The 43,646-nt window shown below is 73.4% G+C and carries 39 protein-coding genes (1 of these 39 only partly in view); 27 read left to right on the top strand and 12 right to left on the bottom strand.

The annotated features are described in order from the left end of the window. Window positions 1-193: 193 nt before the first annotated feature. Window positions 194-2,020, bottom strand: a complete 1,827-nt coding sequence (gene glmS, locus ACZ3TI_RS29550) for a glutamine--fructose-6-phosphate transaminase (isomerizing) (protein WP_465731457.1) — start codon at window positions 2,018-2,020, stop codon at window positions 194-196. A gap of 125 nt (window positions 2,021-2,145) precedes the next feature. After that, on the bottom strand, window positions 2,146-2,421 hold the full coding sequence (locus ACZ3TI_RS29545) for a hypothetical protein (protein ID WP_360502223.1): 276 nt from the start codon (window positions 2,419-2,421) through the stop codon (window positions 2,146-2,148). Between the two features lie 215 nt (window positions 2,422-2,636). Here ACZ3TI_RS29545 and asnB point away from each other — a divergent pair, with 215 nt between their 5' ends. From asnB to ACZ3TI_RS29525, 4 genes are all read left to right on the top strand, one after another. Beyond that, window positions 2,637-4,520: an asparagine synthase (glutamine-hydrolyzing) gene (asnB, locus tag ACZ3TI_RS29540; protein WP_465731454.1), complete on the top strand. Its 1,884-nt coding sequence runs from the start codon at window positions 2,637-2,639 to the stop codon at window positions 4,518-4,520. Window positions 4,521-4,815: 295 nt separating this feature from the next. Next, window positions 4,816-5,949, top strand: a complete 1,134-nt coding sequence (locus tag ACZ3TI_RS29535) for a hypothetical protein (protein WP_465731452.1) — start codon at window positions 4,816-4,818, stop codon at window positions 5,947-5,949. A gap of 136 nt (window positions 5,950-6,085) precedes the next feature. Continuing rightward, complete coding sequence (locus ACZ3TI_RS29530) at window positions 6,086-7,510, top strand: pyridoxal phosphate-dependent decarboxylase family protein (protein ID WP_465731450.1); 1,425 nt, start codon at window positions 6,086-6,088, stop codon at window positions 7,508-7,510. 77 nt (window positions 7,511-7,587) lie between these two features. Continuing rightward, complete coding sequence (locus ACZ3TI_RS29525; protein ID WP_465731448.1) at window positions 7,588-8,040, top strand: hypothetical protein; 453 nt, start codon at window positions 7,588-7,590, stop codon at window positions 8,038-8,040. Between the two features lie 101 nt (window positions 8,041-8,141). Here the strand turns inward: ACZ3TI_RS29525 and ACZ3TI_RS29520 are convergent, their stop codons facing one another. From ACZ3TI_RS29520 to ACZ3TI_RS29510, 3 genes are all read right to left on the bottom strand, one after another. Further along, entirely contained in the window at window positions 8,142-8,432 is a 291-nt protein-coding gene (locus ACZ3TI_RS29520) for a muconolactone Delta-isomerase family protein (RefSeq protein ID WP_402217399.1), read from the bottom strand. Between the two features lie 138 nt (window positions 8,433-8,570). After that, a complete protein-coding gene (locus tag ACZ3TI_RS29515) occupies window positions 8,571-8,807 on the bottom strand; it encodes a hypothetical protein (protein WP_465731445.1) in 237 nt (78 codons plus the stop codon). A 107-nt stretch (window positions 8,808-8,914) separates the two neighbouring features. Then, complete coding sequence (locus tag ACZ3TI_RS29510; protein WP_465731443.1) at window positions 8,915-12,844, bottom strand: non-ribosomal peptide synthetase family protein; 3,930 nt, start codon at window positions 12,842-12,844, stop codon at window positions 8,915-8,917. 246 nt (window positions 12,845-13,090) lie between these two features. On the opposite strand from ACZ3TI_RS29510, the gene ACZ3TI_RS29505 reads away from it, so the two are divergent. From ACZ3TI_RS29505 to ACZ3TI_RS29480, 6 genes are all read left to right on the top strand, one after another. Beyond that, the gene (locus ACZ3TI_RS29505; RefSeq protein WP_465731441.1) at window positions 13,091-13,774 is read left to right on the top strand and encodes a GNAT family N-acetyltransferase; all 684 of its coding nucleotides are present in this window, start codon (window positions 13,091-13,093) and stop codon (window positions 13,772-13,774) included. A 293-nt stretch (window positions 13,775-14,067) separates the two neighbouring features. Further along, the gene (locus ACZ3TI_RS29500) at window positions 14,068-15,330 is read left to right on the top strand and encodes a MurT ligase domain-containing protein (protein ID WP_465731439.1); all 1,263 of its coding nucleotides are present in this window, start codon (window positions 14,068-14,070) and stop codon (window positions 15,328-15,330) included. 46 nt (window positions 15,331-15,376) lie between these two features. Continuing rightward, window positions 15,377-16,105, top strand: coding sequence for a type 1 glutamine amidotransferase (locus ACZ3TI_RS29495; protein ID WP_465731437.1), 729 nt, complete (start codon window positions 15,377-15,379; stop codon window positions 16,103-16,105). A 351-nt stretch (window positions 16,106-16,456) separates the two neighbouring features. After that, window positions 16,457-17,482: a 6-phosphofructokinase gene (locus tag ACZ3TI_RS29490; RefSeq protein ID WP_465731435.1), complete on the top strand. Its 1,026-nt coding sequence runs from the start codon at window positions 16,457-16,459 to the stop codon at window positions 17,480-17,482. 137 nt (window positions 17,483-17,619) lie between these two features. Continuing rightward, window positions 17,620-18,615, top strand: a complete 996-nt coding sequence (locus tag ACZ3TI_RS29485; protein WP_465731433.1) for a 2-hydroxyacid dehydrogenase — start codon at window positions 17,620-17,622, stop codon at window positions 18,613-18,615. Window positions 18,616-18,861: 246 nt separating this feature from the next. After that, window positions 18,862-20,037 carry a condensation domain-containing protein gene (locus ACZ3TI_RS29480; protein ID WP_465731431.1) on the top strand — a complete coding sequence of 392 codons (1,176 nt, stop codon included), beginning with the start codon at window positions 18,862-18,864 and terminating at the stop codon, window positions 20,035-20,037. Between the two features lie 55 nt (window positions 20,038-20,092). Here ACZ3TI_RS29480 and ACZ3TI_RS29475 read toward each other — a convergent pair whose 3' ends face one another. After that, on the bottom strand, window positions 20,093-21,049 hold the full coding sequence (locus ACZ3TI_RS29475; protein ID WP_465731429.1) for an NAD-dependent epimerase/dehydratase family protein: 957 nt from the start codon (window positions 21,047-21,049) through the stop codon (window positions 20,093-20,095). Between the two features lie 277 nt (window positions 21,050-21,326). Between ACZ3TI_RS29475 and ACZ3TI_RS29470 the strand changes: the two genes are divergently transcribed. Further along, window positions 21,327-22,355 carry a cytochrome c oxidase assembly protein gene (locus ACZ3TI_RS29470; protein ID WP_465731487.1) on the top strand — a complete coding sequence of 343 codons (1,029 nt, stop codon included), beginning with the start codon at window positions 21,327-21,329 and terminating at the stop codon, window positions 22,353-22,355. 125 nt (window positions 22,356-22,480) lie between these two features. Then, window positions 22,481-23,068, top strand: coding sequence for a YdcF family protein (locus ACZ3TI_RS29465; protein ID WP_465731427.1), 588 nt, complete (start codon window positions 22,481-22,483; stop codon window positions 23,066-23,068). Window positions 23,069-23,217: 149 nt separating this feature from the next. Here the strand turns inward: ACZ3TI_RS29465 and ACZ3TI_RS29460 are convergent, their stop codons facing one another. After that, complete coding sequence (locus tag ACZ3TI_RS29460) at window positions 23,218-25,437, bottom strand: NADP-dependent isocitrate dehydrogenase (protein ID WP_465731425.1); 2,220 nt, start codon at window positions 25,435-25,437, stop codon at window positions 23,218-23,220. 344 nt (window positions 25,438-25,781) lie between these two features. On the opposite strand from ACZ3TI_RS29460, the gene ACZ3TI_RS29455 reads away from it, so the two are divergent. Then, window positions 25,782-26,087, top strand: coding sequence for an SAV_915 family protein (locus tag ACZ3TI_RS29455; protein ID WP_465731423.1), 306 nt, complete (start codon window positions 25,782-25,784; stop codon window positions 26,085-26,087). Beyond that, the gene (locus ACZ3TI_RS29450) at window positions 26,084-26,425 is read left to right on the top strand and encodes a hypothetical protein (RefSeq protein WP_465731421.1); all 342 of its coding nucleotides are present in this window, start codon (window positions 26,084-26,086) and stop codon (window positions 26,423-26,425) included. Before ACZ3TI_RS29455 ends, ACZ3TI_RS29450 begins: the two co-directional genes overlap by 4 nt. Before the next feature lie 48 nt (window positions 26,426-26,473). Here ACZ3TI_RS29450 and ACZ3TI_RS29445 read toward each other — a convergent pair whose 3' ends face one another. Both ACZ3TI_RS29445 and ACZ3TI_RS29440 read right to left on the bottom strand, forming a co-directional pair. Continuing rightward, the gene (locus tag ACZ3TI_RS29445; RefSeq protein WP_465731419.1) at window positions 26,474-26,731 is read right to left on the bottom strand and encodes a hypothetical protein; all 258 of its coding nucleotides are present in this window, start codon (window positions 26,729-26,731) and stop codon (window positions 26,474-26,476) included. Window positions 26,732-26,839: 108 nt separating this feature from the next. Continuing rightward, complete coding sequence (locus ACZ3TI_RS29440) at window positions 26,840-27,712, bottom strand: DMT family transporter (RefSeq protein WP_465731417.1); 873 nt, start codon at window positions 27,710-27,712, stop codon at window positions 26,840-26,842. Between the two features lie 290 nt (window positions 27,713-28,002). Between ACZ3TI_RS29440 and ACZ3TI_RS29435 the strand changes: the two genes are divergently transcribed. Together ACZ3TI_RS29435 and ACZ3TI_RS29430 are read left to right on the top strand one after the other, a co-directional pair. Next, window positions 28,003-28,926, top strand: coding sequence for a serine/threonine dehydratase (locus ACZ3TI_RS29435; protein ID WP_465731415.1), 924 nt, complete (start codon window positions 28,003-28,005; stop codon window positions 28,924-28,926). Between the two features lie 384 nt (window positions 28,927-29,310). Then, window positions 29,311-30,972, top strand: a complete 1,662-nt coding sequence (locus ACZ3TI_RS29430) for an APC family permease (RefSeq protein ID WP_465731413.1) — start codon at window positions 29,311-29,313, stop codon at window positions 30,970-30,972. Window positions 30,973-31,036: 64 nt separating this feature from the next. Here ACZ3TI_RS29430 and ACZ3TI_RS29425 read toward each other — a convergent pair whose 3' ends face one another. Then, entirely contained in the window at window positions 31,037-32,662 is a 1,626-nt protein-coding gene (locus tag ACZ3TI_RS29425) for an FAD-dependent oxidoreductase (protein ID WP_465731411.1), read from the bottom strand. A 304-nt stretch (window positions 32,663-32,966) separates the two neighbouring features. Between ACZ3TI_RS29425 and ACZ3TI_RS29420 the strand changes: the two genes are divergently transcribed. The 9 genes from ACZ3TI_RS29420 to ACZ3TI_RS29380 all read left to right on the top strand — a co-directional run bounded on the left by ACZ3TI_RS29420 (window position 32,967) and on the right by ACZ3TI_RS29380 (window position 39,757). Next, window positions 32,967-34,142 (top strand): SchA/CurD-like domain-containing protein, encoded by a 1,176-nt coding sequence (locus ACZ3TI_RS29420; RefSeq protein WP_465731409.1) that lies wholly within the window; start codon window positions 32,967-32,969, stop codon window positions 34,140-34,142. A 52-nt stretch (window positions 34,143-34,194) separates the two neighbouring features. Further along, on the top strand, window positions 34,195-34,620 hold the full coding sequence (locus ACZ3TI_RS29415; protein ID WP_465731407.1) for a cupin domain-containing protein: 426 nt from the start codon (window positions 34,195-34,197) through the stop codon (window positions 34,618-34,620). After that, window positions 34,617-35,873, top strand: coding sequence for a beta-ketoacyl-[acyl-carrier-protein] synthase family protein (locus ACZ3TI_RS29410; protein WP_465731405.1), 1,257 nt, complete (start codon window positions 34,617-34,619; stop codon window positions 35,871-35,873). Before ACZ3TI_RS29415 ends, ACZ3TI_RS29410 begins: the two co-directional genes overlap by 4 nt. A 5-nt stretch (window positions 35,874-35,878) precedes the next feature. Beyond that, the gene (locus tag ACZ3TI_RS29405) at window positions 35,879-37,120 is read left to right on the top strand and encodes a beta-ketoacyl synthase N-terminal-like domain-containing protein (protein ID WP_465731403.1); all 1,242 of its coding nucleotides are present in this window, start codon (window positions 35,879-35,881) and stop codon (window positions 37,118-37,120) included. 32 nt (window positions 37,121-37,152) lie between these two features. Then, window positions 37,153-37,413: an acyl carrier protein gene (locus ACZ3TI_RS29400; protein WP_465731401.1), complete on the top strand. Its 261-nt coding sequence runs from the start codon at window positions 37,153-37,155 to the stop codon at window positions 37,411-37,413. A 1-nt stretch (window position 37,414) separates the two neighbouring features. Next, the gene (locus ACZ3TI_RS29395; RefSeq protein ID WP_465731399.1) at window positions 37,415-37,870 is read left to right on the top strand and encodes an SRPBCC family protein; all 456 of its coding nucleotides are present in this window, start codon (window positions 37,415-37,417) and stop codon (window positions 37,868-37,870) included. A 5-nt stretch (window positions 37,871-37,875) separates the two neighbouring features. After that, window positions 37,876-38,196, top strand: coding sequence for a TcmI family type II polyketide cyclase (locus tag ACZ3TI_RS29390; protein ID WP_465731485.1), 321 nt, complete (start codon window positions 37,876-37,878; stop codon window positions 38,194-38,196). Between the two features lie 301 nt (window positions 38,197-38,497). Next, window positions 38,498-38,956: a hypothetical protein gene (locus ACZ3TI_RS29385; protein ID WP_465731397.1), complete on the top strand. Its 459-nt coding sequence runs from the start codon at window positions 38,498-38,500 to the stop codon at window positions 38,954-38,956. A gap of 102 nt (window positions 38,957-39,058) precedes the next feature. Continuing rightward, on the top strand, window positions 39,059-39,757 hold the full coding sequence (locus tag ACZ3TI_RS29380) for a class F sortase (protein ID WP_465731394.1): 699 nt from the start codon (window positions 39,059-39,061) through the stop codon (window positions 39,755-39,757). Window positions 39,758-39,829: 72 nt separating this feature from the next. On the opposite strand, the gene ACZ3TI_RS29375 is transcribed toward ACZ3TI_RS29380, so the two are convergent. Then, window positions 39,830-40,864, bottom strand: coding sequence for a methyltransferase (locus ACZ3TI_RS29375; RefSeq protein ID WP_465731392.1), 1,035 nt, complete (start codon window positions 40,862-40,864; stop codon window positions 39,830-39,832). Between the two features lie 63 nt (window positions 40,865-40,927). Further along, window positions 40,928-42,010, bottom strand: coding sequence for a right-handed parallel beta-helix repeat-containing protein (locus tag ACZ3TI_RS29370; protein WP_465731390.1), 1,083 nt, complete (start codon window positions 42,008-42,010; stop codon window positions 40,928-40,930). Between the two features lie 450 nt (window positions 42,011-42,460). On the opposite strand from ACZ3TI_RS29370, the gene ACZ3TI_RS29365 reads away from it, so the two are divergent. After that, window positions 42,461-43,402, top strand: coding sequence for a deoxyribonuclease IV (locus ACZ3TI_RS29365; protein WP_465731388.1), 942 nt, complete (start codon window positions 42,461-42,463; stop codon window positions 43,400-43,402). Window positions 43,403-43,510: 108 nt separating this feature from the next. Next, window positions 43,511-43,646: the 5' end (the start) of an MMPL family transporter gene (locus ACZ3TI_RS29360; protein WP_465731386.1), read on the top strand. 1,961 nt of this gene lie beyond the right edge of the window; only the first 136 of its 2,097 coding nucleotides appear in the window; the start codon lies at window positions 43,511-43,513; its stop codon lies off the right edge, out of view.

Raw genomic sequence — 43,646 nt, 5'->3', positions numbered from 1 at the left:
ACGGTCCGCAAAACAGACACCACGAAGCCGCCGCCGGAGAAGAAGACAAAGAAGTCCAGCACCCCTCGACCTCGCCGCACAGGTTAAAGATCAAGCTAGGGCGCGTCTGACAGCAACACCCGGACGAACACCCGGGGCCCGGTCGTCCGCACGGCGACCGGGGCCCGGGGTGTCAGGACACCTGCGGCGACGGCTACTCGACCGTCACGCTCTTCGCCAGGTTGCGCGGCTTGTCCACGTCGCGGCCGAGGGCGACGGCGGCGTGGTAGGCGAGCAGCTGCAGCGGGATGTTGAGCAGCAGCGGGTCCAGCTCGGGCTCGCTCTTGGGGACCAGGATGCAGTGGTCCACGAGCTTCTCCTCCGGACGGCGGTGGGCGACGGCGATGACGCGCCCCGAGCGGGCCTTGATCTCGCCCAGCGTGGTGAGGTTCTTGTCCAGCAGCTCGTCGTCCGGGACGAGGGCGACGGTGGGCAGCTCGGGGCTGATCAGCGCCAGCGGGCCGTGCTTCAGCTCACTCGCCGGGTAGGCCTCGGCGTGCACGTAGGAGATCTCCTTGAGCTTCTGCGCGCCTTCCCGGGCCACCGGGTAGCCGCGCACCCGGCCGATGAACATCATGCCCGCCGACTCGGCGTACTCGGCGGCGAGTTCGGCGATCGCCTCGCTCTGCTCCAGCACCTCGCGGATCTGGTCCGGCAGCGCCTGCAGGGCGGAGACGATCCGGCGCCCGTCGGCGGGCGAGAGGTCGTGGATGCGGCCGAAGTGCAGGGCGAGCAGCGCGAACGCGACCACGGTGGAGGTGAACGCCTTGGTGGAGGCGACCGAGACCTCCGGTCCGGCGTGCAGGTAGATGCCGCCGTCGCACTCGCGGGCGATCGCGCTGCCCACGGTGTTGACGACGCCGAGCACCCGGCCGCCCTTGCGCTTGATCTCCTGGACGGCGGCCAGCGTGTCGTAGGTCTCGCCGGACTGGCTGACCGCGACGTACAGGGTGTCCGCCTCGATCACCGGGTTGCGGTAGCGGAACTCCGAGGCCGGCTCGCTGTGCGCGGGGACCCGGGACAGCTCCTCGATCAGCTGCGCGCCCATCTCGCCCGCGTAGTAGGCGGATCCGCAGCCGAGGATCTTGACCCGGCGGATCTCGCGCAGCTCCCGGGCGTCCAGGTTGAGCCCGCCGAGGTGCGCGGTGGCGAAGCGCTCGTCGAGCCGGCCGCTGATCGTGCGCTCGACCGAGCCGGGCTGCTCGTGGATCTCCTTGAGCAGGTAGTGCTCGTAGCCGCCGGTGTCGAAGGAGTCGACCTCCCAGTCCACGGTGGACGGCTGACGGTGGGTGGTGCGGGCGTCGGCGGTGAAGGTGCGGAAGCCGTCGGCACGGACGGTGGCCAGCTCGCCGTCCTCCAGGTGCACGACCTGGCGGGTGTAGCGGACCAGCGCGGAGACGTCCGAGGCGGCGAACATCTCCTTCTCGCCGATGCCGAGCACGATCGGGCTACCGTTGCGGGCGACCACGATCCGGTCCGGCTGCTCGGCGTCGAGTACCGCGATGCCGTACGTGCCGACCACCCGGCCGAGCGCGGCGCGCACCGCGTCCTCCAGCTCGACGCCCTCGGTGGCGTGCGCGGCGATCAGGTGGGAGAGCACCTCGGTGTCGGTCTCGGAGCGGAAGACGGCACCCTCGGCGGTCAGCTTGGCGCGCAGCTCGTCGGCGTTCTCGATGATGCCGTTGTGGACGACGGCGATCCGCTCGGCGCCGTCCAGGTGCGGGTGCGCGTTGGCGTCACTGGGCACGCCGTGGGTGGCCCAGCGGGTGTGGCCGATGCCGGCGGTGCCCTTGAAGCGGGCCGGCACGGCGGCGGCGAGGTCGGCGACCCGGCCCTTCACCTTGCGCAGCTTGATCCCGCCGCTGCGCGCGGTGACGGCGATGCCCGCCGAGTCGTAGCCCCGGTACTCCAGCCGGGCCAGCCCCTCCAGCAGGAAGGGGGTGGCGTCCTTGGGGCCGATGTAGGCCACGATTCCACACATGCGCGGGCTCCTCGTTGGTAGTGACGTGTGACGCGTGAACCGAATGACGTGAGGGACGCGACCGACGCGGCCGGCACACAGCTGACACAGCCGGTGCAGCCGGTGCGGCCCGCGGTCGACGGCACTCAGCCGTAGACGATCCGCCGCAGCTGGCGGGCCGAGAGCTCCGGCGCCGCGACGCGGCGCTGCGGGAGCTCTTCGGCGAGCCGGGCGAAGATCCGTTCGTTGGTCAGACCGCGTGCCTGCAGCTCGGTGTGGCGTCGGCGCACGTACTCCTCGGTGCTCTCGGAGAAGTACGCCAGCACCTCCGCCACGACCCGCGCCGCCTCCCGGGGCCCGAGCGGGCTGGTCCGGGTCAGGTGGGCGAGGAGGTCTTCATGGGGATGGGGTGAGCTCGGCACGAGTGAGGAGCCTAGGTCGCGCGGCCGCCGAAGCCAAAGATCCTGCCCGAAATCGGGCAGCCATTGCGACATTCGGCCCGGCTTCACCCCTCCGGGGCCCCCGACGGACGCCCTGATCCCCCCTTTGTTCGTCTTCCGCCGAACCCTTGAAGCGCCACCGGATCCACACGTAGCGTGATCCCCTGAACACGAAGCGGAAGACCGGAGGCTTGCTGATGTGCGGGATCACCGGATGGGTCGCCTTCGACCGCGACCTCACCGCCGAACCGGAGGGCCGGGACCTCCTCGACGCCATGAAGGGCCGGGACCTCCTCGACGCCATGACGGCCACCCAGCTCTGCCGCGGCCCGGACGCCGGGGGTGTCCTCCTGCAGCCGCACGCCGCGATCGGCCACCGCCGCCTCGCGGTGATCGACATCGAGGGTGGCGTCCAGCCGATGACGGTCGAGCGGGACGGCCGACTGCTGGCCGCCCTCACCTACAGCGGCGAGGTCTACAACCACCGCGAGCTGCGCGCCGAACTGGAGGCGGCCGGGCACCGCTTCCGCACCCGCAGCGACACCGAGGTCGTGCTGCACGCCTACCTGGAGTGGGGCGAGGGCCTGGCCGAGCGGCTCAACGGCATGTTCGCCTTCGCCGTCTGGGACGCCCGGCGCGAGGAACTGCTGCTGGTCCGCGACCGGATGGGCGTCAAACCGCTGCACTACCACCCCACCCCGGACGGCGTGGTCTTCGGCTCCGAGCCCAAGGCCCTGCTCGCCCACCCCGCCGTCCGCCCGGTGGTCGACCTGGACGGGCTGCGCGAACTGCTCGGCTACACCCGTACCCCCGGCCTGACGCCGTACCGGGGCATCCACGAGGTCCGGCCCGGGCACGTCGTGCGGGTGCGCCGCGAGGGCGTCTCGGTCCGCCGCTACTGGGCGCTGGAGGCGCGCGAGCACCGCGACAGCCTGGAGAACACCGTCGCCACCGTCCGCGCCCTGCTGGACGACATCGTGCACCGGCAGCTCGACGCGGACGTCCCGCTCTGCTCGCTGCTCTCCGGCGGCCTGGACTCCAGCGCCGTCACCGCCCTCGCCGCCCGCACCCTGCGCGCCGCCGGGGCCGGCCCGGTGCGCTCCTTCTCCGTCGACTTCACCGGCCAGGGCGAGTTCCACGCCAGCGAGGTCCGGCAGACCCCTGACGGCCCGTTCGCCCGGCTGCTCGCCCGGCACGTCGGCGCCGACCACAGCGTCATCGAACTGGACGCCGCCGAGCTCACCGACCTCTCCCGGCGCTCCGCCGTCCTGCGCGCCCGCGACCTGCCCGGCGGCGTCGGCGACATGGACGTCTCCCTGCTGCTGCTCTTCCGCGGGGTGCGCCGCCACTCCACCGTCGCGCTGTCCGGCGAGTCCGCGGACGAGCTCTTCGGCGGCTACCGCTGGTTCCACGACCCGGAGATCGTCGCCACCGAGGACTTCCCCTGGGCCGCCGGCCTCACCCGCATCGCCGGCGTGGGCTCCGGCCCGCGCGAACAGCTGCTCGACGCCGAACTGCTGCGCAAGCTCGACCTGGAGGGCTATCGCCGGGCCCGCTACCGCGAGGCGATCGCCGAGGTGCCGCACCTGGACGCGGCCGGGCCGCTGGAGCGGCGGATGCGCGAGATCTCCTACCTCAACCTGACCCGCTTCGTCTGCCTCCTGCTCGACCGCAAGGACCGGATGAGCATGGCCAACGGGCTGGAGGTACGGGTGCCGTACTGCGACCACCGGCTGGTCCAGTACGTCTTCAACACGCCGTGGGCGATGAAGAGCTTCGACGGACGGGAGAAGAGCCTGCTGCGCGCCGCCGTCCGGGACCTGCTGCCCGCGGCGATCGCCGACCGGGTGAAGAGCCCCTACCCGGTGACCACCGACCCGCACTACCCGGCGCAGCTGCGCACCGCGCTCTCCCGGCTCGCCGCCGGGGCGAAGTCCCCGGCGCTCGACCTGCTCGACCGGCGGCGCCTGGCGGACGCGCTCGCCCCGGACACCGACCCGCAGTCGATCCGGCTCGGCGCCGACCTCGCGCTCGACCTGGACGCCTGGCTGACGGAGTACCAGGTCACGTTGGAGCTCTGACTCCCCGGCCCCGGCGGCGCAGCGGCCCACCCGCCACCGGCCACTGCGCCGTCCGGGTGCGCACCGGGGTCCGTTCGGGTGAGCACCCCCACCGCTCGGGTGAGCTCCCCGGCCGTTCGGGTGGGCACGGCGGGAACCATCCCGCCGCGCCCGCACGTCGCTCCGTGCGGTAGCGTCGCCGACGCCTCCCGAATGCCGACACCTCCCGAATGGCGGGCGAAATCGTGGATTCCCGCCACCGTGCCGTCAGGATGGGAGCGAACCCGTCCACCTCGATCCGCCGGGGGATCCCGTCATGCAGCCGCGAGTCTTCGCGATTCTCACCGCCCTGCTCCTGGGCGTCCTGGGCCTCGGGTCGGTGGCCGTCACCGACTGGTCGCCCGCGGCGGCCACCGCGACCGCGGCCACCGCGACCGCGGCCGCCACGGCCCCCGGGGCCCCCGCCGACGGCGCCCAGCCGGTGGCGGGGGGCACCGTGAGCGCCACCCCGACGGGCGACCCGGCGGTGTGGACCCGCTCGACGCTGCGCAACAAGCTGATGGCCGAGATGGACGCCACCGACCCGGGCGTCGCCCTCGCCGACCTCGACAAGATCACCAAGGAGAAGCCGTACACCGTGCGCTTCTGCCACCCGATCGCGCACGAGCTCGGCCACTCGGCGGTCAAGCGCTTCAACGCGGACTTCCAGAAGGTCATCTCCTTCCCGCACGAGACCTGCGCGGCCGGCTACCTGCACGGCGCCGTCGAGGAGATGCTCAACGCCTCCACCCAGCCCGAGGTGGACCTGCTCAAGCTCTGCGCGCCCAAGAACAGCGGCCCCTGCATCCACGGCGTCGGCCACGGCACGATGTTCGTCGTCAAGCAGGACGTCGCCAAGGCCCGCGACCTGTGCAACAAGTTCCCCACCGACCAGAACCGGATCCGCTGCTCCGAGGGCCTGTTCATGCAGCTCTTCGGCCCGGACGAGGAGGACGAGCAGGCCAAGGCCAACCTGCCCGCCGACAAGCTCGCCCAGGACCCGCTCTACCCGTGCAAAGACCAGCCCTCGCTGTTCCAGTCCGCCTGCTTCTTCTACGCCCCGACCTTCTACCTGTCCTCGCACGACTACCCGAACCACCCCGAGGTCTACGCCGACGCCCTCAAGTGGTGCCTCAACGGCAAGGCCAGCGGCGGGGCGGTGGACTGCAGCCGCGGCGTCGGCTCGCGGACGATGAAGTACAACCTGGACCGCGAGGACTGGGCCGCCCAGCAGTGCGCCACCGCCGCGGACGGCTGGCAGCGCAAGGCCTGCGCGGAGGGCCTGGTCAGCTACTACACGGTCAACTACACCGACGGCGGTGCGGCCGGCCGGCTCTGCGCCAAGATCACCAACAAGGAGATGCAGGGGTACTGCCGCTCGGCGAGCGGCCTGTCCGGCTCGCTGGACTGACACCTCCCGTCTCGGCATGAGGGCCCGCGCCGCACGGCGCGGGCCCTTTGCGTAGGATCACCCGACCATCGCCTGATCAGGGTGCGCCGAGGACGCCGCGCCTCCCTCCTCCCCCGGCCTCCCTGGAGCGTTCCCCATGGCCCCCGACGACTTCCGCACCGCCGCCCACGCCACCGCCGAGCTGGTCTCCGACTACCTCGCCGAGCTGCCCGACCGCCCGGTCTGGCAGCCCATGGACGAGGCCGCCCGCCGGGCCCTGCTCGACGCCCCGCTGCCCGCCGACGGCCGCCCGCTCACCGAACTGGTCGACGCCATCGGACGCGAGGTCCTCCCGTACCCCATGGGCAACGGCAATCCCCGCTTCTTCGGCTGGGTCAACTCCGCCCCCGCCCCCGCCGGGGTGCTCGCCATCCTCGCCGCCTCCGCGATGAACCCCAGCTCGGCCGGCGGCGACCACGCCGACGTCCACCTGGAACGCGCCGTCGTCCGCTGGATCGCCGAGCTGGTCGGCTTCCCGCACCCGGCCGGCGGCGGGCTGCTCACCTCCGGCACCTCGATGGCGACCATCGTCTGCCTCGCCGCCGCCCGGAACCGCGCCGCCCGCCGGGCCGGCCGGGACGTCCGCGAGGACGGCCTGGCGGGCCTGCCCCCGCTGGTCGGCTACGTCACCGGCGAGACCCACTCCTGCGTCCGCAAGGCCGCCGAGCTCCTCGGACTCGGCAGCAGGCATCTGCGCACCGTCGCCACCGGCCCCGACGGCCGCCTGGACACCGCCGAGCTTCGAGCGGCCGTCGAGCGCGACCGCGCCGCCGGCCTGCTGCCCTTCCTGGTCGTCGCCTCCGCCGGCACCGTCGGCACCGGCGCGGTCGACCGGTTCGACCCGATCGCCGACCTCTGCGCGGAGCAGGGCCTGTGGCTGCACGTGGACGGCGCGTACGGCGCCTTCGGCCGGCTCGACCCCGCCATCGCCCACCGCTACGCCGGCCTGGAGCGCGCCGACTCGCTCGCCCTCGACCCGCACAAGTGGCTCGGCGTCCCGGTCGACTGCGGCTGCGCCCTGGTCCGCGACACCGAGGAGCTGCGCGGCACCTTCAGCCTCGTCCCGTCCTACCTGCGCGACGAAGCGGCCGGCGCGCTCGGCTGGTTCTCCGAGTACGGCACCGAGCAGACCCGCCCGTTCCGCGCCCTCAAGGTCTGGGCCACCATCGCCCACAAGGGCCGCACCGGCCTCTCCCGGGACATCGCCCGGTGCACCGCGCTGGCCCGCCGCCTCGGCGAACTCATCGAGGCCGAACCGGAGTTGGAGCTGCTCGCCGAGGTCCAGACCTCCATCGTGGCGTTCCGCCACCGCGCCCCCGGCCTCGACCCGGCCGCCCGCAACGCCCTCAACCACGACCTCCCCGCCGCGGTCCAGCGACGCGGCCGGGTCTTCGTCACCGGCGCCCGCCTCGGCGAGGACGAGATGCTCCGTGCCTGCCTCCTGAACGCCGACACCACGGAGGACGATCTCCGCCTCCTGCTCGACGAGGTCAGGGCCGCGGCCCGTGATCTCCACCCGTAACAGGCCCACGCGGACCGTAACCGCCAGGTCACGGCCGGTTCGTGGTCGGGAAACACCGGTCGGGCACGGTAGAGGCCATGGAGCACTCGAAGCCCTCTCCCCACCGTGTCCCCGGTGCACTCCGCACCCGCCGCACCCACCGCTGGCGCCGTGACACCGTCGAACTCGCCGCCGTCTTCCTCTCCGTCACGGCGGCCGACCTGATCGCCAAGATCGTCGTCCACGGCCCGGACGGCCCGGTGGTGGTGGGCGCCTCGGCGCTCGCCCTGCTCGCCACCGCACTGCTCCACACCTGGTGGTCACCACACGCCCCGCCCCCGGCCACGCTCTGGCGGGTGCGCACCACCGCCCTCGCCCACACTCCCACGGCGCTCGCCGACCACCGGATCACCCTGCTCTCCGTCCACCCCCACCCCACCACTGACGAGCTCTACCTCCGCACCGAGCCCACCGTCACCCCGGCCGCCCTGACGGCGCTGCTGACCACCACCGGCCACACCGTCCAGGACGTGCCGACCCGCATCGCCTGAGCCCCCGCGTGCTGCTGCGGGCGGCGGCCGGACCAGGCGTCGGACGGCGGGACACCGGGCGTCGGACCGCCGGAGGCTGACGTCAACGGCGAGACCGGACGTCAGGCCGGGCCCGGGTCGTTGGGGTGCGGTTCGAGCGGGGTCACCACGGCGGTCATCCATGGCCACAGCGGGAGGCTGCCGAGCACCTCCGCCCGCAGCTCCGCCTCGTCCGCGGCCCGCCAGACACCGATGCTGCGCCGCTCGCCGACCGGGCGCCACAACCGCGCCAACCGGCCGGTGGCGGCCAGCTCCCGGGCCCGGACGGCCTCGGCGGCGCGCCGCCGGTCGACCTCCTCCTCGGCCGTGCCCTCGGGGATGGCCGTGGTGATCTCGACCAGGAACTCCTGCATGGTCCGCTCCCTCCTCGCCGCGGCCCCCGCCCCCCATCATCGGCCCGGCGGCTCAGTCCTTCACCTTGACCTCGACGGCCGTCCGCGCACGGACGCCCCCTTCCGGAGAAGTCCGTGCGCGGACAGGTGGTGTGCCGCTCAGCCCTTGTCGGCGGGCTGCACGACGCAGACGGCGTTGCCCAGCATCGAGCCGAAGCCGCCGAGGAGGGAGGTGACGGACTTGCAGGCGGCGGCCTCCTGCGGGGTCTTGGGGCCGTTGTTGCCGGAGGAGGTGACGGTGGAGGTGGAGACGGCGGCGGCGGACTGGGCGACGGCGAGCGGCGCGACGAGGAGCAGTGCGCAGCACGCGACGGCCCGTACGGAGGTCTTGAACACGGGAAACCCCTTCGAACAGGAGGTGGGATCGGCGGTAAGCCGAGCCATCCCTATCCGAAGGGGGTCCCCCGCTCATGGATCCTGGGCCATCCGTGAGCGTGTCCGCGTCAGCGGCTGTCGCCCGTCCGCTCCAGCGCCCGGATCGCGGCGACGAGTTCGGCCACGCCGTGTTCCTTCAGCACCCCGTAGTGGTCCCCGGTCAGGTCGACCACGGCGGGTGGGGCGGCGGAGTAGCCGGTGCTGCCCTCGATGAAGGAGTAGTCGTCGCCGGCGGCCTTGAAGATGGTCACCGGGGCGTCCAGCCGCCGCTCGGCCAGCTCGCGGAAGCTGTACTCGAACTCGTAGGTCTCCCCGACGATTCCGGTGATCCGGCGGATCAGCTCCTCGTCCAGCTCCGGCAGCAGCCGGTGCACGGAGGCGACGAAGGTGGGCTCGTCCGCCGTCTCGGCCAGGCAGCGCTCCAGATCGGGGCCGCCGATCCGCCCGGTGAACACCCCGAACAGGATGGTCACGTACACGGGGTTGGCGTACGAGGCCTCGCGGCCCCACTGCCGGCCCTCGTCCTGGCGCACCTCCGGGTTGCCGGGGCAGATCAGCAGCAGGTTCTCCACCCGCTCACCGGCCTGCTCCAGCTGCCAGGCGGCCTCGAAGGCGACCCGGGCGCCGAAGGAGAAGCCCCACAGCGTGTACGGGCCCTCGGGCTGCACGCGGCGCAGTTCGGCGACGTCGGCGGCGGCCATCTCCCGGATGGTCGGGTACGGCGTCTCGCCCTCGTTGATGCCGTACGCCTGGATGCCGTAGAAGGCTCGGCCGTCGCTCGCCTCCCGGCCGAGCAGGCGCAGGTTCATCGGGTAGCCGCCCAGTCCGGGCCAGCAGAACACCGGCCGGCCGGACTCGCCCGGGTGCAGCGGGATCAGCCGGGAGCTGGGCGCCTCGGCCCCGTCCCCGCCGTCCGTGCCGCAGGCCCGCTCGATGCGCGCGGCGAGGTCGCCCAGCCTGGGGCACTCGAACAGCACCTGCAGCGGCAGCGCGGTGCCGAACTCGCGGTTGATCCGGTGGACCAGGGCCACGGCGATCAGCGAGTTGCCGCCGACGGCGAAGAACTCGTCCGCCACCGAGACCTCCTCGTACTTCAGGGCCTGCCCCCAGGCCTCGGCCAGCCACCGTTCGTGCTCGGTGCCCGGAGCGACGTACTCGCTGCGGACCTCGGCCGTGCGGATGGCGTCGGAGGCGGCGAGGGCCTTGAGGTCGACCTTGCCGTTCGCGGTGAGCGGCAGGGCGTCCACCACCAGCACCCGGTTGGGCAGCATGTAGTCGGGCAGCAGGTTGGCCAGTTCGTCCTTGATGATCTCGGCCGGGCCCTTCATGTGGACGGTGTCCTCGTGCATGCCCTCGCTGCGGATCTGCTCCTCGCTCACCTTGCCGCCGAGGAAGAAGTACGACGGGCCGGCGGCGATGCCGCGCTCGGCGAGGATCTCGTCGATGCGGCGCGAAGCGGGCAGCGGGTGGCCGGACTTGGAGCTGTAGCCGGAGGACATGAAGCCCAGGCCCAGGCCGTTGCGCTGCAGGTGGTGCAGCTTGGTGCCGAGCTCGATGTACTCCAGCCACTCCTGCTCGGCGCGGCTGACGGCGGTGATGCCGAAGGAGGAGCGGGTGTAGACGGACTGGTTGATCGCGATCACGTGCCGGGGCTCCACCACCTCGTCCGAGACCGGTACCAGCTCGCCGTCGGCGTACCGGTAGAGGCCGCCCGGCAGGCCGTCCACCCGGCCCTCGTGGGCCTGGAGGTAGAGCTCGGTGCACTCGGCGCGCGCCGCGCCGCCGCCCCGGACGACCGCGAAACCGCCCAGGTAGTGGTCCTCCTCGGCGACGTCCAGCCGCTCCTTGACGGCCGGGTCGAGGCCGAGCGGACGCACGGCCAGCCCGTACTCGGGCAGCACCTCCTCGAAGACGCCCAGCATGTGGCCGGTCTCGAACTCCAGCACCTCGCGGATGTTGTTCTTGTAGACCGGCTCGATGGCGCCGTGCTTCCCGGAGAAGTGCAGCGTCAGGTACGCCTCCGCGCCGGCCTCGGCGGCGCCGATCCGGATCAGGCTGTGCTCGACCGGGTGGTAGTAGTACAGTCCGGCCGCGATCCCGTCCAGGCCGCCGGTCTCCAGGTACAGCTGGGTGGCGTACAGCGCGCCCGGCGAGGCGTAGGCGTACTTGGGCAGCAGCCGCTCCTCGCTGTGGAACTGGCCGAACCAGCGCAGGATGCGGCCGAGTTCGGGGAAGCTCAGCAGCTCCAGGTCCCGGCTGAAGGTGCCGGCCGGGCGCGGGGCGAGCAGCGCGGTGAGGTCCTCACGGGTGACCGGGCCGCCGTCGTAGAAGCGGTAGGTCTTGCGGGCGAAGGTCTCCCGGCGCTGGGCCGCGCTCTCGCGCCGCCCGTGCAGCTCGACCCGCTCACGGCCCGCCAGCTGGGCCAGGTCGCGCACACCGGGGTCGGAGAGCTGCGCCTTGACCTGCAGCTTGCTGGCCTTGGACTGGTGGTGGCCGCCGTGGTTGCCCTGGTCCATCAGGGCGGCCTCGCGCGGGTTGAGCTCGACGCAGGCGACCAGGTTCTGGTGGCCGGTGCGGTCGTCGCTGGTGACGATCGCCGCCGAGCGGCGCACCCAGGTGTGCTCCTCGATGGCGCGGGCGATCTCGTCCAGCTCGACCCGGTAGCCGCGCAGCTTGACCTGGTTGTCGACCCGGCCGGCGAACTGGATGGTGCCGTCCGGGTTCCACTGCGCGAGGTCGCCGGTGCGGTACAGCCGCTCGCCGGGCGCGAACGGGGAGGGGACGAACCGCTCCTCGGTCAGCTCCGGACGGTGCAGGTAGCCGCGGGCCAGCTGCACGCCGCCGATGTACAGCTCGCCGACGCCGTCGGCGTCCACCGGCAGCAGCTCCTCGTCCAGGATGAAGCACTCGGTGTTGTCGACGGGCCGCCCGATCGGCACCGAACCGGCGCCGTCGCCCAGCTCGGCCGGGTCGACCACGTGCGCGGTGGCGTTGATGGTGCACTCGGTCGGGCCGTACAGGTTGACCAGCGCCGCCCCCGGCAGGGCGCGGCCCAGGTTGCGGGCGAGCCGCTGGGACAGCGCCTCGCCGCCGGAGAACAGCCGGGCCAGGCTGGTGCAGTCGGTGAAGCCCTCGGTGTCCAGCAGCGCCTGGAGCAGGGTGGGCACGCACTGCAGCGCGGTCACGCCGTGCCGCCGTACGGTGGCGACCAGCGCCTCCGGGTCCCGGTAGAGGCCGGGCGTGCCCGCCACCACGCGGGCGCCGACGGCCGGGGCGAGGATCTCCCACTGGGCGGCGTCGAAGCTCATCGGGGTCTTCTGCAGCACGGTGACCTCGGGGCCGAGGTGCCCGGCGTCGAGCATCCAGCGCAGCTGGGAGACCACCGCGCGGTGCTCGATCAGCACGCCTTTGGGGCGGCCGGTGGAGCCGGAGGTGTAGATCACGTAGGCCAGCGATTCCGGCGCGGGGCCCTGCTCGGGGCCCTGGTCGGGGCTCGACGCGGCGCCAGACTCGGGGTTCGGCTCGGACTCCGGGTGGGCCGCCGGGACGTCCTCGAAGGTGACGATCGCCGTCCCGGCCGGAGCCAGCCCGGCCAGCCGCTCGCGCAGGTGCTCCTGGGTGAGCACGATCCGGGTGCCGCTGTCCTCGATCATGAAGCGGAGCCGGTCCTCGGGGTACTCGGGCGACAGCGGCAGGTAGCCGGCCCCGGCGTACAGGACGCCCCAGGCCCCGGCGACCAGCTCCACCGACGGCTCGACGTACACGCCGACGCAGGTGTCGGCGCCGGCGCCCAGCCGGCGCAGCTCCGAGGCGAGCCGACGGGCGGTCCCGGACAGCTCCGGGAAGGTGAGGCCGCGGCCCTCGCCGATGACGGCCGGGGAGTCCGGCCGGGTGTGCGCCTGCCGGTCGAGCAGGGCGGTGAGCGAGGTGCCGACCGGGGCGCGGCGGGCGTGCGGGACGGCGGGGGTGGCGGCGGAGACGGACGGGGTGATGCGCATGGGGGATGCCTTCGGTGTGTGTCGTGGACGGGGATCCCGGCGTCCTGCTCACCAGGAGCGCCGGGCACGGATCCACCGTCGGCCGCCCGCTGTCCCACCCGCCTGAGGCAGCGGTCTGGACCTTTTCCACCTCCGTCCGGGACCGGCGGGCCCGCCGGTCCCGGCCGGTCCCGGTCGCGTCCCGGGCACTCGGGCGTTCACGATCACGTAACCGAGCGGAAGCGAAGCGTAGGTAGCGTCGGCCGCATGACGGCATCACGCACTCGCCCCGTACGTCTCTGGCACCGGCCCTTCCGCAGGTCGGACCGCAGGTGCGCGGCGCCCGAGGGCCAGGCCGCCCGGCTGCACCCGCATGCCCAGCACGGCCCGCACCTCCAGCACCCGCAGCACCCGCAGCCGCTCCCGCACCTCCAGCACGGCCGGAGCCGCCCGGTACCGGAAGGCCCGTCCCGGCTGTCCCTGCCGGACGGGACCGAGCTGCTGCTGCGCCCCGCCGAGCCCGCCGACAAGGCGGCGGCACTGGCGATGCACGGCCGTTGCTCCCCCGCCGCGCTGCGGCTGCGCTACCACGGCCCGGTCCGCGACGCCGCCCGCTACCTCGACCACCTGCTGGACCCCCGGCACGGCCGCAGCCTCGCCGTCACCGCCCCCGACGGACGGATCCTCGCCCTCGGACACCTGATGTGGGACGACGGCCAGGCCGAGCTGGCCGTCCTGGTCGAGGACGCCTGGCAGCGGCACGGGCTGGGCCTGGCGCTGCTGCGGCGGCTGTCGGCGACGGCCCGGGCGGCCGGGATCGGCACGGTGTACGCGGTGACCCACTGCGCCAACACCGGCCTGATCGCCGCGATGCGCCGACTGGACGCGCCGCTGGACTTCCAGCCCGAGGGCGGCACCCTGGTCATCACCGCCGCCCTGGGGTGCGTCTGACACCGAGGGCCCGGCCGCCCGCACCCACCGCCGGGCCGCTGATCATTTCTTCACCAGATCCTCACCGGGAACCCCGGGGCGGCCGCGTAGCGTCCTCAAGCAGTGCAGGCTCCGTCCGTACACCGCCCTCCTTGACGGCCCGTCAGCACCCTCCGCCACCGCGTCGCAGCAGGCGGTACGGGGTCCGGATCGTCCGGCCGGGCGACGGAGTCGGTAGGCTGACCCCGTCCCCGCCGCCCGACGGCCCGTTATCCGGTCCCGGGCGGTGCCGCAGCAAGGAGGAACCACTGAGCATGGCAGGCACCGAATCGGAGCCCACAGGCGCACGCGACGCCTCGCTGCCGGCCCGCGCCAAGATCGCGGTCACGGCCGGCCGGGTGGCCGCCGCCGTGTCCCGCAAGGCCGGACGCGGAAGCGGCTCGGTGATCGGCGGCAAGGTCGCCCTCAAGCTCGACCCCGACCTGCTCGCCACCCTCGCCGACCACCTCGACGTCGTCCTGGTCAGCGCGACCAACGGCAAGACCACCACCACCCGGCTGATCGCCGAGGCGCTGCGTGCCGCCGGCCCGGTGGTGTCCAACGCCCTCGGCGCCAACATGCCGGCCGGCATCACCTCCGCCCTGGCGGGCGGCAACGAGGCCCGCTTCGGCGTGATCGAGGTCGACGAGAAGTACCTGGCGATGGTCGCCCGCGACACCCGCCCCAAGGCGATCGCCCTGCTCAACCTCTCCCGCGACCAGCTCGACCGCGCCGCCGAGACCCGGATGATGGCCGAGAAGTGGCGCGAGGGCCTGCAGGACACCGAGGCCGTGGTCATCGCCAACGCCGACGACCCGCTGGTGACCTGGGCCGCCTCCTCCTGCAAGAAGGTGGTCTGGGTGGCCGCCGGGCAGGCGTGGAAGGAGGACGCCTGGTCCTGCCCCGCCTGCGGCGGTGTGATGCAGCGCCCCGGCGAGGACTGGTTCTGCCAGGAGTGCGGCTTCCGTCGCCCCAACCCGCACTGGGCGCTCCAGGGCACCCACGTGATCGACCCGCAGCGCGGCGCCTGGCCGATCCAGCTGCAGCTGCCCGGCCGCGCCAACCTGGCCAACGCCACCAGCTCGGCCGCCGTCGCCGCCGTGTTCGGCGTCTCGCCGCAGGTCGCCCTGGAGCGGATGCGCTCGGTGGCCGCCGTGGCCGGCCGCTACGACGTGGTCCAGTACCAGGGCCGGGACATCCGCCTGCTGCTGGCCAAGAACCCGGCCGGCTGGCTGGAGACCTTCTCGCTGATCGACGGTCCGCCCGCCCCGGTGATCCTCTCCGTCAACGCCCTCGACGCCGACGGCACCGATACCTCCTGGCTGTGGGACGTCGACTACGAGCGCCTCGCCGGGCACCCGGTCTTCGTGATGGGCCAGCGCAAGCTGGACCTGGCCGTCCGTCTGGAGGTCGCCGGGCTGCAGTTCCACGTGGTGGACTCCCTGGAGCAGGCCGTCCGGATGGCCCCGCCCGGCCGGATCGAGGCCATCGCCAACTACACCGCCTTCCAGCAGCTGCGGAAGGTCGTGGCCGGCTGATGCCGCGCCCGCACACCAGTCTTTTCGTGACGGAAGGCCTTCGAGGATGAGTGAGAGCAGCCTGCGCGTGGTCTGGGTCTACCCGGACCTGCTCAGCACCTACGGCGACCGCGGCAACGCCCTGGTCGTGGAGCGCCGGGCCCGCCAGCGCCATCTCAACGTGACCCGGATCGACGTCCGCTCCGACCAGGCGATCCCCACCAGCGGGGACATCTACCTGATCGGCGGTGGCGAGGACCGCCCGCAGCGGCTGGCCGCCGAGCGGCTGCGCGCCGACAGCGGCCTGGTGCGGGCCGCCGAGAACGGCGCGATCATCTTCGGTGTCTGCGCGGGCTTCCAGATCATGGGCCACGAGTTCATCAACGACCTCGGCGAGCGGGAGCCGGGCCTCGGCCTGCTCGACGTCTGGACCCAGCGCGGCGAGGGCGCCCGCTGCGTCGGCGACGTGCTCGCCGACGTCGACCCTCGGCTCGGTCTGCCGCAGCTGACCGGCTTCGAGAACCACCAGGGCGTCACCCACCTCGGCCAGGGCGTCCAGCCCTTCGCCACCGTCACCGTCGGCCGGGGCAACGGCACCGGTGACGGCACCGAGGGCGCCTGGCGGGACACCGTCTTCGGCACCTACCTGCACGGCCCGGTGCTGGCCCGCAACCCCGCCGTGGCCGACATGCTGATCAAGCTGGCGCTGGACGTCAACGCCCTGCCGCCGGCCGACACCACCTGGTACGACGCGTTGCGCGCCGAGCGCATCGCGGCCGCGACGCGCCCCGCCTAGTACGCCCGTACGCCCCGGTCGGGTGCCCGCGATGCGGTCACCCGACCCGCGGGCGGCCCCGGACGTACGACAATGGGGCTGCCTACTGCACACCCTCCTCGGCAGCAGGCTGCACTTCCGCGCGGGGGCGCCGACGGCGCCGCTCCCGCGTCGGCTCCTGCCCGGCCGGACCAGGGGCCGTATGCTCGACTTCGCGGTCGGTTCCGGACGTTCTGTCCGGATCGACCGGTCCTTCACCCCACGGCCGTCTCCCCGCCGCCCCGGCGCGGGAGCGCCCCGTTGCGGTGTCGGCTCGTCGTCCCAGCCTGTAGTCCGGCCGTACCTCGGTTCTGCTCGGGAGTTGCAAAGCTAATGCGTATCGGAGTGCTGACCAGCGGCGGTGACTGCCCCGGCCTGAACGCGGTGATCCGGTCCGTGGTCCACCGGGGGGTGGTCGACCACGGCGACGAGATCATCGGGTTCGAGGACGGCTGGCGCGGATTCCTCGAGGGCCACCACCGCCCCCTGACCCTGGACTCGGTGAGCGGCATCCTGGCCCAGGGCGGCACCATCCTCGGTTCCTCCCGGGTCCAGCCGAGCCACCTGCGGGACGGCGTCGAGCGGGCCAAGAAGTACTGCTCGGACCTCGGCCTGGACGCCGTCATCCCGATCGGCGGCGAGGGCACCCTGAAGGCCGCCAAGCTGATGAGCGACGCGGGCCTGCCGATCGTCGGCGTGCCGAAGACCATCGACAACGACATCGCCGCCACCGACGTGACCTTCGGCTTCGACACCGCCGTCTCGGTCGCCACCGAGGCGCTGGACCGGCTGAAGACCACCGCCGAGTCCCACCAGCGGGTCATGGTCGTCGAGGTCATGGGCCGGCACACCGGCTGGATCGCGCTCAACGCGGGCATGGCGGCCGGCGCGCACGCCATCGTCGTCCCGGAGCGCCCGTTCCACATCGACAAGCTCACCGCCGTCGTGCGCGAACGCTTCGACCGCCAGAAGAAGTTCGCGATCGTGGTCTGCGCCGAGGGCGCCAAGCCCGAGCTCGGCACCATGCACTGGGAGGAGGGCACCAAGGACATCTACGGCCACGAGCGCTTCACCGGCATCGCCACCCAGCTCTCCCGCGAGCTGGAGCACCGCCTCGGCAAGGAGGCCCGCCCGGTCATCCTCGGCCACACCCAGCGCGGCGGCACCCCGACCGCCTACGACCGGGTGCTCGCCACCCGCTTCGGCTGGCACGCCGTCGAGGCCGTCCACAAGGGCGCCTTCGGGCACATCACCGCACTGCAGGGCACCAACATCAACCTGGTGCCGCTGGCGGAGGCGGTCGCCGAGCTGAAGACCGTCCCGCAGGATCGCTACCTCGAGGCCGAGACGGTCCTCTGACCCTCCCCGTGCCCTCGCGGGCCCCCGGACCCAGCCGTACGGTCCGGGGGCCCGCGCGCATCCGGCGGGCACGCGCACGCCCCGCCCGCTAGCGTGGCCGCAGACACGTGGTCGTGGGAGCCGACTGGAGGGACCGCATGGAGATCCTCGCGTACGGGGTGCAGGCCGACGAACGGCCGCTGCTGGCACGGGCCTTCGCCGGACGGCACGAACTGCGCTGCCTGGACGTGTTCCTGAACCGGGACACCGCGCCGCTGGCCGCCGGCTACCCGGTGGTCAGCAGCAGCGTCAACGCCGTCCTGGACGCCGAGACGCTCACGGCACTGGCCGACGGCGGCACCAAGCTGATCGCCCAACGCTCCACCGGCTTCAACAACATCGACCTGGACACCGCCGCCGAACTCGGCCTCACCGTCGCCCGGGTCTCCCACTACAGCCCGTACTCCGTCGCCGAACACGCCTGGGCCCTCGCCCTGGCCGTCAACCGCCGCCTCACCCGCGCCGCCAACCGCACCCGCGAGTTCGACTTCCGCCTCGACGGCCTGCTCGGGCGGGACGTCCACGGGATGACGGTCGGCGTGATCGGCACCGGCAAGATCGGCGAGTGCTTCACCCGGATCGCGGCCGGCTTCGGCACCGAGCTGCTCGGCTGGGACATCACCGAGAACCCGGCCTGCCGGGAGCTCGGCATGACGTACGCCGAACTGCCCGAACTCCTCTCCCGCGCCGACCTGGTGAGCCTGCACGTGCCCCTGGTGCCGGACACCCACCACCTGATCGACGCGGCCGCGCTGGCCCGGATGAAGGACGACGCGATCCTGGTCAACTCCAGCCGCGGCGGCCTCATCGACAGCGCCGCCCTGGTCGAGACCCTGCGCGCCGGGCGGCTGTCGGGCGTCGGCCTGGACGTGTACGAGGAGGAGACCGGCGTCTTCTTCACCGACCGCTCCATCCAGGGCATCACCGACGACGTCCTCGCCCGGCTGGTCACCTTCCCCCAGGTCCTGGTCACCAGCCACCAGGCCTACTTCACCCGCACCGCCGTCGGCCAGATCATCGACGCCACCGCCCGCAACGTCGACGACTTCGCCGCCGGCCGTACCAACGAGAACACCCTCGTCCCCGGGGCCTGACCCCGCGGGGTTGCCGGCGAGGCGCAGCGCGGCTCGACCTCGATCGGCACCGGGAGCCGATCCACCAGGGGGTAGTAGCCGACCAGCGCCCAGAGCCGGCCGTCGGGCCGGGTCTGGGCAGCAGCGGGGCGTGTCCGGACTGCGTACGCAGCGCGGCGTCGACCAGGTCCACGCCGGAGGCCTGGCGGACGATGGTGCAGATGCCGCCGCCGCCGGGCCGGGCCGCGAGCGCCCCTGTCACCGGTCGTGGTCAACTATCACGGCCGCGTCGACGGGTCCATCCCCGACGTCGGCCCCTTCACGGTGTCCTCGGAGCGTCTCGGCAGCGAGAAGGACCCGGCGTACCCGAGGCCCAGGCCGATCGAGGTCGAGGCGGCCGTCCGGGACGGGGTGCTCGAGGTCGAATGGATCTATCCGTCGAACCGGCTGAGCGGGCGTACCGTCGCGCAGCTGGCCGACGCCTTCCTCGAGAACCTCAGGGACCTGACGCGTCACTGCGTGGAGAACCCCGGCGGGTACACGCCGTCGGACTTCCCGCTGGTCCGGCTCACCCAGAAGGAGGTCGACCGGCTGGTCGAGGCCGGCGAGGTCGAGGACGTCTACCCGCTCACCGCCGTGCAGGAGGGGCTGCTGTTCCACAGCCTCATCACGCCCGAGGAGGACATGTACCTCGGCAGGCGCTCCTACCGCCTGGACGGTCGGGTCGACCGGGAGGCGTTCGCCGAGGCCTGGCGCGAGCTCGGTCGGCGGCACCCCGCGCTGCGCAGCACGATCGTGTGGGACGGTCTCGGCCAGCCGGTCCAGGTGGTGCGGGCGGGCGAGGACCTGCGGGTGGCGGACTCGGTGCGGTCGGGCGGGTTCGACCTGGCCGAGGCCGCCCCGATCGAGGTCGCGCTGATCCCGGACGGGGACGCGATGCGGGTCGAACTCTCCTACCACCACATCATCGTGGACGGCTGGAGCATGTCGACGATCGTCACCGAGGTCCTGGAGATCTACCACGCACGCATGGTGGGCCCGCTGATCAGCACGCTGCCGGTCCGGGTGAGGGTCGAGCCGGGGCGTGGCGCCCGCGCCTGGCTGTCCGAGCTGCAGAGCCGGAACGCGGAGCTGCGCGAGCACGCGGCGGTCTCTCTCGCGGACCTGCAACGGCTGACGGCGATGCCTCCCGGCGAGCCCCTGTTCGACCACATCCTCGTCGTGGAGAACTTCCCCAGGCCGGTGATCGCCGGGGCGACCGCGTCGCTGACCGCGGTACGTGAGGTCGAGCGGACCGGATACCCGGTGACGCTCGGTGTGATCGACGCCGACCCGATCCGCATCCAGGTGCTCTACGAGCAGGCGGACTGCGACCCGGAGTTCGCCCTCGGCCTGGCCGAGGACCTGATGCGGGCCTTCGCCGGGTTCTGCCGGCAGTCCTGACCGTCCGTCCGCGTCCTCCGGCGCTGCACCGCGCCGGAGGACGCGCGCGTCCGGGTCAGGGCATGAGCGCCGCCCGGTACCAGGCGGCGGCCTCCGGGAGGCGGGTGAGCGGGCCGGGGCCGGGCGGGCAGGAGGCGAGGCGCCAGATCTCCTCGCTGAGGTACCAGTGGTCGCGGGCGACCAGGGCGAGCTGGCGCTCGGAGACCCGGCCGGGCGCGGCGGCCAGCAGCCGGCGGCACTCCTCCCAGGGCACGGCCGGACCGTCCGGGGCGGCCACCAGGCCGAGGTCGGCGAGGGCGGCGACCAGGTCGCCGGACCGGACCGGGTCGGGGTGGGAGGCGTGGTGGACGCCGGGCGGGGCGGTGTGGTCGTCCAGGGCGAGCGCGGTGATCAGCCGGGCCAGGTCGGTGCGCTCCACGAGGGAGAGCCGGGCCTCGCCGCCCTCCCAGCGGACCGGCACGCGCCGGACCAGCTCGGCCAGGGCGGGCACCACCCAGCGGTCACCCGTCCCGGTCACCAGGCCGGGGCGCAGCACGTGCGCGCCGGCGTCCAGGGCGTGGCGCTCGCCGAGCAGCCGGGTGCGGCTGGCCTCGGACACCGGGGCGGGCGGCACCTCGTCGACCGTGATGCCGGTGTGCGGGCCCGCGCCGTACACCGCCGACGTCGAGAGGTGGACGATCCGGCGCACCCCGGCGCCGGTGGCGGCCGCCATCAGCGCCGCCGTGCCGCGGACGTTCACCGCCTCGCAGTCCTGGGTGCTGCCGTCGACCCGGGAGGCCAGGTGGACCAGTACGTCGGTGCCCTCGCACAGCTCCGGCAGCCCGGCCCCGGCGGCGAGGTCGCCCGGCACCCAGGCGGTGCCGGGTTCGGCGGCGGTCGCCTCCGGCGCCCGGCGGGCCAGCGCGCGCACCCGGACACCGCGCGCCGTGAGCGCCGCCCGTACCGCGGAGCCGATGAACCCGGTCGCTCCGGTCAGCGCGACCGTGGTCCGCGCCTCCGGTCCCCGTTCCACCGCCGGTCCCCGCCCCACCGCCGTACGCGGTGCCGTCGTCGTGCCTGGTCGCGTCACCATGCCTGGGCCTCCCTTCCGACCGGTCGGTCAGTCTAGGGCCTGCCCGACGGGCCCGTCCGACGGGGAGAGGGGGTGACGCCCGTACGGAGGGGGTGGGGGCACGGCCCGAGGTAAGGCCCACCTAGGCTGTATGCCAAGCAAAACGGGCGAACCGGACCCACTCCGGGGCCACGAGGACGGAAAGCAGGACCCGCCGATGGGCGACGGAATGTCAGGCATGCACCACCACGGCGGGATGACCCGACTAGGCCCGTTCAGCTTCTCGAGCGTGGGGACCTGGTCCCCGGACTGGGTGTTCCTGCTCGCCGGCCTGGTCGTCCTGGGGCTCTACGCCGCGGCCGTGGTCCGCCTCCGCCGGCGTGGCGACCGCTGGCCGATCGGCCGGATGGTCGGCTGGACGGCCGGCGTGCTCAGCATGCTGCTGGTGACCTGCACCGGGCTGAACGACTACGGCATGGTGCTGTTCAGCGCGCACATGATCCAGCACATGGTGCTGTCCATGCTGACGCCGATCCTGCTGCTGCTCGGCGCCCCGATCACGCTGGCGCTGCGCGCGCTGCGCCCGGCCGGCAAGGGCCGCCCGCGCGGTCCGCGCGAGCTCCTGGTGGCGCTGCTGCATAGCCGGTACGTCCGGGTGATCTCGCACCCCGCGTTCACCATCCCGTTGTTCATCGCGAGCCTGTACGGGGTCTACTTCACCCCGCTCTTCGACTTCCTGATGCAGTACCGCGCCGGGCACATCGTCATGATGGTGCACTTCCTGTTCACCGGTCTGGCCTTCTTCTGGCCGATCATGGGCGTGGACCCGGGCCCGCACCGCCCCGGTCATGTGATGCGGATCATCGAGCTGTTCATGGGGATGCCGTTCCACGCCTTCTTCGGCGTGGCGGTGATGATGGCCGCCCACCCGCTGGTCACCACCTTCACCGCGGAGGGCGCACCGGCCGGGACGAACCTGCTGGAGGACCAGAAGCTGGCCGGCGGCATCACCTGGGCGTTCGGCGAGATCCCGACCGCGATCGTGCTGATCGCCCTGGTCTACCAGTGGATGGGCTCCGAGCAGCGGCAGGCCAGGCGCCGCGACCGCGCCGAGGACCGGTCCGGCGACGCCGAGCTGGAGGCGTACAACGCCTACCTGGCCTCGCTGCACAAGCGCGACCGGCGCCCGGGCGCAGGCGCGGGCACGGCCCCCGCCGCACCGGCCGCCCCCGCCGCACCGGCCTCACCGGCCGCCGAGGCGGGCTGAGCACGGCGCCGACGCACCGCGGAACCCCCGTTCCCGAGAACCCCCGTTCCACCCGCGGAACGGGGGTTCCGTCGTTCCCGGGCCGGCACCGGAACGGCAGTTCCGTCGAACACGTTCGAACGGATATGCACGCCCTGCTGATCGTCGCCGTCCTGCTCTGCGGGTACGTCCTGCTCTGGCTGCTCGGCTTCCTCGGCCTCGCGCTGCACCAGCGCCGCCGGCCCGCCCCCGTCGGTGCCGACTACCTGGTCGTGCTGGGCGCCGCACTGGACGGCTGCGAGCCCGGGCCCGCGCTGACGGCCCGGCTGGACGCCGCGCTGGAACGTCTCGCCGCCGAGGAGGCCGCCGGGTACGCCCCGCTGCTCCTGGTGACCGGCGGCAAGGGCCCGCACGAACAGTGCACCGAGGCCGCCTCGATGGCCCGCTACCTGGTCGCCCGGGGCGTCCCGGCCGAGCGGATCCGGCGCGAGGAGCGGGCCGCGAACACCGCCGAGAACCTCCGCTTCAGCGCCGCCCTGATGGCCGCCGAGCGCCCCGGCTACCGCTGCACCGTGGTCACCAACGGCTTCCACACCGTCCGCTCCGCGCTCGCCGCCCGCCGGGCCGGCGCCCCGGCCGAGGTGATCGGCGCGGACGGTCCGCTGGCGCACGGCCCGTACCTGCTGCTGCGCGAGGCCGTCGGCACCGCGCTGGCCCTGCTCGGCCGTCCCTGAACCGAACGGGGGCGGGGCGGAACGCGGGGAGGCCCCCGGGTCCGCTCTCACGGACCCGGGGGCCTCCCGGTGGTTCGGCCCGACCCGGCTCGACCCGACCCGGTTCGACCCGGTTCGGCCAGGTTCGGCCAAGTTCGGCTCGGCCAGGTTCAGCCGAGGTTGGCGAGCGCCTCGTTGAAGGTCTTCGACGGGCGCATCACGGCCGCGGCCTTGGCCGGGTCCGGCTGGTAGTAGCCGCCGAGGTCGACCGCCGAACCCTGGACGGCGATCAGCTCCTCCACGATGGCCTGCTCCTGCTCGGTCAGCGTCTTCGCCAGGCCCTCGAAGGCCTGGGCCAGCTCGGCGTCGGCGGTCTGCTTGGCCAGCTCCTGGGCCCAGTAGGTGGCCAGGTAGAAGTGGCTGCCGCGGTTGTCGATGCCACCGAGGCGGCGGCTCGGCGACTTGTCCTCGTTGAGGAAGGTGCCGGTGGCGCGGTCCAGGGTGTCGGCCAGCACCTGGGCGCGGGCGTTGCCGGTGGTGGAGGCCAGGTGCTCGAAGCTGGCGGCCAGCGCGAAGAACTCGCCCAGGCTGTCCCAGCGCAGGTAGTTCTCCTTGACCAGCTGCTGGACGTGCTTCGGGGCGGAGCCGCCGGCGCCGGTCTCGAACAGGCCGCCGCCCGCCATCAGCGGGACGACCGACAGCATCTTGGCGCTGGTGCCCAGCTCCAGGATCGGGAACAGGTCGGTCAGGTAGTCGCGCAGCACGTTGCCGGTGACCGAGATGGTGTTCTCGCCGCGGCGGATGCGCTCCAGCGACAGCTTGGTGGCCTCGACCGGGGACTTGATCTCGATCTGCAGGCCGGTGGTGTCGTGCTCCGGCAGATAGCGCCGGACCTTCTCGATCAGCGCCGCGTCGTGGGCGCGGTTCTCGTCCAGCCAGAACACCGCCGGGTCACCGGTGGCGCGGGCGCGGGTGACGGCCAGCTTGACCCAGTCCTGGATCGGCGCGTCCTTGGTCTGGCAGGCGCGGAAGATGTCGCCCGGCTGGACGACCTGCTCAAGGACGACGTTGCCCTCGGCGTCGACCAGGCGGACGGTGCCGGCGGCCTCGATCTCGAAGGTCTTGTCGTGGCTGCCGTACTCCTCGGCCTTCTGGGCCATCAGGCCGACGTTCGGGACCGAGCCGATGGTGGCCGGGTCCAGGGCGCCGTTGGCGCGGCAGTCGTCGATGACGGCCTGGTACACGCCGGCGTAGCTGTGGTCCGGAAGCACCGCGAGGGTGTCGGCCTCCTGGCCGTCCGGGCCCCACATGTGGCCGGAGGTGCGGATCATGGCCGGCATCGAGGCGTCGACGATGACGTCGCTCGGCACGTGCAGGTTGGTGATGCCCTTGTCCGAGTCGACCATGGCCAGGGCCGGGCCCTCGGCGAGCTCGGCGTCGAAGGAGGCCTTGATCTCGGCGCCGTTCGGCAGCGCTTCCAGGCCGGCCAGGATGCCGCCGAGGCCGTTGTTCGGGTTCAGACCGGCGCCGGCCAGCACCTCGCCGTACGCGGCGAAGGTCTTCGGGAAGAAGGCGCGGACCACGTGGCCGAAGACGATCGGGTCGGAGACCTTCATCATGGTGGCCTTGAGGTGCACCGAGAACAGCACGCCCTCGGCCTTGGCACGGGCGACCTGGGCGGCCAGGAACTCGTTCAGGGCGGCGGCGCGCATCACCGAGGCGTCGACGACCTCGCCGGCCAGCACCGGCACCTTCTCGCGCAGCACGGTGGTGGTGCCGTCCTCGGCGAGCAGCTCGATGCGCAGGGCGCCGTCGGCGGCGATCACGGCCGACTTCTCGGTGCTCGCGAAGTCGTTCTCGCTCATGGTGGCGACATTGGTCTTGGACTCGGCGGTCCAGGCACCCATGCGGTGCGGGTGGGTCTTGGCGTAGTTCTTGACCGACTGCGGGGCGCGACGGTCCGAGTTGCCCTCGCGCAGGACCGGGTTGACGGCGCTGCCCTTGACCTTGTCGTAACGGGCGCGGACGTCCTTGTCCTCGTCGGTCTGCGGGTCGTCCGGGTAGTCCGGCAGGGCGTAGCCCTGGGCCTGCAGCTCGGCGATGGCGGCCTTCAGCTGCGGCACGGAGGCCGAGATGTTCGGCAGCTTGATGATGTTGGCACTCGGGGTCTTGGCCAGCTCACCCAGCTCGGCCAGGGCGTCGCCGATCCGCTGCTCCTCGGTCAGACGCTCCGGGAAGCTCGCGATGATCCGCCCGGCCAGGGAGATGTCGCGGGTCTCCACCCGCACACCCGCGGTCGAGGCGTAGGCCTGGACCACCGGCAGGAACGAGTAGGTCGCCAGGGCCGGAGCCTCGTCGGTGTGCGTATAGATGATGGTCGAGTCAGTCATCGGTACTCCGCTTCACGTCTCCAACGTCTTGACGTCAAGATATCTCGTCACGGGCCCCTCGCTCCACCTCCCCCCGTCCCGGAGCGCGCACCGGCCCTCCCGGGGGCACTCCGGCGGCCGCGACCGGGGGCAGGATCCACGGTCGTACCGGGCGGGACGCGGGGCAACCGGAGCCACTCGGGCCACTGGTGTAGTCCACCCGGGTGAACCGGACGTCAGGAGTGCGTCAACGCACCACCCCATTCGGTCAACGCTGCGTCAGGACCGGCCACGCAGGGGGCGAGCCGACCTAGCGTCGAGGGAGCAGTTCCGGCAGCACCACCACCCCACTCGGGAGCATCCGCATGGCCCGCGTCGTCTGGCACGTCCCGGTCACCACCTCCGGCACCGGCAGCACCACCGCACTCCGCCTCTTCCGCCTGCGTGACGGCCGCCGCTGCGCGGTCGGTTTCTCCAGCCCCGAGGCCCTCGCGGCGCTCCTCGGTCCGGACCAGGCCCACACCGAGCTCGGCGAACCCGCCCTGCGCGACCTCGTCGCCCCGCTCGGGGTGGACGCCCTGGCGCTGGACCCGAGGCTGGTCGCACCGCCCGTCGCCGCCCCCGCCGCGCCGACCGCCCCGTCCCCGACCGCACAGCTCCAGCACCGGTGACCGCCCCGCTCCAGCTCGTCCCGGGCGGGCTCGGCTCCGACCCCGGCCCCCGGCCGGCCCAGTCCCTGCACGCGATCGCCCGGGTCAGCTACGGCCCGGTCCCCCTGGACTTCGACCGCCTGGCGGCCGAGTTCCCCGCCGTCCGGAGCGGCCTCGCCCTCGCCGGCGACGCCGACCTGGAGCTCCGCCTCGTCTGCAGCGGCCCGGAGGAGTTACGGACGATCGCCGCCGCACTCCACCGCGCGGGCGCCGCCAAGGTCCACATCGACCTGGTCCTGCGCACGCTCACCCCGTCCCCGGTGACCCCGTCTCCGGTGACCCTGCGCCCGGTGCCGTGAACCGGTGCCCGCGAGCCGGTGCCGCGGGTCACGCCCCGGGGAGCGCGCTCACTCCTGCCCGGGGCGTGGGTCCGGGTTGATCGCCTGGCCGTCGATGGGCTGGCCCCAGAAGTCGTCGCCGAACGCGTCGACGCAGTAGCCGCTGCCCTCGACGTGCCCGCCCGCGCCCCCGCACTGCTCGGCGGTGACGTCCCGGAGCCCGGTCGCCACCGCCGGAGCAGCGGCCGCGACCGCGGCACCGGCGGCGGAGAACAGGACGAGGGACGCGGTCGTGGCGGCCACCCGGGCCAGGCGTGAGCGGTTCATGCCGACCACGACAGCACGGCCGTACGCCCCCTGCGACCACAGGGCGCCCGCCCGGGTGGCCGCAGGGGGCGCGGCCGCGGCTCCCCCGCGCCCCGCGCCCCCGCCCGGCTACCCGCGGGCCAGCGCCGCGATCGCCGCCAGCAGCAGCGCCGATCCCGCCACCAGGCCCGCCGTGACCGGCTCGCCGAGGAACAGCACCCCGATCACCGCCGCGGTCGCCGGCTCCAGCAGCACCAGCACCGCCGCCGTCGTGCCCGGGACGGCGGTCAGCCCGGTGAAGTACCAGCGGTAGGCGAACAGCGTGGGCACCGTGCCCAGGAAGAGCAGCGCGCCGCCGGTCACCGCCGGCTCCCCAGCCGTCGGCAGGACGCCCTGGACGGCCGCGAGCGGGAGCAGGCAGAGCAGCCCGGTGATGAAGGCGCCGGTGTCGGCCCTGGCCGAGCCGCCGCCCCGGGCCCAGAGGGTGAGCCCGCTCTGCCCGGCGCCCGCGACCACCGCCAGCGCGACGCCCAGCGCCGGACGCGGGCCGGCCGCCGGTGCGGCGACCAGCAGGGCGAGGCCGGCGAGGGCCAGGACGACCGCGGCCAGTGCGCGGCGGGTGAGCCGCTCGCCGAGCAGCAGGTGCGCGCCGAGGCTGGTGAGCACCGGGCCGGCGCCGATGGTGACCAGGGTGCCCAGCCCCAGGCCCGCGTAGTGCACGGAGCCGAAGTAGGCGCACTGGCTGACCGCCAGGCCGAGCCCGGTCGGCACCGCGGCGCCCCACCGGGCCCCGTCCCCCCGCGCGGCACGGGCTTCACCGGTGGGCAGCAGGGCCAGGCAGAGCGCCGCCACGCCGAAGCGCCAGCAGGAGACGGCCACCGGGCCGAGACCGCTGGTGCGCATCAGCAGCGCGGCCACGGCACCGCCCGCGCCCCAGGCGACGGCGGCGGCGGAAATGGACAGCAGGCCGTGCCGGAAGGGCACGGCGGCGTACGAGGTCATGCGTCGTCACTCCACGATGAGTTGCCGGTTCGGGTCCGCTGGGTACGCGGGCGGCAGTCATCGCCCCGGCTGCGGGCACAGTCCCGCCGGGCCGGAGTGGGTGGAGTGGGCCGCCCGCTAGCGGGCCGGCGGGGGGAGGATCACGAAACGCATGGGGTCAGCGTACGCGCCCGGTACCGGTGATCTTTCCTCCGTCCGACCGCGCGACATAGCGTCGGCGGTGCACGGAACCACCCCTTTCGACTCGACTCCCTCTCTCGACATCCCTCCCGGCGAAGGAGCAGAACGTGATGGACCAGCTGACGTACGACGAGGTCAAGGCCGCCGGGCAGCGGATCGCCGGACGGGTGCGCCCGGTGGCGGTCGCGCCGGGCGACGACGGCGAACGCACGTGGCTGGCACTGGAGTTCCTGCAGCACACCGGCAGCTTCAAGGCCCGCGGCGCGCAGAACTTCCTGCTCGCGCACGCCGAGGCGGGCACCCTCCCGGACACCGGGGTCACCATCGCCTCGGGCGGCAACGCCGGACTCGCCTGTGCCTGGGCGGCACGCGAACTCGGCGTCCGGGCAACGGTGTTCCTGCCGGAAACGGCCTCACCGGTGAAGCTCGCGCGGCTGCGCTCCTACGGCGCCGAGGTGCGGCTGGCGGGCCGGGAGTACGCGGAGGCGCTGACCGCGTGCGAGGAATTCGCCGCGGGCAGCGGGGCGTTGGCCTCGCACGCCTACGACCACCCGCTGATCGCCGCCGGTGCGGGGACGGTCCTGGAGGAGATCCGCGCCCGGGTGCCCGGGCTGGACACCGTGGTGGTGTCGGTGGGCGGCGGCGGGCTGTTCGCCGGCGTGGCGGTGGCGGCGCGCGAGCACGGGGTCCGGGTGCTCGCGGTGGAGCCGACCGGCAGCCGCGCCCTGAACGCCGCGCTGGCGGCGGGCCGCCCGGTGGACGTCCCGGTCGCCTCGGTGGCCCAGGACGCGCTCGGCGCCCGCCGCGCCACCGCGCTGGCTGTCGGCGCCGCCGCGCACGGGGGCGTCCGCTCCGTCCTGGTGGACGACGAGGCCATCGTGCGCGCCCGCCGGCGGCTCTGGGAGGACCGCCGGATCGCCGTCGAGCACGCGGCCGCCACCGCCCTCGCGGCCCTCGACCGGGCCGAGGGCGAGCGCGTCGCCGTCCTGCTGTGCGGCGCCAACACCGACCCCGCCGACCTGGTGGACCGGTAGCGCCCGACCCGGCGCGAAGGAATACCGCCCCCGGTACCGGCTACGGCCGGTCCCGGGGGCGGCGCCGTTGCACGGTCGGCGATCGTCCGGTCACCCGCGGCTGCATCCCGCATCACTATGCAGGAAAAGCCATTTCCATGACCCACCGGGGCCGTCAATAGTGCCGCCTCGACGGGCCAAGCTCAATGCACGCTCAAATGTTGAACCTACTGGCGAGTCACGTAACAGACAACTGAACAGAATGCCACCTACCAGCACGGATGCCAGGTAAAGAAAGTAAACATTCAGTAATGAGATCTGTGCAGAGCCCTATGAATAGCCCTACTGTGTGGCAACTCTCCGCGCTCCGCCTTCCCGGAGCCCCCACACACAGAGAGATCGTCAATGGCTTCCCTCAACCAGATCTCGCCGCCCGGACAGAGCACCGGCGCCGAATCCGGCACCACCCACCGGTCGCTCAACCGCTCCATCGGCCTCGTCGGCCTCATGTGGGCCTCGGTCGGCTCGATCATCGGCTCCGGCTGGCTGTACGGCGCGAAGAACGGCGTCGTCGCTGCCGGACCGGCCGCAGTCATCTCCTGGGGCATCGGCGCGGTCGCGATCGTGCTCCTCGCGCTCGTCCACGCCGAGCTCGGCGGCCTGTTCCCCGTCGCCGGCGGTACGGCGCGCTACCCGCACTACGCCTTCGGCGGCCTCGCCGGCATGTCGTTCGGCTGGTTCTCCTGGCTCCAGGCGGCCACCGTCGCGCCGATCGAGGTCGAGGCGATGATCGGCTACGGCAAGGACCTGCCGGGAGCCGGCGGACTGCTGAACGCCGACAACACCCTCACCACCACCGGCTTCATCGTCGCCACCGTGCTGATGGGCGTGTTCGTCGCCGTCAACTTCCTCGGTGTGAAGGCCCTCGCCCGGACCAACACCGTCACCACCTGGCTGAAGATCTTCGTGCCGCTGTTCACGATCTTCATGCTGGCGATCACCAGCTTCCACGGCTCGAACTTCACCTCGCACGGCTTCGCCCCGTTCGGCGCCAAGGGCGTGCTCGCGGCGATCAGCTCCAGCGGCATCATCTTCGCGCTGCTCGGCTTCGAGCAGGCCATCCAGATCGCCGGTGAGAGCCGCAACCCCAAGCGCGACATCCCCCGCGCCGTCCTCGGCTCGGTCGCCATCGGCACCCTGATCTACACCCTGCTGCAGGTCGTCTTCATCGGCGCGCTGCCGGTCAGCGCCTTCGCCAACGGCTGGGACAAGCTCGACTTCCCCGGCATCGACGGCCCCTTCGCCGGTCTCGCCACCCTGGTCGGCCTCGGCTGGCTCGCCTGGATCCTGAAGGTCGACGCGATCGTCTCCCCCGGTGGCACCGGCCTGATCTACACCACCTCCACCTCGCGCATCTCCTACGGCCTGAGCAAGAACGGCTACGCGCCGCAGAAGTTCGAGCAGCTGGACAAGAACGGCGTGCCGTGGGCGGGCCTGATCCTCTCCTTCGTCACCGGCGTGATCTGCTTCCTGCCCTTCCCGAGCTGGCAGGAGCTCGTCGGCTTCATCACCTCCGCGAGCGTCCTGATGTACGCCGGCGCCCCGCTCGCCTTCGGCGCCCTGCGCCGCCGCCTGCCCGACCGCGAGCGCTCCTACCGGCTGCCGCTGGGCGGCGTGATCTCCCCCGCCGCGTTCGTGGTCGCCAGCCTGATCATCTACTGGTCCGGGTGGCACATCCTGTCCCGCCTGGGCATGGCGATCGTGCTCGGCTACCTGCTGCTCGGCGGCTACGCCGTGTACGCGATCAAGAAGGGCCTGCCGAACGCGCCGCGCCTGAACTGGAAGGCCGCCCAGTGGCTGCCGGTCTACCTGCTGGGCCTCGGCCTGATCTCCTGGCAGGGCGGCTTCGGTGACGGCGCCGGCAACATCCCGATGTGGTTCGACATGGGCGTGGTCGCGGTGTTCGCCCTCGGCATCTACTACTGGGCGATCCGGGTCGCCCTGCCCGCCGAGGAGATCGAGCGCGAGGTCGCCGACGTCGAGGTGGTCGACGCGGGCGGTCACTGATCCCCTCCCCCACCCGTCAGGAAGGGCCCGCCGGTCGAGTGACCGGCGGGCCCTTCCGCGTGCCTCAGAGGCCCAGCACCGTCCGCAGCACCGTGGCCAGCTCCGCCTCCGGGTCCAGCGCCGGACCGGGCGAGCGCCAGGCGACGAAGCCGTCCGGGCGGACCAGGACCGCGCCCTGCGGACCGATGCCGTGCAGGGCGGCGAAGTCGCTGCCCGGCTCCGGTGCCAGGTCGTCCTCGGCGCCGTCGCCGATCCGGTAGGCGTCCAGCGGGACGGCCAGCCGGTCGGCCGCCCGCCGCGCACCCGTCTGCCAGGCGGCGCCCTCGGGGCCGGTGAGCAGCACCATCGCCTGCTCGTACAGGTCCAGCGTGGAGAGCTTCACGCCCGCCCGCAGCAGCCACTGGTGCGGGGCGCGGCTGCCCGGCTCGCCCGCCGACTCGAACTGCTCGGGGACGACGGCGCCCGCCCGGTCCGTGCCGATCACCGCGCCGACCGGGTAGCGGTAGCCGAGTGCCACCGCGAGCACCCCGGCCTGCCGCCCGACGCCCGGCACCACCGCGTAGCCCGGGTGGCTGTGCTCGGCCGAGCGGGCCGAGGCGCGCTCGCTGGTCACCTGGGCGACCGGGCGGCGCTCCTGCCCGTACGTCTCCAGCAGCCGCGGCCCGGCCCAGCCGCACAGCACGGCGGCGACCTTCCAGGCCAGGTTGTGGGCGTCCTGGATGCCGGTGTTGGAGCCGAAGGCGCCGGTCGGGGACATCTCGTGCGCGGCGTCCCCGGCGAGGAAGACCCGCCCGGTGCCGTACCGCTCGGCTACCCGCTCGGCGGCGTGCCAGGGCGCCCGGCCGGTCACCTCGACGTCCAGCTCCGGCAGGCCGACGGCGGTGCGGATGTGCCGCTCGCAGCGCTCGTCGGTGAACGCCTCCAGCGGCTCGCCGTGCTCGGGGTGCCAGGGCGCGTGGAAGACCCACTCCTCCTGGTTGTCCACCGGCAGCAGCGCGCCGTCCGCCTCCGGGTTGGTGAGGTAGCAGGCGATGAAGTGCCGGTCGCCGACCACCTCGGCCAGCCGCTTGGCCCGGAAGGTGATGCTGACGTTGTGGAACAGCTCGCCCTTGCCGGACTGGCCGATGCCCAGGCGCTCGCGGACCGGGCTGCGCGGGCCGTCCGCCGCGATCAGGAACTCCGAGCGCACCACCCGCTCCTCGCCGGTCTCCCGGCTTCGCAGCACCGAGGTCACGCCGTCGGCGTCCTGCTCGAAGTCCGTCAGCTCGGTGCTGAACCGGACGTCCCCGCCCAGGTCGCGGGCCGCGCGCAGCAGCACCGGCTCCAGGTCGTTCTGGCTGCACAGGCACCACGAGCTGGGGCTGAACCGGGCCAGCCGGCCGCCCGGGTCGATCTCGCGGAACAGCCACTCCTGCTCGGCGCCGGTCAGCGAGGGCGCCTGCAGGATGCCGTGGTTGGGGGCGAGGATCGAGGCCGCCTCGCGGATCGCCGGCTCGATCCCGGCCACCCGGTACAGCTCCATCGTGCGGACGTTGTTGCCGCGGCCGCGCGGGTGATGCGAGGTGTCGGCGTGCTTCTCGACCAGCAGGTGCCTGACCCCGAGTCGGCCGAGGAAGAGTGAGGCCGACAGCCCGACCAGCGAGCCGCCCACGATCAGGACCGGTACCCGGTCGTCGATCTTCGGATTCATCGATTGCTCCACCCTGTAAGGGGATTCCGCGGCCCGGCGACCTGGCTCCGCGCCGCCCACGACGGGCCCGCTCCGCCGGGGGCCCCGCTCTTCCATCCCCCGCCGGGGGCCCGCTCTGCCGCCCCTTCGCCCGGATGGCCCGCAAATCTCGCGCCGCGCCCGGTGCGCCGCCCACGATCGACCTCAGGCCTGGCGCCGACCGCCCGGGCCGACCCGCCGTCGCACAGCCTTCCCAGGCCGGGGAGCACCCGCCGGGCACGGCGGACACGGCCCGCAGCGTGCGGCCCAGAGCAGAAAGTGGATCATGACAACTCTGTCCGAACCCCAGCCGAAGCAGCAGGACGAGTCCGACTCCCGCTTGCGGGTGGTGCTGATGCTGGAGATCCAGGACGGCGCCCAGCAGCGCTTCCTCGACGTCTACGAGCAGCTGCGCCACCAGGTGGCCTCGGTCCCCGGCCACGTCAGCGACCAGCTGTGCCAGTCGATCAACGACCCGCGCCAGTGGCTGATCACCAGCGAGTGGAAGGACCAGGAGACCTTCCTGAAGTGGGTGGACAGCCCGGCCCACCGCGAGATGGTCAAGCCGATGCACGGCTGCGTCAGCGACAACTTCCGCTCGCTGCGCTACGCCGTGCTGCGCGAGACCTCGGCGGCCGGCTCCACCGGCACCCGGGCCCCGATGGAGGTGCCGCCCGGGCTGCCGCGCACCGCGCCCGCCGGGCACGTCGGCCCGCCGAAGGCCGAGCCGGGCCCGGACGGAGTGGTCCGCCACGCGCTGACCTTCACCGTCAAGCCCGGCAGCGAGCCCGAGGTGGCCCGGATCCTCTCCGGCTACGCCTCGCCCAGGGCCGAGGTGGACGAGCACACCCGGCTGCAGCGCACCTCGCTGTTCATGCACGGCAACCGGGTGGTGCGGGCCGTCGAGGTGGTCGGCAGCCTCGGCGACGCGCTGCGCCACGTGGCGATGCAGCCCGAGGTGCGGGCCGTCGAGGAGGCGATCAACCCGTACCTGGAGGAGGCCCGCCAGCTGGGCGACCCGCAGGCCGCCCGCGCCTTCTTCGCCAAGGCGGCGCTGCCCGCCAAGCACCAGGCGATCGCCAGCTCCCCCGCCTCCGGCCGACTGCACCGGCACGCCGTGCTCTACCCCGTCCGCCCCGGCAAGGGGCAGGCCCTCGCCGAGCGGCTGGCCGACTACGACAACCTGGCCACCGCCGACCCGACCGGGCCGGTCGCGGCGAGCACCGTCTTCCAGCGCGAGGACGTGGTGGTGCGCCTGGTCGACCTGCGGGTGCCGGCCGAGGCCGACCCGGCGGCCGCACTCGGTGTGGCGGACGGCCGGGAGGCGGCCTCGCTCGCCCGGCTGCTCGACCTCGGCCCGCAGGGTGACCTGCGCTCCGTCGCCGGACTCAGCGCCTTCCTCGCCGCCCGCGCCATGAACCCGGTCACCGACCGCAGCTCCGGCGACCCCCGCAACAACTGACGTTCCGTCCCTCTCGTCGAATCCCGTCGACCTTCCCCGGAGGAAGACCACCATGACCACGCAGTACCCACGGATCGTCAACGTCCACGAGGCTCCGGAGAACCGCCGCCACGGCGCCGAGCTCCGCACCATGCTCACCCCCACCAGCTGCGGGGCGACCAGCGGCTTCATGGGCCTGGCCATCGTCAAGCCCGGCGAGCGGATCGGCGAGCACTACCACCCGTACTCCGAGGAGTTCGTGTTCGTCGTCTGCGGCGACCTGGAGGTGGACCTGGACGGGAAGCCCCACCCGCTCAAGCCCGACCAGGGCCTGATGATCCCGATCAACATGCGCCACCGCTTCCGCAACGTCGGCGACACCGAGGCCCGCATGGTCTTCCACCTCGGCCCGCTCGCCCCGCGCCCCGACCTCGGGCACGTGACCACCGAGGAGTCCGCCGCCTCCGGCCCGCCGGAACACGCCAAGGTGGCCTCGTGACCCGGCGCGTCGCCGTCACCGGGATCGGTGTGGTCGCGCCCGGCGGGGTCGGGGTCCCGGCGTTCTGGGACCTCCTCACGGCCGGCCGCACCGCGACCCGGGGCATCACGCTCTTCGACCCCACCGGGTTCCGCTCCCGGATCGCCGCCGAGGTCGACTTCGACCCGGCGGCCCACGGGCTGGGGCCGCAGGACGTCCAACGGGCGGACCGCTACGTCCAGTTCGCGATGGTCGCAGCCGACGAGGCGATCGCCGACGCCGGCCTCGACCTCGCCGCCGAGGACCCGTGGCGGATCGCCGTCTCGCTCGGCACCGCCGTCGGCGGCACCACCCGGCTGGAGCACGACTACGCCCTGGTCAGCTCCGCCGGAGCGCGCTGGGACGTGGACCACCGGCAGGCGGAGCCGCAGCTGCACCGGGCCTTCGCGCCGAGCACGCTGGCCTCCGCGGTGGCCGAGCGGACCGGCGCGCGCGGACCGGTGCAGACCGTCTCCACCGGCTGCACCTCCGGTCTGGACGCCATCGGCTACGGCTTCCAGGCGGTCGAGGAGGGCCGCGCCGACATCTGCGTGGCCGGCGCCTCCGACTCCCCGATCTCGCCGATCACCGTCGCCTGCTTCGACGCCATCAAGGCCACCAGCGAGCGCAACGACGACCCGCAGCACGCCTCCCGCCCCTTCGACGCCGACCGCGACGGGTTCGTCCTCGGCGAGGGCGGCGCCGTCCTGGTGCTGGAGGAGCTGGAACACGCCCGCCGCCGCGGCGCCCGGATCTACGGCGAGGTCGGCGGCTTCGCCACCTTCGGCAACGCGTACCACATGACCGGCCTCACCAAGGAGGGGCTGGAGATGTCCCGGGCGATCGACCACGCGCTCGACCACGCCCGGGTCGACCGCACCGACGTCGACTACGTCAACGCGCACGGCTCGGGCACCAAGCAGAACGACCGGCACGAGACCGCCGCGGTCAAGCGCTCGCTGGGCGCGCACGCCTTCGCGACCCCGATGAGCTCGATCAAGTCGATGGTCGGGCACTCGCTCGGTGCGATCGGCGCCATCGAGGTCGTCGCCTGCACCCTGGCGCTCGCCCACGGCGTCGTGCCGCCGACCGCCAACTACGAGACTCCGGACCCGGAGTGCGACCTCGACTACGTGCCGCGCACCGCGCGTGAGCTGCCACTGAGCCACATCCTCTCGGTCGGCAGCGGATTCGGCGGATTCCAGTCCGCCGTCGTGCTCAACAGAACGGGGTGAGTTCCATGACGTCACGTCAGCAGGGCCGCCGGGCGGTGGTCACCGGCCTCGGCGTGGTGGCACCGAACGGCGTCGGGGCCGACGCCTTCTGGAAGGCCACCAGGCAGGGCGTGAGCGTCCTCGACCGGATATCCCGCGAGGGCTGCACCGGGCTGCCGCTCAGGATCGCGGGCCAGGTGCGGGACTTCGAGCCGCAGTCGGCGATCGACAACCGCTTCCTGGTGCAGACCGACCGCTTCACGCACTACGCGATGGCCGCCGCCGACCTGGCGGTGGCGGACGCGGGCTTCCGGCCCGACGCCGAACAGCCCTTCGCGGTCGGCGTGGTGACCGCGGCAGGTTCCGGCGGCGGCGAGTTCGGCCAGCGCGAGCTCCAGCAACTCTGGGGCCAGGGGCCGAAGTTCGTCGGCCCGTACCAGTCCATTGCCTGGTTCTACGCGGCCAGCACCGGCCAGATCTCGATCCGCGGCGGCTACAAGGGCCCCTGCGGCGTGGTCGCCAGCGACGAGGCCGGCGGCCTGGACGCCATCGCGCACGCCGCCCGCTCGATCGGGCGCGGCACCGACGCGGTGGTGGTCGGCGCCGCCGAGGCCCCGTTGGCGCCGTACTCGATGGTCTGCCAGCTCGGCTACCCCGAGCTCAGCCTGGCCGAGCGCGCCGAGGAGGCCTACCTGCCGTTCACCGCGCAGGCGTGCGGCTTCGCCCCCGCCGAGGGCGGCGCGATGCTGCTGCTGGAGGACGAGCAGGCGGCCCGGCGGCGCGGCGTCAACGTCCGCGCGCACCTGGCCGGGCACGGCGCCACCTTCACCGGGGCCTCCCGCTGGGAGGAGTCCCGGGAGGGGCTGGCCGCCGCGATCCGGATCGCGCTGGACGAGGCCCGGATCGCGGCCGAGGAGATCGACGTGGTCTTCGCGGACGCGCTGGGCGTGCCCGCCGCCGACCGGGCGGAGGCGCTGGCGCTGGCCGACGCGCTCGGCCCGGCCGCCGAACGCGTCCCGGTCACCGCGCCCAAGACCGGTACGGGGCGGGCCTACTGCGGCGCCCCGCTGCTGGACGTGACCGCCGCCGTGCTGGCCATGGAGGACGGCGTGCTGCCGCCCACCCCCAACGTCACCGAGGTCTGCCACGACCTCGCCCTGGTGACCGGCCGCGCCCGCCCGGCCGAGCTGCGCACCGCCCTGGTGCTCAGCCGCGGGCTGATGGGCTCCAACTCCGCGCTGGTGCTCCGGCGCGGGGAGCGGTCCTGAACCACTCCGTCACACCCCCGAAGGGACATCCCGTGAGCAACACCCTCAGCTATCCGGAACTCGCCGCCCTGCTGCAGGCCCGGGCCGGCGTCAGCATCGAGCCGAGCGCCCTGGAACACCCGGGCGCCCAGTTCGACGAATTCGGCGTCGACTCGCTCGGACTGCTCGGCGTCGTCGGCGAGTTGGAGAACCGGCACGGCCTCAAGGTCACCTCCGGCGCCGAGTCCGCCAAGACCCCGGCCGAGTTCCTCGAGCTGGTCAACTCCTCCCTCTCCGCGAAGGCCGGTGCCTGAGATGCCCGGACACACCGACAACGAGATCGTCATCGCCGCGCCGCTCGACCTGGTCTGGGAGATCACCAACGACCTGGAGAACTGGCCGGACCTGTTCAGCGAGTACGCCTCGGTCGAGGTCCTGGAGCGCGAGGGCGACCGGGTGCGGTTCCGGCTCACCATGCACCCGGACGAGAACGGCCAGGTGTGGAGCTGGGTCTCCGAGCGCACCACCGACAAGTCCGAGCTGGCGGTGCGCGCCCGCCGGGTCGAACCCGGCCCGTTCGAGTTCATGGACATCCGCTGGGAGTACGCGGAGGTCCCGGCCGGCACCAGGATGCGCTGGATCCAGGACTTCGCCATGAAGCCCACCGCCCCGGTCGACGACGACGGGATGGTCAACCACATCAACAAGAACTCGCGGATCCAGATGCAGCTGATCCGCGAGAAGGTCGAGAAGCGGGCGGCGGAGCTGTGAGCGGGGTGCACCGGGCGCTGATCGTCGCCCGGATGAAGCCCGAGGCGGCCCCGGACATCGCCGAGGTGTTCGCCGAGTCCGACCAGGGCGAGCTGCCGCACCTGATCGGCGTGACCGGCCGCAGCCTCTTCCAGTTCGGTGACGTCTACCTGCACCTGATCGAGGCCGACCGGCCGCCGGGCCCCGCCGTCGCCAAGGTCGTCGGGCACCCGGAGTTCCGGACCGTCAGCGACCGGCTGACCGCCTTCGTCCAGGCCTACGACCCGGCCACCTGGCGCGAGCCGAAGGACGCGATGGCGCGGGAGTTCTACCGCTGGGAACGCTGACCCGCGTGCCCCTGATGGGCCCGCCCCCGGCCGTGCGCCGGGGGCGGGCCCAGGCGTTTCCCGCCCCGTCGGGGCAGCCGCCCTCCCGGCGCCTCCGGCCGATTCACCCGGATCGCCCGCGCACCCGGGTGAACACACCCGGGACTCCACCCGAAGGGCGCACAGTGCGCACCGGCGCTGCCACGCTCCGGTGGCAGGCGGCGGCACGGTGGTTGACGGTGGATCAGGCGCCCCTCCGCGAGTTCCCTTGCCCGGCACCGTGCCGGCGGTCGCGGATCCACGCGCCGGAAGGATCATCCTCATGCGTTCTGCACGCACGCTGCTCGCCGGGGCGGCCGTCGCCGCCGTCCTGACCGCCGGCGCCCCCATGGCCTTCGCCGACGGCTCCGCCGACCAGGGCAAGAACCTCACCTGGCAGGAGAAGCAGGACAAGCCCGACAAGGGCTACACCGACAACACCAAGCCCGCCGACAGCTCGAAGCCCGCCGAGGACAAGAAGGACGGCGCCGCCTCCGAGGAGCACAAGGGCACCGAGGAGCACAAGGGCTCCGGCGAGTACAAGGGCTCCGGCGAGTACAAGGGCACCGAGGCCAAGGACGAGGACCACAAGACCCCGCACGGCGGCGTGCACGCCGGTGGCGGCGGTCTGGCGCTGTCCGGCGGCGGGCTCGCCTCCGGCGCGGTGCTGCTGCTCGGCGGCCTCGGCGCCGGCGCCTACGCCCTGCGCCGCGGCCGCCGTGCCTCCGGCGCGGTCGCCTGACGCCCGACGCAGCGCTTCCGCCGCCTCCGAGCGCCTCCCCGACCGGGGTGGGGCGCATCGGGGGCGGCGGTCCGTTCGGACCCGGTTGAGCGGAGGACAGGAATGACGGGCGGTCCCGCCTCTGGAATGCCCCGGCTGCTGCGCGCCGGAATGGGCGCGGCAGCGGTCGGTCTGCTGCTGATCTACAACTCGGTGGACACCGAGCCGAGCACCGACTCCGCGGCCACCCAGGCCGCTCCTCCGGCGGCTGCCGCGCCTGCCGTCCCCGGGCCGTCGGCCACCTCCCCGCCGGCGGCGGCGCCGGCCGCACCGGGGGCGCCGGGTGCGCCCGCGCTCAAGCGCGCCAAGCCGACCCGGCTGCGGATCCCGCAGATCGCCGTGGACGCGCCGTTCACCGAGCTGAACCTCGGCCCGGCCGGCCAGCTCAACGCGCCGCCGCCCGAGGACAGGAACCTGGTCGGCTGGTACCGGGACGGCGTGACCCCGGGCGAGCGCGGCAGCGCGGTCGTCGCCGGACACGTGGACACCACCAAGGGCCCGGCGGTGTTCCTGCTGCTGAGCCTGCTGCTGCCGGGCAACAAGGTCGAGGTGAGCCGCGCGGACGGCACGGTCGCGGTGTTCTCGGTGGACTCGGTGGAGACCTTCGCCAAGGACGCCTTCCCCGACCAGAAGGTCTACGGCAAGACCCCCGACGCCCAGCTGCGCCTGATCACCTGCGGCGGCACCTACGACAAGAAGCGCCGGGACTACCTGGACAACGTGGTGGTCTTCGCCCACCTGGAGTCCTCGCACAAGGCCTGAGTCGACACGACCGCCGACCGCCGGTCCCCGGGACGGGGGGCCGGCGGTCGGCGGGTGTGCGGGGCTTCCGGGTCAGCCGCGGACGGTGGCCTCGAAGGCGTGCAGGTAGGGGTTGACCGGGCAGACGTCGGTGACGGTCAGGCCGGCCTCCTCCATCAGCCGGACCATGCTCTCCTCGGAGTGCTTGGCGCCGCCCACGTTGAGCATCAGGAGCAGGTCCATGGCGGTGGTGAAGCGCATCGACGGGCTGTTGTCGACGAGGTTCTCCACGACCACCACGCGGGCGCCGGGGCGGGCCGCCTTCACCACGTTGGCGAGGGTGCGGCGGGTGCTCTCGTCGTCCCACTCCAGGATGTTCTTGATGATGTAGAGGTCGGCGCGGACCGGGATGTCCACCCGGCAGTCGCCCGGCACCAGGCGGGCGCGGGCGGAGAAGGCGCCGCCGTCCCGCAGCCGGGGGTCGGCACCGGCGACGACCTTGGGCAGGTCGAGCAGGGTGCCGTGCAGGGCCGGGTGCTTCTCCAGCAGGCTGGCGAGGACGTGGCCCTGGCCGCCGCCGATGTCGACCACCGAGTCGACGCCGGTGAGGTCCAGGTAGTCGGCGAAGTCCTGGGCGGACTGCCGGCTGGAGGTGGTCATCGCCTTGTCGAAGACCTTCGCCGAGTCGCCGCCCTCGCTGTGCAGGTAGTCGAAGAACTCCTTGCCGAACAGCTCCGGGAAGACGTTGCGGCCGGAGCGGACCGCCTCGTCCAGCTTGGGCCAGGCCTCCCAGGTCCACGGCTCGGTGCACCAGAGGGAGATGTAGCGCAGGGAGTTGGGGGCGTCCTCGCGCAGCAGGCGGGACATCTCGGTGTGCTCGAAGCGGTCGTCGGCGGCCTCGGCGAAGATGCCGTAGCAGGTGAGCGCGCGCAGCAGGCGGCGCAGCTGGCGGGGTTCGGTGTCGAGCGCGGCGGCGAGGTCGGCGACGGTGGTCGGGGTGTCTCCGAGCGCGTCGGCGACACCGAGCCGGGCGGCCGCGCGGACGGCGGCGGCGCAGGCGGCGCCGAAGACGAGCTCGCGCAGGCGCATCGCGGCCTGCGGGCTGGTGTGGGCGGGTGCGGTGGTCATGGGCGGTTCCTCGGGGTGTCTGGGGGTGCCTGAAGGAGGGGGCGGCTTCGCGGACGGGGTGGCTCAGCAGCGGCCGGAGGGCTCGGAGCGCTCGCAGGTGTTGCCGGCGAAGGTGTTGTCGGCGCCGGTGTCGCGGTCGGCGAGGTCGGCCGGACCGTTGCCGCTCAGGTGGTTGCCGGTGACCACGGCCCGGGCGTTGGAGACGCCGACGACGCTCTTGAAGAGGACGATGCCGCCGGAGAAGTCCGAGGTGCCCGTGTTGTCGCGCACCTCGTTGTCGGTGACCCGGGCGTCCTCGGTGCCGGTGAGCACGATGCCGGCGCCCTGGATGGCGCCCAGGCGCGGGTTGGCGGGGCAGAACTTGTTGTTGGCGACGACCTCGTTGCGCCGTACGTCGAGGTCCCCGGCGCGGGGCACGCCCTCGTCGCCGACCACGAAGACGCCGGCGCAGTTGCCCCTGATGTCGTTGTCCTGGACCGCCAGCCCGCGCAGCCTGCGGACGGTGACGCCGACCCGGTTCCCGGTCAGCTCGTTGCCCTCGACCACGGTGCCGCCGGTGTCGGGCGAGCCGCCCTCGCGGTAGGCGTAGTTGGCGAGGAAGACGCCGGACTGGCCGTTGTCGGTCGAGCGGTTGCCGATGATCGTGGCCCTGGTGGACATCTCCTGGCTGATGCCCTGCTGGGCGTTGTGGTGGACGTAGGTGCGCAACACGGTCAGACCGGTGGTGCCGCTGGCGTCGATACCGTTCTTGGCGAAGCCGGTGACGGCGAGGGACTCGATCGTGACGCCGGCCAGCGGCTTCGCCTCGGTGCCGTCCACGCAGATGCCGTGGCTGGCGGTGGCGCAGGCGTTCTCCTTGCCGTCGCCGGGGGTGATCACGCTGCCGGAGCCGGCGCCGCGCAGGGTGAGGCCGGGGGTGGTGATGCGGACGCTCCCCCGGTAGGTGCCGGGGAGCAGCAGGACGGTGTCGCCCGGTCGGGCGAGGTCGACGGCCTGCTGAATCGATTCGCCCGGACGGACGAGGTGCATCGGGCCGATGTCGACGGCGTGGGCCGCGGGCGCGGCGGCCAGGGTGGTGAGGGCGGTGGTCAGGGCGGTGGCGGCGGCGGTGGCCGCGGCGAGGAGGTGGACCCGTCGCGTGGGCATGAGTGGTGACCTGTCTTTCGGCGCGCGCGGTGTTCGCGGTGGTGTCGACGCGGTGATGCCATCGCGGGTGGTGCCGTCGCGGTGGTGTCATCGCGGTGGTGTCGTGGTGTCCGGCCCGGTCCGGCGGTGTGGGCTGACGCGCTGTGCGCGGGTGGTGACGGCCGGTGGGGTGCGGCCGAGTCGACGGTACGGTCGCCCGGGTGGGGCCGCCACCAGGGCTGGGCTGCGGGGCTGACGGGGCGTCGGCCGGAGGTGGGACGGCCCGGCGTGGCGCCCGCGGGCCGGACACGACGACGCGCCCGACCGCGGGTGCGGGTGGGTGTTTCCCCACCGGATTTCACTCGACCGAGTACAGAGGATCGTTTCGCCGGGCCCCACCCGGCGCTGCCGCCGGACGAGCGCGGCAGCCTGCCCGCCACCGTGGTCCGGCCGCGTGACATGCTCGGAGCCATGACCACCGCGCTCGTACCGCCCGTCGCCACCGTCCGCAACCCGATCGGCGCCCACGTCCCGGTGGCCGGCCGGGGGCTGGCCGGGACGGGCCTGGCGTACGCGGAGCGGGTCGGCGCCGAGACGGTGCAGGTGTTCGTGGCCAACCCGCGCGGCTGGGCCACTCCCCCGGGCAACCCGGCGCAGGACGAGGAGTTCCGGACCGCCTGCGCCGAGCAGGGCGTCCCGGCCTGGGTGCACACGCCCTACCTGATCAACTTCGGCTCGGACAACCCGGCCACCCGCGAGCGCTCGGCCGACTCGCTGCGGCACTCGCTGCGCCGCGGCCACGCCATCGGTGCGCTCGGCGTCGTGCTGCACACCGGCTCGGCGGTCGGCACGACACCCGGCGGCGGCTCCCGCCGGGCCGAGGCGATGGCACAGGTCCGCGAGGACGTCCGGCCGCTGCTGGACGAACTCGACGCGCTCGGCGAGGACGCGCCCTGGCTGCTGCTGGAGCCGACCGCCGGCCAGGGCAGCTCGCTCTGCTCGCGGCTGGAGGAACTGGCCGAGTACGTGGAGGCGCTGGACGGTCACCCGAAGGTGGGAGTCTGCCTGGACACCTGCCACGCCTTCGCCGCCGGGCACGACCTGGCCGTCCCCGGCGGGGTGACGGCCGCCCTGGACGCCCTGGCCTCCGCCGCCGGTCCGGGCCGGCTGCGGCTGATCCACGCCAACGACTCCGAGGACGTGGTCGGCGCCCGCAAGGACCGGCACGCCAACATCGGCGCCGGGATGATCGGCGCGGAGCCCTTCCGCGAGCTGTTCGAACACCCGGAGACGGCCGGCGTGCCGCTGTTGGTGGAGACCCCGGACCGCAAGCACGGCGGGGACGGCACCGGGCACGCGATGGACATCGCGGTGCTGAAGGAGCTGCGGGAGCGGGCGGCGGTCCGGGTCTGACGGCGCGCCTGCGCCGTCCGATGACGCGCTTGCGCTGGAGCTGCCGGATGCCGGGGCCGGTGGGAGGCTGGGACGCGTCATTGCCTCTGGCCTCCCAGGGAGTACCGGATGTCGCCGACTCGGAACCTCGCCGCGCTGCCGTGCGGACCCCGCAGCAAGTGGGTGGTACTCGCGCTGTGGCTGGTGCTGCTGGTGGGCGTCGGCCCGCTGGCCGGCAAGCTCATGGGCGCCGAGGACAACCAGG

It is taken from the genome of Kitasatospora sp. NPDC023120, assembly GCF_055560835.1.
The sequence above is the reverse complement of the archived record's forward strand: the minus strand, read 5'-3'. Positions and strand labels throughout refer to the sequence as shown.

Coding starts and splice junctions, on each gene's coding strand:
- glmS (WP_465731457.1), bottom strand. CDS start 2,020: ATGTGTGGAATCGTGGCCTACATCGGCCCCAAGGACGCCACCCCCTTC.
- asnB (WP_465731454.1), top strand. CDS start 2,637: ATGTGCGGGATCACCGGATGGGTCGCCTTCGACCGCGACCTCACCGCC.
- ACZ3TI_RS29535 (WP_465731452.1), top strand. CDS start 4,816: ATGCAGCCGCGAGTCTTCGCGATTCTCACCGCCCTGCTCCTGGGCGTC.
- ACZ3TI_RS29530 (WP_465731450.1), top strand. CDS start 6,086: ATGGCCCCCGACGACTTCCGCACCGCCGCCCACGCCACCGCCGAGCTG.
- ACZ3TI_RS29525 (WP_465731448.1), top strand. CDS start 7,588: ATGGAGCACTCGAAGCCCTCTCCCCACCGTGTCCCCGGTGCACTCCGC.
- ACZ3TI_RS29520 (WP_402217399.1), bottom strand. CDS start 8,432: ATGCAGGAGTTCCTGGTCGAGATCACCACGGCCATCCCCGAGGGCACG.
- ACZ3TI_RS29510 (WP_465731443.1), bottom strand. CDS start 12,844: ATGCGCATCACCCCGTCCGTCTCCGCCGCCACCCCCGCCGTCCCGCAC.
- ACZ3TI_RS29505 (WP_465731441.1), top strand. CDS start 13,091: ATGACGGCATCACGCACTCGCCCCGTACGTCTCTGGCACCGGCCCTTC.
- ACZ3TI_RS29500 (WP_465731439.1), top strand. CDS start 14,068: ATGGCAGGCACCGAATCGGAGCCCACAGGCGCACGCGACGCCTCGCTG.
- ACZ3TI_RS29495 (WP_465731437.1), top strand. CDS start 15,377: ATGAGTGAGAGCAGCCTGCGCGTGGTCTGGGTCTACCCGGACCTGCTC.
- ACZ3TI_RS29490 (WP_465731435.1), top strand. CDS start 16,457: ATGCGTATCGGAGTGCTGACCAGCGGCGGTGACTGCCCCGGCCTGAAC.
- ACZ3TI_RS29485 (WP_465731433.1), top strand. CDS start 17,620: ATGGAGATCCTCGCGTACGGGGTGCAGGCCGACGAACGGCCGCTGCTG.
- ACZ3TI_RS29470 (WP_465731487.1), top strand. CDS start 21,327: ATGCACCACCACGGCGGGATGACCCGACTAGGCCCGTTCAGCTTCTCG.
- ACZ3TI_RS29465 (WP_465731427.1), top strand. CDS start 22,481: ATGCACGCCCTGCTGATCGTCGCCGTCCTGCTCTGCGGGTACGTCCTG.
- ACZ3TI_RS29460 (WP_465731425.1), bottom strand. CDS start 25,437: ATGACTGACTCGACCATCATCTATACGCACACCGACGAGGCTCCGGCC.
- ACZ3TI_RS29455 (WP_465731423.1), top strand. CDS start 25,782: ATGGCCCGCGTCGTCTGGCACGTCCCGGTCACCACCTCCGGCACCGGC.
- ACZ3TI_RS29445 (WP_465731419.1), bottom strand. CDS start 26,731: ATGAACCGCTCACGCCTGGCCCGGGTGGCCGCCACGACCGCGTCCCTC.
- ACZ3TI_RS29440 (WP_465731417.1), bottom strand. CDS start 27,712: ATGACCTCGTACGCCGCCGTGCCCTTCCGGCACGGCCTGCTGTCCATT.
- ACZ3TI_RS29435 (WP_465731415.1), top strand. CDS start 28,003: ATGGACCAGCTGACGTACGACGAGGTCAAGGCCGCCGGGCAGCGGATC.
- ACZ3TI_RS29430 (WP_465731413.1), top strand. CDS start 29,311: ATGGCTTCCCTCAACCAGATCTCGCCGCCCGGACAGAGCACCGGCGCC.
- ACZ3TI_RS29425 (WP_465731411.1), bottom strand. CDS start 32,662: ATGAATCCGAAGATCGACGACCGGGTACCGGTCCTGATCGTGGGCGGC.
- ACZ3TI_RS29420 (WP_465731409.1), top strand. CDS start 32,967: ATGACAACTCTGTCCGAACCCCAGCCGAAGCAGCAGGACGAGTCCGAC.
- ACZ3TI_RS29415 (WP_465731407.1), top strand. CDS start 34,195: ATGACCACGCAGTACCCACGGATCGTCAACGTCCACGAGGCTCCGGAG.
- ACZ3TI_RS29405 (WP_465731403.1), top strand. CDS start 35,879: ATGACGTCACGTCAGCAGGGCCGCCGGGCGGTGGTCACCGGCCTCGGC.
- ACZ3TI_RS29395 (WP_465731399.1), top strand. CDS start 37,415: ATGCCCGGACACACCGACAACGAGATCGTCATCGCCGCGCCGCTCGAC.
- ACZ3TI_RS29385 (WP_465731397.1), top strand. CDS start 38,498: ATGCGTTCTGCACGCACGCTGCTCGCCGGGGCGGCCGTCGCCGCCGTC.
- ACZ3TI_RS29380 (WP_465731394.1), top strand. CDS start 39,059: ATGACGGGCGGTCCCGCCTCTGGAATGCCCCGGCTGCTGCGCGCCGGA.
- ACZ3TI_RS29375 (WP_465731392.1), bottom strand. CDS start 40,864: ATGACCACCGCACCCGCCCACACCAGCCCGCAGGCCGCGATGCGCCTG.
- ACZ3TI_RS29370 (WP_465731390.1), bottom strand. CDS start 42,010: ATGCCCACGCGACGGGTCCACCTCCTCGCCGCGGCCACCGCCGCCGCC.
- ACZ3TI_RS29365 (WP_465731388.1), top strand. CDS start 42,461: ATGACCACCGCGCTCGTACCGCCCGTCGCCACCGTCCGCAACCCGATC.